This is a genomic window from Roseateles sp. YR242 (assembly GCF_900109745.1).
In the GTDB taxonomy this organism is placed as follows: domain Bacteria; phylum Pseudomonadota; class Gammaproteobacteria; order Burkholderiales; family Burkholderiaceae_C; genus Roseateles.
This window is the reverse complement of sequence record NZ_FOAV01000012.1, coordinates 55,907-113,577: the sequence shown is the minus strand read 5'-3', so window position 1 is coordinate 113,577 and position 57,671 is coordinate 55,907. Positions and strand designations below refer to the sequence as shown.

At 66.8% G+C, this 57,671-nt stretch carries 35 protein-coding genes (2 of these 35 running past the window's edge); 24 read left to right on the top strand and 11 right to left on the bottom strand.

Features of this window, described 5'->3' with window-relative positions:
- From infB to BMY53_RS19750, 5 genes are all read left to right on the top strand, one after another.
- On the top strand, positions 1-1,089 hold the end of the coding sequence (infB, locus tag BMY53_RS19770; RefSeq protein WP_092948211.1) for a translation initiation factor IF-2. The gene continues 1,899 nt to the left of window position 1, outside the view; the window shows 1,089 of its 2,988 coding nt (coding positions 1,900-2,988); its start codon lies beyond the left edge, outside the window; it ends in the stop codon at positions 1,087-1,089.
- Between the two features lie 240 nt (positions 1,090-1,329).
- Positions 1,330-1,710, top strand: coding sequence for a 30S ribosome-binding factor RbfA (gene rbfA / locus BMY53_RS19765; protein ID WP_092948210.1), 381 nt, complete (start codon positions 1,330-1,332; stop codon positions 1,708-1,710).
- Positions 1,711-1,782: 72 nt separating this feature from the next.
- On the top strand, positions 1,783-2,736 hold the full coding sequence (truB, locus tag BMY53_RS19760) for a tRNA pseudouridine(55) synthase TruB (RefSeq protein WP_092948209.1): 954 nt from the start codon (positions 1,783-1,785) through the stop codon (positions 2,734-2,736).
- 89 nt (positions 2,737-2,825) lie between these two features.
- The gene (gene typA / locus BMY53_RS19755) at positions 2,826-4,649 is read left to right on the top strand and encodes a translational GTPase TypA (protein ID WP_092948208.1); all 1,824 of its coding nucleotides are present in this window, start codon (positions 2,826-2,828) and stop codon (positions 4,647-4,649) included.
- 204 nt (positions 4,650-4,853) lie between these two features.
- Positions 4,854-5,960, top strand: a complete 1,107-nt coding sequence (locus BMY53_RS19750) for an enoyl-CoA hydratase/isomerase family protein (protein ID WP_404947894.1) — start codon at positions 4,854-4,856, stop codon at positions 5,958-5,960.
- 276 nt (positions 5,961-6,236) lie between these two features.
- Here the strand turns inward: BMY53_RS19750 and BMY53_RS19740 are convergent, their stop codons facing one another.
- From BMY53_RS19740 to BMY53_RS19725, 4 genes are all read right to left on the bottom strand, one after another.
- The gene (locus BMY53_RS19740) at positions 6,237-7,802 is read right to left on the bottom strand and encodes a methyl-accepting chemotaxis protein (RefSeq protein ID WP_143074160.1); all 1,566 of its coding nucleotides are present in this window, start codon (positions 7,800-7,802) and stop codon (positions 6,237-6,239) included.
- A gap of 200 nt (positions 7,803-8,002) precedes the next feature.
- Positions 8,003-8,335: a DUF3325 domain-containing protein gene (locus BMY53_RS19735; protein WP_092948204.1), complete on the bottom strand. Its 333-nt coding sequence runs from the start codon at positions 8,333-8,335 to the stop codon at positions 8,003-8,005.
- Complete coding sequence (locus BMY53_RS19730) at positions 8,328-10,016, bottom strand: PepSY-associated TM helix domain-containing protein (RefSeq protein ID WP_092948203.1); 1,689 nt, start codon at positions 10,014-10,016, stop codon at positions 8,328-8,330. Before BMY53_RS19730 ends, BMY53_RS19735 begins: the two co-directional genes overlap by 8 nt.
- A gap of 15 nt (positions 10,017-10,031) precedes the next feature.
- Complete coding sequence (locus tag BMY53_RS19725) at positions 10,032-10,343, bottom strand: iron uptake protein (RefSeq protein ID WP_092948202.1); 312 nt, start codon at positions 10,341-10,343, stop codon at positions 10,032-10,034.
- 196 nt (positions 10,344-10,539) lie between these two features.
- Here BMY53_RS19725 and BMY53_RS19720 point away from each other — a divergent pair, with 196 nt between their 5' ends.
- From BMY53_RS19720 to BMY53_RS26520, 10 genes are all read left to right on the top strand, one after another.
- Positions 10,540-11,085, top strand: a complete 546-nt coding sequence (locus BMY53_RS19720; protein WP_177200972.1) for a sigma-70 family RNA polymerase sigma factor — start codon at positions 10,540-10,542, stop codon at positions 11,083-11,085.
- A gap of 417 nt (positions 11,086-11,502) precedes the next feature.
- Entirely contained in the window at positions 11,503-11,778 is a 276-nt protein-coding gene (locus tag BMY53_RS19715) for a FecR/PupR family sigma factor regulator (protein WP_092948200.1), read from the top strand.
- Between the two features lie 150 nt (positions 11,779-11,928).
- Positions 11,929-12,228, top strand: coding sequence for an MbtH family protein (locus tag BMY53_RS19710; protein WP_092948199.1), 300 nt, complete (start codon positions 11,929-11,931; stop codon positions 12,226-12,228).
- Positions 12,225-12,977, top strand: a complete 753-nt coding sequence (locus BMY53_RS19705) for a thioesterase II family protein (protein ID WP_092948198.1) — start codon at positions 12,225-12,227, stop codon at positions 12,975-12,977. Before BMY53_RS19710 ends, BMY53_RS19705 begins: the two co-directional genes overlap by 4 nt.
- A gap of 22 nt (positions 12,978-12,999) precedes the next feature.
- On the top strand, positions 13,000-13,986 hold the full coding sequence (locus BMY53_RS19700; protein WP_092948197.1) for a TauD/TfdA family dioxygenase: 987 nt from the start codon (positions 13,000-13,002) through the stop codon (positions 13,984-13,986).
- 11 nt (positions 13,987-13,997) lie between these two features.
- Complete coding sequence (locus tag BMY53_RS19695; RefSeq protein ID WP_218151268.1) at positions 13,998-19,634, top strand: non-ribosomal peptide synthetase; 5,637 nt, start codon at positions 13,998-14,000, stop codon at positions 19,632-19,634.
- On the top strand, positions 19,634-24,385 hold the full coding sequence (locus tag BMY53_RS19690; protein ID WP_092948195.1) for a type I polyketide synthase: 4,752 nt from the start codon (positions 19,634-19,636) through the stop codon (positions 24,383-24,385). Before BMY53_RS19695 ends, BMY53_RS19690 begins: the two co-directional genes overlap by 1 nt.
- On the top strand, positions 24,382-27,804 hold the full coding sequence (locus BMY53_RS19685) for a non-ribosomal peptide synthetase (protein ID WP_092948194.1): 3,423 nt from the start codon (positions 24,382-24,384) through the stop codon (positions 27,802-27,804). Before BMY53_RS19690 ends, BMY53_RS19685 begins: the two co-directional genes overlap by 4 nt.
- The gene (locus BMY53_RS19680; RefSeq protein WP_092948193.1) at positions 27,804-35,750 is read left to right on the top strand and encodes a non-ribosomal peptide synthetase; all 7,947 of its coding nucleotides are present in this window, start codon (positions 27,804-27,806) and stop codon (positions 35,748-35,750) included. The genes BMY53_RS19685 and BMY53_RS19680 overlap by 1 nt, the downstream gene beginning before the upstream one ends.
- A gap of 2 nt (positions 35,751-35,752) precedes the next feature.
- A complete protein-coding gene (locus BMY53_RS26520) occupies positions 35,753-40,330 on the top strand; it encodes an AMP-binding protein (RefSeq protein ID WP_255370295.1) in 4,578 nt (1,525 codons plus the stop codon).
- 66 nt (positions 40,331-40,396) lie between these two features.
- Here BMY53_RS26520 and BMY53_RS19665 read toward each other — a convergent pair whose 3' ends face one another.
- From BMY53_RS19665 to BMY53_RS19655, 3 genes are all read right to left on the bottom strand, one after another.
- Positions 40,397-42,562 carry a TonB-dependent siderophore receptor gene (locus BMY53_RS19665; protein ID WP_177200971.1) on the bottom strand — a complete coding sequence of 722 codons (2,166 nt, stop codon included), beginning with the start codon at positions 42,560-42,562 and terminating at the stop codon, positions 40,397-40,399.
- 116 nt (positions 42,563-42,678) lie between these two features.
- Positions 42,679-43,965 (bottom strand): lysine N(6)-hydroxylase/L-ornithine N(5)-oxygenase family protein, encoded by a 1,287-nt coding sequence (locus BMY53_RS19660; RefSeq protein WP_092948269.1) that lies wholly within the window; start codon positions 43,963-43,965, stop codon positions 42,679-42,681.
- Between the two features lie 5 nt (positions 43,966-43,970).
- Positions 43,971-45,074, bottom strand: a complete 1,104-nt coding sequence (locus tag BMY53_RS19655) for a GNAT family N-acetyltransferase (RefSeq protein ID WP_092948191.1) — start codon at positions 45,072-45,074, stop codon at positions 43,971-43,973.
- 268 nt (positions 45,075-45,342) lie between these two features.
- Between BMY53_RS19655 and BMY53_RS19650 the strand changes: the two genes are divergently transcribed.
- Entirely contained in the window at positions 45,343-47,946 is a 2,604-nt protein-coding gene (locus BMY53_RS19650) for a penicillin acylase family protein (protein ID WP_255370294.1), read from the top strand.
- On the opposite strand, the gene fhuF is transcribed toward BMY53_RS19650, so the two are convergent.
- Positions 47,921-48,691: a siderophore-iron reductase FhuF gene (fhuF, locus tag BMY53_RS19645; RefSeq protein ID WP_092948190.1), complete on the bottom strand. Its 771-nt coding sequence runs from the start codon at positions 48,689-48,691 to the stop codon at positions 47,921-47,923. The two genes, BMY53_RS19650 and fhuF, sit on opposite strands and share 26 nt — an antisense overlap.
- A 240-nt stretch (positions 48,692-48,931) precedes the next feature.
- Here fhuF and BMY53_RS19640 point away from each other — a divergent pair, with 240 nt between their 5' ends.
- Both BMY53_RS19640 and BMY53_RS19635 read left to right on the top strand, forming a co-directional pair.
- Complete coding sequence (locus BMY53_RS19640) at positions 48,932-50,599, top strand: cyclic peptide export ABC transporter (RefSeq protein ID WP_092948267.1); 1,668 nt, start codon at positions 48,932-48,934, stop codon at positions 50,597-50,599.
- A gap of 151 nt (positions 50,600-50,750) precedes the next feature.
- A complete protein-coding gene (locus BMY53_RS19635) occupies positions 50,751-51,584 on the top strand; it encodes a glutaminyl-peptide cyclotransferase (protein WP_092948266.1) in 834 nt (277 codons plus the stop codon).
- A gap of 150 nt (positions 51,585-51,734) precedes the next feature.
- Here BMY53_RS19635 and BMY53_RS19630 read toward each other — a convergent pair whose 3' ends face one another.
- The gene (locus BMY53_RS19630) at positions 51,735-52,229 is read right to left on the bottom strand and encodes a hypothetical protein (RefSeq protein ID WP_092948189.1); all 495 of its coding nucleotides are present in this window, start codon (positions 52,227-52,229) and stop codon (positions 51,735-51,737) included.
- A 480-nt stretch (positions 52,230-52,709) separates the two neighbouring features.
- Positions 52,710-53,006 carry a hypothetical protein gene (locus BMY53_RS25545; RefSeq protein ID WP_143074158.1) on the bottom strand — a complete coding sequence of 99 codons (297 nt, stop codon included), beginning with the start codon at positions 53,004-53,006 and terminating at the stop codon, positions 52,710-52,712.
- A 16-nt stretch (positions 53,007-53,022) separates the two neighbouring features.
- Here BMY53_RS25545 and BMY53_RS19625 point away from each other — a divergent pair, with 16 nt between their 5' ends.
- The 3 genes from BMY53_RS19625 (at position 53,023) to BMY53_RS19615 (ending at position 55,278) form a co-directional block, all read left to right on the top strand.
- The gene (locus BMY53_RS19625) at positions 53,023-53,532 is read left to right on the top strand and encodes a helix-turn-helix domain-containing protein (protein ID WP_177200969.1); all 510 of its coding nucleotides are present in this window, start codon (positions 53,023-53,025) and stop codon (positions 53,530-53,532) included.
- Positions 53,529-53,915, top strand: coding sequence for a hypothetical protein (locus tag BMY53_RS19620; protein ID WP_092948187.1), 387 nt, complete (start codon positions 53,529-53,531; stop codon positions 53,913-53,915). The genes BMY53_RS19625 and BMY53_RS19620 overlap by 4 nt, the downstream gene beginning before the upstream one ends.
- A gap of 100 nt (positions 53,916-54,015) precedes the next feature.
- A complete protein-coding gene (locus BMY53_RS19615; protein WP_092948186.1) occupies positions 54,016-55,278 on the top strand; it encodes an MFS transporter in 1,263 nt (420 codons plus the stop codon).
- Positions 55,279-55,483: 205 nt separating this feature from the next.
- Here the strand turns inward: BMY53_RS19615 and BMY53_RS26015 are convergent, their stop codons facing one another.
- Complete coding sequence (locus tag BMY53_RS26015; RefSeq protein ID WP_177200968.1) at positions 55,484-55,627, bottom strand: hypothetical protein; 144 nt, start codon at positions 55,625-55,627, stop codon at positions 55,484-55,486.
- On the opposite strand from BMY53_RS26015, the gene BMY53_RS26515 reads away from it, so the two are divergent.
- The 3 genes from BMY53_RS26515 to BMY53_RS19600 form a co-directional block, all read left to right on the top strand.
- Positions 55,626-55,751: a hypothetical protein gene (locus BMY53_RS26515; protein WP_255370293.1), complete on the top strand. Its 126-nt coding sequence runs from the start codon at positions 55,626-55,628 to the stop codon at positions 55,749-55,751. The two genes, BMY53_RS26015 and BMY53_RS26515, sit on opposite strands and share 2 nt — an antisense overlap.
- A gap of 725 nt (positions 55,752-56,476) precedes the next feature.
- Positions 56,477-57,250 (top strand): YqcI/YcgG family protein, encoded by a 774-nt coding sequence (locus BMY53_RS19605; RefSeq protein WP_092948184.1) that lies wholly within the window; start codon positions 56,477-56,479, stop codon positions 57,248-57,250.
- 95 nt (positions 57,251-57,345) lie between these two features.
- Positions 57,346-57,671, top strand: the 5' portion of a protein-coding gene (locus BMY53_RS19600; protein ID WP_092948183.1) for an arginase family protein. The gene runs 490 nt beyond the window's last position; 326 of the gene's 816 nt are visible here — the first part of the coding sequence; its start codon is at positions 57,346-57,348; the stop codon falls past the right edge of the window.

The window sequence follows — 57,671 nt, the reverse complement described above, 5'->3', positions numbered from 1 at the left end:
TCCCCGTTCGTGGCCGTGTCGGCCAAGACCGGCCAGGGCATCGACGAGCTGCTGGAGCAGGTGCTGCTGCAGGCTGAAGTGCTGGAACTCAAGGCGGCGACGGATTCGCTGGCCAAGGGCCTGGTCATTGAAGCCAAGCTGGACAAGGGCCGCGGCCCGGTGGCCACGGTGCTGGTGCAGACCGGTACCCTCAAGCGCGGCGACGTGGTGCTGGCGGGTTCGACCTATGGCCGCGTTCGCGCCATGCTGGACGAAGACGGCAAGCCTGCCACGGAAGCGGGCCCGTCCATCCCGGTGGAGATCCAGGGTCTGACCGAAGTGCCGCAAGCCGGTGACGAATTCATGGTGCTGTCCGACGAACGTCGTGCCCGTGAAATCGCGACCTTCCGTGCTGGCAAGTACCGTGACGTCAAGCTGGCTCGCCAGCAGGCCGCCAAGCTGGAGAACATGTTCTCCGACATGACCGCTGGCGACGTGCAGACGCTGCCGCTGATCATCAAGGCCGACGTGCAGGGCTCGCAGGAAGCGCTGGCCGCCTCGCTGCTCAAGCTCTCGACCGACGAGGTCAAGGTGCAGATCGTTCACGCGGCAGTGGGTGGCATCAGCGAATCCGACGTCAACCTGGGCATTGCGTCCAAGGCGGTGGTCATCGGCTTCAACGTGCGTGCCGACGCTGGTGCGCGCAAGCTGGCCGAGCACAACGATGTGGACCTGCGCTACTACAACATCATCTACGACGCTGTGGATGACGTGAAGGCGGCGATGGCCGGCATGCTGGCACCGGAGCAGAAGGAAGAGATCATTGGTATGGCCGAAATCCGTACCGTGTTCGTGGCTTCGAAGATCGGTACGGTGGCTGGTTGCATGATCACCAGCGGCCACGTTACCCGCAGCTCGCGTTTCCGCCTGCTGCGCGAAAACGTGGTGGTCTACACCGGCGAGGTCGATTCGCTCAAGCGCCTGAAGGACGACGTCAAGGAAGTCCGCGAAGGTTTCGAGTGCGGTATCAAGCTCAAGAACTACAACGACATCTCCGAAGGCGACCAGCTCGAATTCTTCGAAATCAAGGAAGTCGCCCGGACTCTTTGAGCCCCCCAGTCGCTGCGCTCCTGCCCCCAAGGGGCGCAGCCCGCGGCTCGGGGCGGCCCTTCGCCGGGGCCGGCTTGAGGAAGGGCCTTCGCTGGCGCTCCTGCCCGTTTGGGCAGTGCACCGGGTGAAGCCCTTGAGCAGGTTTGTGGCCTGAGTGAGAAAAACCCCGCCTGCGCGTCAGGCGGGGTTTGTGTTTGATTGAAACCAGTTTTAGTGTTTTGGGATTATTGAGGTTTAGATATGCGACATAAGCGATCCATCCCCAACCGCGGCCTGCGTGTGGCGGACCAGATCCAGCGCGATCTGGCCGAGCTGATCCGTGAGCTGAAGGACCCCCGTATCGGGATGGTCACGGTGAGCGCCGTCGAGGTGACGCCGGACTATGCCCATGCCAAGGTCTATTTCTCGCTGCTGGTGGGCAGCCCTGACGACACGCAGGAAGCGCTGAATGAAGCTGCGGGCTTCCTGCGCAACGGCCTGTTCAAGCGGTTGCAGATCCATACGGTGCCCAGCCTGCATTTCCACTTTGATCGCACCACCGAACGTGCGGCCGAGATGGGTGCGCTGATCTCCAAGGCCAATGCCACCCGTGCATTGGACGAAGACACGCACGAAGACTGATCGTCCGCCACGCCAACCCGCCAGGATTTCCAGAATTGAAGCGCAGCCCGCAGGGGCTGCTTTGCAGTAGTCATGAACGCCGTCGTTCCCCGCCCCAAGATCGAAAAGCGCGCCGTGCACGGTGTGCTCATGCTGGACAAGCCGCTGGGCCTGTCCAGCAATGACGCCTTGCAGAAGGTCAAGCGCCTGATGCGAGCGGAAAAGGCCGGCCATACAGGCACGCTGGACCCGCTGGCCACCGGCCTGCTGCCGTTGACCTTCGGCGCAGCCACCAAGTTCAGCCAGGTCAGCCTGGAAGCCGACAAAGGCTATCGCGCCACGCTGCAACTGGGCATTACGACCACGACGGGCGATGGCGAAGGCGAGATACTTCAGCAACGTCCCGTGTCGGTCACGCCGGATCAGATCCAGGCGGCCTGCGAGGCCTTCAAGGGCCCGATCTCGCAGCTGCCCCCGATGTATTCGGCGCTCAAGCACCAGGGGCGTGCACTGTATGAGCTGGCGCGCGAGGGCATTACCGTCGAGCGGCAGCCCCGTTTGATCACGATTCACGCGCTCGACATCGTCCAGTGGCAGCCTGAGGCGTCGCTGCTGGTCATTGACGTGCGTTGCACCAAAGGCACCTACATCCGAACGCTGGCCGAGGACATCGGCGAGCGCCTGGGTTGTGGTGCTCACCTGGGGGCCCTGCGCCGTACCGGCAGTGGCCCGGTCAGCGTCGAGCGGGCGGTCACGCTGGAGCAGCTGGAGGCGATGGACGACACCACGCGCCTTTCGCAGCTCACGGCGCCTGACAGCCTGCTGGGTGAATGGCCCGAGGTGGAATTGAGCAATGAGGAGGCGGGCCGCTTCCTCTCCGGCATGCGTCGCCGTGTGGCGCTGGCCGATGCCCCGCAAGTGCGGGTCTACGGCCAGATGCCGCGTGCGTTCCTGGGCAGCGGGCACATCGCCGGCGGTGAGCTGATTGCCGACCGCCTGCTGAGCCCGACTGAAATCGCGTCCATGCTGTTGCAGGCCGCGAGCTGACCGCCCAGAGAACCAGCTACCCAGATCCTTCACCGATTCCCAAGAACTTCCGAGTCTCCGAAGAAAAGCCCGAAAGCGAAAGCCTCACCATGAGCAAGCAAATCCGCAACATCGCCATCATCGCCCACGTCGACCATGGCAAGACCACCATGGTGGACCAGCTCCTTCGCCAGAGCGGCACCTTCGCCGATCACGAGAAGATCGTCGACACCGTGATGGACAACAACGCCATCGAACGTGAGCGTGGCATCACCATCCTGGCCAAGAACTGTGCCGTGAGCTGGGAAGGCACCCACATCAACATCGTCGACACCCCGGGACACGCGGACTTCGGCGGCGAAGTGGAACGTGCCCTGTCCATGGTGGACGGTGTGGTGCTGCTGATCGACGCCCAGGAAGGCCCGATGCCGCAGACCCGTTTCGTCACCAAGAAGGCGCTGGCCCTGGGCCTCAAGCCGATCGTGGTGGTGAACAAGGTGGACAAGCCCGGTGCCAAGCCGGATGCCGTCGTCAACGCCGCGTTCGACCTGTTCGACAAGCTGGGCGCCACTGACGAGCAACTGGATTTCCCGGTGGTGTACGCCTCGGGCATCAACGGCTGGTCGTCGCTGGAAGAAGGCGCGCCTGGTGAGAAGTGGGGCGAGGACATGTCCGCCCTGTTCAACACCGTGCTCAAGCATGTGCCGCCGCAACAAGGCAACCCGGATGCGCCGCTGCAGCTGCAGATTTCCGCGCTGGACTTCTCCACCTTTGTGGGCCGCATCGGCGTGGGCCGCATCAGCCAGGGCACCATCAAGCCCGCCATGGACGTGGTGGTGATGGAAGGTCCGGACGGCAAGTCGGTCAAGGGCCGCATCAACCAGGTGCTGACCTTCCAGGGTCTGGACCGCGTGCAGGTCACGGAAGCCGGCCCTGGCGACATCGTGCTGATCAACGGTATCGAGGACATCGGTATCGGCGTGACGGTCACCAGCCCCGCCAACCCGGCTCCGCTGCCGATGCTGAAGGTGGACGAGCCGACGCTGACGATGAACTTCTGCGTCAACACCTCGCCGCTGGCCGGCCGTGAAGGCAAGTACGTCACCAGCCGCCAGATCTGGGACCGCCTGCAGAAGGAACTGCAGCACAACGTCGCGCTGCGCGTGAAGGAAACGGAAGAAGACGGCATCTTCGAGGTGTCCGGCCGTGGTGAATTGCACCTGACCATCCTGCTGGAAAACATGCGCCGTGAAGGCTATGAGCTGGCTGTGTCGAAGCCGCGCGTGGTGTTCCATGACGTCAACGGCGAAAAGCACGAGCCTATCGAGCTGGTCACCGCCGACGTGGAAGAAACCCACCAGGGCGGCGTGATGCAGGCCCTGGGCGAGCGCAAGGGCGAGCTGGTGAACATGGAGTCCGACGGCCGTGGCCGCGTGCGCCTGGAATACCGCATCCCGGCGCGTGGCCTGATCGGCTTCAGCAACGAATTCCTGAACCTGACGCGTGGTTCCGGTCTGATCTCCAACATCTTTGACGGCTACGAGGCGCACAAGGGTGAGATCGCCGGCCGCAAGAACGGTGTGCTGATCTCGATGGACGCTGGTGAAATCTTCACCTACGCCCTGGGCAAGCTGGACGATCGTGGCCGCATGTTCGTGAAGCCGAACGATCCGGTCTATGAAGGCATGATCGTGGGCATCCACAACCGCGACAACGATCTGATCGTGAACGCCACCCGCACCAAGCAGCTGACCAACTTCCGCGTCAGCGGCAAGGAAGACGCGATCAAGGTGACCCCGCCGATCGACCTGACGCTGGAATACGGCGTGGAGTTCATCGAGGACGACGAGCTGGTGGAAATCACCCCGAAGTCTGTGCGCCTGCGTAAGCGTTTCCTGTCCGAAAACGAGCGTAAACGCGCCCAACGCAGCTGACGCCTGCCTCTAGAAGTGGCCCGCAGCCCTGTGGGCTGCTCTCAATACAAGAGCGTCGCTTTGCGACGCTTTTTTCATTGGTGCGCATCGCTCGCGGGCATCGCTGCCTAGGGGAATGCGTCAAGCTGCTGGCGCCTGCGGGGCCCGCGCCGCAGTGTTATGGTGCTGACCGAACTGTTTAGTAAAGATTTGGAGATTTGCGCTGTGATTCCGTCGCTGCAATCCGAGGGATTGATCCGGGCCGAGGTCAATGGCTGCCTGGGCCTGATCACGTTGAACCGCCCGCAGGCGTTGAATGCGCTGTCCCTGCCGATGATCCGCGATCTGACCACGCTGCTGACGGCCTGGGCGGCGGAGCCCGGCATCCAGGCCGTGGCGCTCATGGGTGCAGGCCGTGATGGCAAGCCGGCCGCTTTCTGCGCCGGCGGCGATATCCGCTTCTTCCATCAGGCCGCACTGGCCGATGATGCGTCCCTGGGCGACTTCTTCACCGAGGAATACGCCCTCAACCACCTGATCCACCAGTTCCCCAAACCCTGCATCGCCCTGATGGACGGCGTGGTGATGGGCGGCGGCATGGGCATCAGCCAGGGCGCCAAGCTGCGCGTGGTGACCGAGCACTCCCGGCTGGCCATGCCGGAAACCAACATCGGGCTGTTCCCGGATGTGGGCGGCGGCTATTTCCTGTCGCGCTGCCCTGGGTACAGCGGCGAGTGGATGGCGCTGACAGGCCAGGCCATCGGCGCGGGTGACGCCATCGAGCTGGGCCTGGGCGACGTGTTCGTGAAGAGCAGCGAACTGCCCGCGATCATCGAGGCGTTCCGCAATGGTCATCAGGACAGCGCCGAGCATGTCGTCGCCACCGTGATGGAGCGGGCCGACCTGGCTCCGGTGGCCGAGCATTGGGAATCCCGCAACCAGATCAACCGCCACTTCAAGGCGGCGTCGCTGCCTGCGCTGATCGCGTCTCTGGCGGCCGATCCTGACCCCTGGGCGCAATCAACGCTGGCTGTGCTGAACAAGCGTTCTCCGCTGATGATGGCCGTGACGCTGGAGCAGATCCGGCGCGCGCGTTCAATGTCGCTGGCGGATGACCTGCGCATGGAGCGGGACATGGTGCATCACTGCTTCCATCTGCGCCCCGGTTTGGCCAGCGAGACGGTGGAGGGCATTCGCGCCCTGGCCGTGGACAAGGACCATACCCCGCGCTGGAATCCGGCCTCGGTGGCCGAGGTGGATGCACAAGACGTGTTGAAGTTCTTCCATAGCCCGTGGAGGGCTGATCAGCACCCTTTGAGGGGCCTGGCCTGACAACCTGATTCTTACATCGTCAAAAGCAACAGCAGTCCCGCAGACATTCGGACATAAATGTCCGATCATCCGCGAGATGACGGGTCACTAGTTCATCCAGCGGCTGAATGTGGACGAAAAAGAGGTGTGCCGCTTGCTCGATCCGCATCACGGCTCCAAGCTGCCCAGGATCGCCGAAGCGGTGCGCCTGCTCGGACAGCGGCTGGTGATCGGGCTCGAGGCTGCTTGACAGCACTGATCTGACTGCGAGGCCGGTGGCCTCGCGCCCATTTCAGCTCAAGCGCGCTGCTGCGCCACCCGGAAGAACGCGACCGCCTCGACCAACTGCGCCGCCTGCATCTTGAGGCTTTCCGCCGCTGCGGCGCTTTCTTCGACCAGCGCGGCATTCTGCTGCGTCACCCGGTCCATCTGGGTGATGGCTTCGCCGATCTGTGAGACACCGGTACTCTGTTCTCGGCTGGCGCTGCTGATCTCGCCGACGATGTCGGTCACGCGCTGGATGGACGACACCACTTCGTTCATGGTCTGGCCGGCCCGCTGAACCAGGGCAGAGCCTTGCTCCACCCGGCCCACGCTGGTGGCGATCAAGCCCTTGATCTCCTTGGCCGCTTCAGCGCTGCGCTGGGCCAGTGCCCGCACTTCACTGGCCACCACGGCAAAGCCTCGACCCTGCTCACCAGCACGGGCCGCTTCCACGGCCGCATTCAGCGCCAGGATATTGGTCTGGAAGGCGATGCTGTCGATCACCCCGATGATGTCGGAGATCCGGCTCGAGCTGTCGTGGATGCCCTGCATGGTGTCGATCACTTCGGCCACCACCTGGCCGCCTCGCGCTGCCACATCGGACGCGTTGATGGCCAACTGATTGGCCTGCTGCGCGTTGTCCGCCGTGTTGCGCACGGTCGAGCCCAGTTCGTCCATCGTGGCGGCGGTCTGCTGCAGCGCGCTGGCTTGCTGCTCGGTCCGTTGGGAGAGATCGGCGTTGCCCTGGGCGATCTCGGCGCTGGCCGTGGCCACGCTTTCGGCGTTGTCGCGCACCGTGGTCACGATGCCGATCAGAGCGTCCTGCGTGTGGCGCAGGGCGGCCATGGTGCTGCTGTCATCCCCTGGGGTTAGCGCCAGCTGGACGGTGAGGTTGCCCTGCGAGAACTCATGGGCCGAGGCGCTCAGTGTGGCGGGCTCCGCACCCAGTGCCTGCGTGAGGCTGCGGGCGATGCGCCAGGCCACCAGGGCACCCAGGGCCACCATGGCCAGCGCCAGGCCGAACATCAGCCAGGCGGTGTTGGTGGCGCCCTTGGCTCCTGCCTCGGACAGCGCCTTGGCGGAATCAAAGCGGTCCTGGATGGCCTCTTCAACGGCCTTGAAGAGCGACAGGCGGGTTTCACGGCCGCCAAAGAGATTCTTGTCGGCCCCGGCTGCATCGCCGGTCACGCCCACCGCAGCGGCTGCGGCCACCACCTTGTCATAGCTCTCGTTGAGGCTGCGGATGGTCTTGATCAGCTCCCGGCTCTTGTCGCTGTCCGCCGCACCGGCCATCTCGTCCAGCTGCTTCAGGTTGTCCTGCTGAATGCCTTCCAGCGTGGCCTTCCAGCGGTCCCGGCGCTCCTGGGACGGGTCGATCATGATGTTGCGGACATTCAGCGCGGCCGTGTTCAAGTTGTCCTTGAACCGAACAAACTGGCGCACCTGCACCATCTTTTCCTTGCTCATCACGTCGAGATCTGCCGCCAGGCCACGCATCTTGACGGTGGCCACCAGCGCGATGGCCGCGCCGATCAGGATGATCAGGCCGAAGCCCAATGCCAGGCGCTGGGCGACCGACAGGCCGGAAGTCTTGTTCATGTTTGCCTCGCAAATACCGGCGCCTGTGTTCGACGCCTGGGGACCAGGAGGAGGCATTGTGTACGCCGTGCACGCAGATCGCACGGCGGAAATGCACACACGAGCAAACATAAACCCGTGACGTGGAGGAGTCCACGGGGCCAATGGATACGGGGAAAACGGCGGGGAGGGCGCGATAACCCGCAGATATCACGGCGCCATCAAGCGGCGGTGGAACTCCCGCCCACCGGCCAGAACCACCGCAACCACTGCGGCCGCCACGACAGCGTCATCGCGATCGTCAGCACGGCCGCTGCCAGCAGCATGAACCACACCAGCACCGCCATCGACGGATGGTCGGCGTTCAGGCACAGCACCAGCGAACCCAACAGCGCCAGGCTTCCCAGCACACGCAAGGTCTTCGGCAGGCTGGCCGGCTGAGGCAGGGCGCCATGCGCCTGCTCCCAGTGTGTGTCCATCGCCAGTGCCAGCCAGCCGAAGCCGATCACAGCTGCCGCAGCCGCAGCCAATTGCAGCACCAGCGCATCAACCATGGCTCACCTCCGCAGCAGCGAGGTTGCCGGCAGGCGCCGCCGCCTTGGCCACTTCCTTGTCTTGCGCCCGTTGCGCCAGCTTGCGAGCCGCCAGCCAGGTCACCCCAGCCAGGGCCAGCAGGCTGAGGTCCACCCCCGCCACTGGCCAGTAGCCGGTAGAGATGGTGCGGACCAGGTGGTCGCCGGTACTCACCGCATTGGCCACCACAGCTGCCACCGCACCCGCAGACACCACAAAACACTGCTCCCGCCAGGCTGGGTTCATCCGTGCCTGGGCCACCGGCCCGCTGCGCAGGAAGGCATGCACCAGGGACAAGGCCCAGGCGCCCCAGAACACACGCTGCTCCCAATCACCCTTGCCAATCAGATCCTCCGGCAGCACACGATTCGCCACCAGCATCGCCACCGTGGCGATCAACATGCCGGTCATGGTGGTCACCGCCAGCGCATCAACGATGCGGCTGCCCTGGCCGCCGGCCTTGGCATGCTGCCCCTTGCGCTTCTCCACAAAGAAAATGAAGCCGGTGGCGATACACACGCAGCCCGCCAGGCCGCCCAGCACATACAGCCAGCGCAGCAGCCAATGCCGGAAGTGCTGCAGGTGCAAGCCCGTCAGGAATTCATTGACGTTGTCGACGGCGGTGCGTGGCGGGTCTTCCCGCAACACTTCACCCGTGCTGGCCTTGAAGTGAATGCCTTCGCCGGTCAGTGCCACCCGGTCCGTGCCCGCGCGGTAGACGCTGACATACGAGTTCGCATCACCCACATGCTGCACCCCCAGGTAGCCGACGTCCCCGGCCATGCCCTTGGCCTGCCAACGGCGCTGAGCCTCGGCCACCATGGCATCCACCGACGCCAAGGGCGCGGCCACGCCAGCGCGCTCATGCGGCAGTCCGGTCTCCGTGGCTTCGATCTTCTCGCTCAGCTCATGCAGGTCATGCAACTGGGTGTGGGCCACCGGGAAATAGATGCCCGCAAAGATCACCAGCCCGGTGAAGGCAAAGAAGAAGTGGAAGGGCAGGGCCACCACACCGGTCAGGTTGTGCAGGTCCAGCGTGTTGCGCTGTGTGCTCTTGTTGCGGCGGAAGGTGAAGAACTCCCGGAAGATCTTGCGGTGCATCACCACGCCGCTGACCAGCGCGGCCAGCATCATCAGCGCGGCAAAGCCCACCACCCACGTGCCCAGTTCCTTCCAGGTCACGTTGAGGCTGTAATGCATCGGGTAGAAGAACTGGCTGCCGATGGCGAGGTGGTTCTGCGAGAGCAGCTGGCCGTCCCGAGGGTCCATCGCATGCACGGCCCACACCGTTTCGTCCGGGTCCTTGGCGTTGGGCACTTCATAACCGGCAAACACCGTGGCCACCGGGTCGCGGTGGGTGGTGTAGGCGCCCCAGGTGCGCACCACATCAAAACGCTCGGGCAAGGGGCCGTTCACGCGGTCTTTCACCGCAGCCACAGCGAAAGGGGCCGGCTGCATCTTTTCAAATGCGGGCTTGAGCAGCTTGTCGAACGAGGGCATGGGCTGCGGCTCGAAGCGCGACTGCGGAATGGACCAGCGGTCGATCTCGCGGTCGAACACCGACAGCGAGCCGAAGAAGAACACCACCACCAGCACAAAACCCAGCACCAGGCCGAACCAGGTGTGCAGCCAGGCCATGGAGAGACGGAAACTCTGGAACATCGTCTTGCCCTCGTCTCAAAGCATGGCGCGCTGTACCAGCGCCGCCGCACCCGTCATCACACCAGCGCCCACCAGAAGCACTGCCCACACGCGCGCCAGTCGCTTGGCGGCAAAGGTCCAGCAGAACACCACCAGATAGAGCAGCACGCCCAACATGCCGGAGAAGTGCTCCGCGTCATGGAACGACATGCCACTGGCATAGAAGCCCGCAAGACCGAGCGCAACAAAGCCCCAGCAAAAGACATAGCCGCCACCGACGGCTGCGGTGATGCGCAGGATCAGCGGCAGTGCCAGTGAGGCACGGCTCAGCGTTGTGGATGTGTTCATGACGTGGATGGAAATGGCGGCGGCTCGAATACGACGTTGAACACCACCGGCCCGGGCCGAAGCGCCCGGCATGACCGTGGTGTGAAACCCTCTCAGTCGAAATGGAGAGTCTGCGAAACCAGGAGTGTGCTACATAATGAGAATGATTCCCATTAGGTTAGATAAAAAAGGGAATCGAAAAAAGGGGATTTCAGGGATGTCTTACCCAGATGACAAAGTGGTCGAGGATGCTGTAGAGACCAGCGACCTCACCGAGATTTTCGTGACGCACCGGCCGAGGTTGCGTCGGATTGCCCTGGCCATTGTCCAGAACGCGCAGGGCGCGGACGACGTGCTGCAGGACGCTTATCTGAAGCTGCTGGGTGCGCAGACGGCCCTGGTTGTCCATCAGCCGCTGGCCTATTGCTGCCAGATCGTGCGCAACATGGCGCGGGACCACCTGCGCCGTCAGACCTTCGAAGTTGGGCTGCTGGGTGAGGAAGAGGAGGGCCAGTACGCCCACGCCGCGTATGGCCAGCCCGAGCTGCAGGCCATGCGGCGGCAGAACCTGGTCATCCTCAACAACGCATTGGGCGCCGTGCCGGTGCGCACGCGCATCGCTTACGAGATGTATATCGTGCGGGGCATGACCCAGCGGGACATCAGCAAGGCCCTGGCCGTGTCGGTCGGCCTGGTCAATGCGCTCATCGCCGAAGCCGCAGACGTGCTGACCCGCCATCGGCACCTGATGGCGTGGGATTGAACACCGGGCCCGCTCGGGCGTCTGGTGATTGACACAACGCAGTAACTTTTCTGCAATCAACGCTGCGCGCGGGCGCCGAGCACGGATACACGTGCCGGCGGCTCAAGCCTGGGCGCGGTTCGGGAGCGGGTGTGCACCTTCCAGACTGGCTTCGGGCGCCGCTGGTGCACGTCCATGGCGATGAACAATAGGGCTCTGGGCAAGCGCGCGTGAAGTGCGCCCGATATGCGCACCAGGGACGAACACCAGGGAGTGGCGAGGCATGGCTGAAGTGCGGCTGGAGGTACCATCACGCGGTGGTCCTGTTTCCGGATGTTCTGGCTCCGTGAGTCCCCTTGTTTTCAATCTGCGAGACAACCCTGTTGACGGGTTCATGAACCTCTGCGCCGCACCTGCGGGCTGGCGGGAGGCGCAGCCATGACGAACGATCCCCTTTGGCGCGCCGCCTGGGAGTGGCGGCAGCGCGAGCAGGACGGGCCGCTCTCTGAAGCGGAGCAGGTCGAGTTCAAGGCCTGGCTGACAGCCAACCCTGTGCATCGCCAACGCTACGAAGAAGCCTGTCGCGTGTGGGCTGAAGCGAGCCTGGTGCCCACCCGTTTTGTGGACGCCGATCCGGACGCGCCGCTGGATCTCGAAGCCCTGCGCAAGGCCTTCCATGGTGGTGACGATCCCTCGTCATCATCCCAATCCTGAAGCCCCGCCTGTCCCACTGAACGCGCGCCAGCGCGTTCCTGCTGAACATCCACCGCCGCTCATTCGTCTGGTCGACAGAGCAGCACGCAGACACCGGATCCTGATCCGGCCCGTCACGCGCTTCCCAAGGTCAACCGGTCGGGGAGTCCCATGTCCAGCAGTTGTTTCGATCGCGAAGGCGAAGTCTTCATCGTCCTCATCAACCATGAGGAACAGTATTCGATCTGGCCCGCGTGGAAGGCCGTCCCCGGCGGGTGGACCGTGGTGGACGGTGTGAAGGGTGACAAGAAGACCGTCACCGACTTCATCGACCAGGCCTGGACCGACATGCGGCCGCTGTCGCTGCGCCAGTGGATGGCGGAGCAGGCCGCCAGCGCCAAGCACACATCGCCCACGACCGCGATGCCCACGACCGCCTCCACCGCCTCCACGGACGCCACTTCATCGTGAACGCGTCCGCAGTCCGGCCCACCGTGGACCTGCTGGTATTGCCGTGTGCCGGTGCCAGCGCCACGATGTACCTGCGGTGGCGGCGCTTCCTGTCGGCTTGGCTTCGGCTGGTGCCGTTGGAGTTGCCGGGCCGGGGCGAGCGGTATGGCGAGCCCTTGGTCGAGGACTTCCAGACGTTGGTGGCGCAGCTTGCCGAGCGGTACGCCGAGAGCCTGCGTGGGCAATACGTGCTGCTGGGCCACTCCATGGGCGCGCTGCTGGCCTACGGCCTGGCGCAGACCCAGCGGACCCTGCAGCGGCCATTGCCTAACGCCCTGTTTGTCTGCGGCAGTGCGGCACCCGCGCTGCGTGATGTCACACGTTTCAGCGGCAAGCTGGACGACGAGGTGCTGATCGCAGATCTGCGCCGCCAGGGCGGCACGCCGGAGGAGCTTTTCCAGAGCCCCGAGCTGCTGCGCATGACGCTGGACACCCTGGCCGCCGATTACCGCCTGTGCGCCAGCTATCGCCACCAACAGCGCGCGCCGCTTCCCCTGCCGATCCACGCCCTGGGCGGCCGCGCCGACGAGATCGCGCCGGCCAGCCTGACCGCCTGGGCCCACGAGACTGCCGCCAGCTTCTCCATGAACTGGTTCGAGGGCGGCCATTTCTTCATTCGCCAGCAGGAGCCTGAGGTGCTGACCGTGCTGGAGCGGGAGCTCCAGGCGCTGTTTTCACCGACGGACCATGCAAGCGCTGCCACTGCCTGAATGTCAGGAAGGACGTTGTTGCATGACTGCAGGAATTGGATTGCTTGAACGCCGGGCGCCCCTGGGCTCCGTGTTGCCCGCCCTCATCGAGCCGGAGTTCCCCGGCGAGCGGCTGACGGACGCGCTGGCCCGCCTGCGCCCGGAGATCGAGGCCCAGTTGCGCACCGTGGGCGGGGTGCTGATGCGGGGCTTCGAGGTGCCGGATGCTGCGGCCTTTCGCACCTGTGCCGCTGGCTTCGGTCATCCACTGCTGAGTTACGAATTCGGCTCCACACCGCGCTCGGAAGTGGGCAGCGGTGGCGCTGGTGTCTACACCTCCACCGAATACCCCGCTCATCAGTGGATCCCGCTGCACAACGAGCAGGCCTACACCCGCGAATGGCCGATGAAGATCTGGTTCCACTGCATGGTGGCCTCGCCCGAAGGTGGTGAAACGCCCATCGCGGACAGCCGCGCTGTCTACCGCCGCATGCCTGCGCACATCCGGGACCGTTTCGCGCCCGGCATCCTGTACGTGCGCAACTACGGCGATTTCGACGTCCCCTGGCAAAAGGTCTTCAACACCCATAGCCAGTCCGAGGTGGAGCGCTTCTGCCGTGAAGCCGACATCCGCTGGGAATGGAAGCGTGACGGCACCCTGCGCACCACCCAGCGCTGCCAGGCCATCGAAACCCATCCGGTCACCGGCGAGACCGTCTGGTTCAACCAGGCCCATCTCTTCCATTGCTCCAACCTCCAGCCGGAAGTGCGTGAATCGCTGGAGGAACTGCTGGGGGCGGAGAACCTTCCCCGCAATACTTTCTTCGCCGATGGGTCACCGATTCCGGACGCGATGTTCGACGAGGTGCGGGCCGTGCTGGAGGCCGAATCCGTCTTCTTCCGCTGGGAGGCTGGCGACGTGCTGATGCTGGACAACATGCTGGCCGCCCATGGCCGCGCACCGTTCCGCGGCCCTCGCAAGGTCATCGTGGCCATGGCGGAGCCGCACGGCAATCTCGGCCGCTTCTGAACGCGGCTTCCATGAGTGGATCGAAGATGAACATGGCCTATTCCGACGGGCGCGCAGCTGCTGCCGACCCCGCCCATCCGCCCCTCAACTTTGTCGAGCATCTGCAGGCCCTGGCGGCGTCACGGCCTTCCGACCTGGCGATGGTTGCCGTGGGCGATCAGGACGACGGTCAGGCGGATGTGCGCCTGACCTACGCCGCGCTGGACCAGCGTGTGCGCGCCCTGGCGGCCTCGCTGCAGCGGCAGTTCACGGCCGGTGAACGCGCGCTGATCCTGCTGGAGAACGGCGAGCACTATGTGGTGGCCTTCCTCGCCTGCCTGTACGCCGGCCTCATCGCTGTACCGGCGTTTCCACCCGAGACCACACGCCAGCAACACCTGGCCCGGCTGCGGGGCATGGTGGGTGACTCGCAGGCCTGCTGTGTCCTGACGACCCGCGCTGTGGCCGAGCAGTTCAGCGCCGCCTTGCAGGAGCTCTCCGGGGTCACCGTGCTGACGATGGAAGCGATCGACGAGCGTCAGGCGACGCAGTGGCGGACGCATCAACCGTCGGGCAGCGACATCGCTTTCCTCCAATACACCTCCGGCTCCACCTCCACCCCCAAGGGCGTGATGGTGAGCCACGACAGCCTGATGGCCAATGAGCGCGCCATTGAGGAGGGTCTCGGCGTGCGGAGGGACGATGTCTTCGTCACCTGGCTGCCGCTCTTTCATGACATGGGGCTCATCGGCGGCATGCTGCAGCCCTTGCACCGCGGCATCCCGCTGGTGCTGATGCCCACACGCCTGGTGCTGGAGCGGCCGGCACGCTGGCTGCAGGCCATCACGCGGTATCGCGGCACCATCAGTGGTGGCCCGGACTTTGCCTACCGCCTGTGTGTGGACCGCGTGCGTGACACGCAAGTCGAGAAACTGGACCTTTCCAGCTGGCGCGTGGCCTTCTCCGGCGCGGAGCCGGTGCGGCACGACACGCTCCAGGCCTTTGAGGAGCGCTTTGCGCCAGTGGGTTTTGACGCAAAGGCGTTGTACCCGTGTTATGGGCTGGCGGAGGCCACGCTGTTTGTCACCGGCGGTGTGCGCGGCACCGGCTTGGTCGCCCACCGTTTCGACACGCTTGAGCTGGCCCAGGGCCAGGCCCGGCCGAGTGCGCACGGCGCCATGCTGGTGGCCTGTGGCGGATCCCCCCGCCATCATGAAGTCCGTATCGTGGACCCGGCGACAGAACAGGCCCTTCCAGCCGGGCGCATTGGCGAGATCTGGGCCGGTGGCCCCAGCATCGCCTCCGGCTACTGGCAACGCCCTGATGCGAGCGACGAGACCTTCTTGATACGTGGCGGGCAACGCTGGCTGCGGACGGGCGACCTCGGCTTCGTGCATGAGGGCCAGCTCTACGTGGCGGGCCGGCTCAAGGACATGATCATCCTGCGCGGGCACAACGTTTATCCGCAGGACCTGGAGCGGGCCGTTGAATCCGGTGTGGAGGCCGTCCGCAAGGGCAGGGTGGCGGCGTTCTCCGTGATGGTGGACGGTGAGGAAGGCATCGGCCTCGCGGCGGAGGTCTCGCGGGGGCTGCAGAAGCTGGTGACGCCGCAGGCTTTGGCGGATCTCCTGAGCGAGGTGGTTGGCGAGCAGGCCGGCCAGGCGCCGATGGCCATTGCGCTGCTCAATCCCGGCGGCCTGCCCAAGACATCGAGCGGCAAGCTGCAGCGGGCCGCCTGCCGCAAGGCCTGGACGGAACGGTCGCTGGATGCCTATGCGCTGCTGGAGCGGGGGCGTTGGCTGATGCACCCGGATATCGACGCGAATGCGCCCAGCCTCACCGGTCAGTCCGTCGACCCGGCCTTCAATGGGCCTGTCGTCAACGTCCCATCCGATGCTCCAGATGGCCCATGGGATGAAAGGGCGGCACGCCGCGCCCCTTCCGGCATCCCGTCAGGTGCCCGCCCTCGCGCCCTGACCGAAACGGAACAGACCCTGGCCGCCCTCTGGCGCGAGGTGCTGGCGCTACCGGCTTCTCAAGCCCTGACGCCGGACGCGCACTTCTTCGCCTTGGGTGGCAACTCCCTGCTGGCGGTGCAACTGGCCGAGCGTCTCCGGTCGCAGTGGCGGGTGGCCTTCCCCACCAGCCGGTTATTTGAATACACGCGCCTGAAGGCCCAGGCGGAGGCGCTCCTCGCGGCTCACGCCGCTGTGGGCGAAGGTCAGGCGACCATTGCTGCATTGCCCACCACGCTGCGCCAGGGCCCGCTGCCGCTGACGGCCGCACAGCAACAGCAGTACTTCCTGTGGCGCATGGACCCCGGTAGCAGCGCGTACCACGTGCCGTGCATCCTGCGCATCGAGGGAGTGGTAGACGCTGAACGCCTGCAATCGGCCTTCGCGGCCTTGGTGGCCCGTCACGAGGCGCTGCGCACGGTGTTCCGGGTGGACGCCAATGCCCAGGTGATGCAGTGGGTGCAACCGGTGCAGGCGATGCCCTTCATGCCAGCAGCGGCCCAGGACCCCGGCACCGCGACACTCCAGGTCGTCAACCTCATGGGTGCTGTCGACGCCCCGGTGGCGGCGGCAGCGCGCTCCGAGAGCCAGACGGCGCCTGGCAGCGACCAGGATCCCGAGCGCATTGAACAGGCCGCGCTGTCGCTCGCTGGCAAGCTGATCGCCACGCCGTTTGATCTCGCCACTGGCCCGCTCATCCGGGCCACGCTCTTCCGGCTCGGCGAGCACCGACACCTCCTGGCGATGGTGGTTCACCACATCGTGGCCGACGGCACGTCGCTGCAGGGGATGATTGACGAGCTGGCCGCGCTCCATGGGGGTGAAGTGCTGCCGCCGGTCCCGCTGCAGTACGGTGACTACGCGGCCTGGCACCACGAACGTCAGGACCCCAACCGGGACAGCGCATCACTGGCGTACTGGCAGGATCGCCTGCGGGCGGGTGACGGGGGGAGTTCTCCACTGGTGCTGCCTGCGGACCGGCCGCGGGCGCCCGATCAGCAACATCGCACCGCCACCTTGACGGTGGACCTGCCCACCGACCTGATGGCCGCACTGCGTCTTCAGGCCGGGGCCCAGGACGGCACGCTTTTCATGGCCTTGCTGGCCAGCTTCAAGATCCTGCTGCATCGCTACACCGGCCAGCGGGACATCCGCGTGGGCGCGCCCTTCGCCAACCGGCCGACAACGCAGCTGCAGCCGGTCATCGGCTGCTTCGTCAACACGCTGCTGCTGCGCACGGCGGTGGAGCCGCAAATGGCGCTTGGAGCGGTGCTTGAGCAGGTCCGACAGACGGTGCTGGGCGCGCAGGCCCACCAGGACCTGCCGCTGGACCGCCTGATGCGCTCGCTGCCCGCGGACCGTGGGGCGGCACCGCAGACGCCGTTCCAGATCGTCTTCAACCACCTGAACGTCAATCACGACGCTGCCCGACGCCTGACCGGATGGGCCCTGGAGGACCTGTCCGTTCCTCCGGGCCACGCGCAGTTCGAACTGGCGCTGGAGACCCGTGAAAACGCGTCCGGCGCGATCACCGCCACCCTGATCTGGGCCGACGGCCTCTTTGAGCGCGACACCATGGCGCGTCTGGCGGGCCACTTCCAGCAGGTTCTTCAGGTCATGGCGGCGTCACCGGACACGGCCGTTCGCGATCTTGCACTGCTGGACGACGGCGAAACCCGGCGCCTGCGCCACTGGGGTGGCCCGGACCCTGGAACCGCCACGCCATTCGCGCCTGTCCATCGGCTGTTCGAGCGCCACGCCCAGGCGCACCCTGAGGCGCCAGCGCTCCTGGCCGGTGATGTGACGCTGAGCTACGAGGATCTGGACCGCCAGGCCAACCAGCTGGCGCATCGCCTGATCGCCCAGGGCGTGGGTCCGGAAGTCCGCGTCGGTGTGGCGCTGGACCGCTCGCCCGCCCTCATCGTGAGCCTGCTGGCCGTGCTCAAGGCAGGCGGCGCCTACGTGCCGCTGGACCCTGCGCTGCCCGCTGACCGCCTGCGCACGATGATCCAAGACAGCGGCATGCGCCTGTTGCTGACGCGAGCGAACGAGGCTCGCCGCCTGCCTCAGGTGCCCTCGGTTCCGATGTTGGACCTGGACCTGGATGATCTCGCCCGCCATCAGGCGCCAGTCACCGCTCCGGATGTCTCCACCCATCCGGACAGCCTCGCCTACATCATCTACACCTCCGGCTCCACGGGTACGCCCAAGGGCGTGGCCGTGGCCCATGGCCCCTTTGCCATGCACTGTGTGGTGACGGCCGTGCTCTATGAGATGGATGCACGCTCGCGCGAACTGCACTTCCTCTCCTTTTCCTTCGACGGTGCCCACGAACGCCTGTTCACTGCCCTGTGCTGCGGCGCCTCGCTGGTCCTGCGCGACGCGGGTTTGTGGTCCCCGGGCGAGACCCTTGCCGCCATCGCCCAGCAGGGCGTGACCAACGCCGGCTTCCCTGCCGTCTACCTGCACGAAATGGCCCACGCCGCCGCCGCCCAACGCGCAGCACCGCCGGTCCATCTCTACTCTTTTGGCGGCGAGGCCATGCCCCGCGAAGGCCTGGTGATGGCGCAGGCGCATCTGGCCGCGCAGGTGCTGATCAACGGCTATGGCCCGACGGAGGCGGTGGTCACGCCCACCTTGTGGAAGGCCAGGACCTCGACACCGCTGCCCGACGCTCCCTATGCACCGATCGGGCGCCCCGTGGGCGACCGCAAGGCCCTGGTGCTGGACGCCTCGCTGAACCTGCTCCCGCAAGGGCAGGTGGGTGAGCTCTACCTGGGCGGCAGTGGCCTGGCGCGCGGCTACCTGCAGCGGCCGGGGCTCACCGCCGAGCGTTTCATTCCCGACCCCTTTGATGCCAGCGGCGGCCGCCTCTACCGAACCGGAGACCTCGTGCGCTGGAACCGCGAGGGCCAACTGGAATATCTGGGCCGGGCAGATCAACAGATCAAGATCCGGGGTTTCCGTATTGAACCGGGCGAGATCGAAGCGGCGTTGCTGGCGCAGCCACATGTGCGCCAGGCGGCGGTGCTGGCTCGGGCCGGTGCGGCGGGTCTTCGGCTGGTCGGTTATGTGGCGCCGCAAGCAGGGCAGACACTCGACGCGGCGTTGCTGCGCGACCAACTGGCGCAGCGCCTGCCGGACTACATGGTGCCGGCCACCATCGTGGTGCTCGATGCCTTGCCGGTCACGGTCAACGGCAAGGTGGACCGTGCTGCCTTGCCGGAGCCGACCGTTGCAGCCGGTGCGGCAGGCCGGGATGCCTCCTCGCCCATGGCACAGCCGCTGGGCGATCTGGAACAACGCGTGGCCGTCATCCTCGCCGAGGTACTGGGTGTGCCCGAAGTAGGCCTGACGGACAACTTCTTCGACCTTGGGGGCCATTCCCTGCTGCTCATCCGCTTGCACCGCCTGCTGGAGGACCGCCTGCAGGCCCGCCTGCGCATGGTGGACCTCTTCAAGCACCCCAACGTGGAAGCCCTGGCTCGCCACCTGCGGCTGGCGCAGCGTCCGCTCGCGGGTGGTGATGGCCACGGGCACGGGGCAGGGGACGTTGCGACGGATACCCACCCCATCCATGGCGCCAGCGATGCCGCCCCGAGCCGCCGAGACGCCCTGTTGCGCCGCAAGCGCTCCGCCGAAAGGACTTCCTGATGCCTTCCTCTCAAGACCCGCAGGACCTGTCCGGCGACGCTGGCCTGGACATCGCCATCATCGGCATGTCGGGGCGCTTCCCGGACGCCCCCGATGTCGAGACCTTCTGGCGCAACATCCGCGACGGCGTTGAATCCGTGCGCCGGTATTCCGACGAGGAACTTCGCCAACGGGGTGTCCCGGACGAGGTGCTGGCCGACCCGCACTACGTTAAGGCGGGCGTGCCGTTCGACGGCGTGGACCTCTTTGACGCCGAATTTTTCTCCTACACCCCGCGTGACGCGCAGACCCTGGACCCGCAACACCGCATCTTCCTGGAATGCGCGTGGGCTGCCCTGGAACACGCGGGCTACGACCCGCAGCGCTACCCGGGCAGCATCGGCGTTTATGCAGGCACGGGCGCCAGCGTCTATCTGATGCGCCACCTGCTGGGGCGTGAGCAATTGGCTCAGGGCGGCCAGATTGCCGACCTGCTGGGGCTGCTCAGCGGCAACATCGCCGATGCGCTTTGCACCCGTGTGGCCTACAAGCTGGATCTCCGGGGACCGGCCGTCACGGTGCAGACGGCGTGCTCCACCTCGCTGACAGCCGTGCACAGTGCCGTGCAGTCCCTGCTGGGGCACGAGTGCGACATGGCGCTGGCCGGTGGTGTGTCGCTCAATCTTTTGCAGACGGCCGGTTATCACTACCAGCCAGGCGCCATCTTCTCGCCAGACGGCCACTGCCGGGCCTTTGATGCCAGGGCCGGTGGCACCGTGCTGGGCAGCGGGGCAGGGGTGGTGGTCCTCAAACGCCTTGAAGACGCCCTGCGAGACGGCGACACAGTGCACGCCGTGATCAAGGGCAGTGCGGCCAACAACGATGGCGCTGACAAGGTGGCCTTCACCGCGCCCAGTGTCAGCGGGCAGGCGGGGGCCATCCGTGCTGCACAGGCCGTGGCGGGTGTGTCGCCGCGCAGCATCGCTTATGTGGAGGCCCATGGAACCGGCACCACGCTGGGCGACCCGATCGAGGTCGAGGCGCTCAACATGGCCTTCAGGGACGGAGATGGCCCTGACGCCAGCGCGCCGGCCGAGCCGTGGTGCGCGCTGGGTTCGGTCAAGACCAATATCGGCCACCTGGATGCGGCGGCCGGCGTCACCGGACTAATCAAGACCGCCCTGGCGCTGCAGCACCAGACCCTGCCGCCCAGCCTGAACTTCCAGCAGCCCAACCCCGGCATCGATTTTGCGGGCAGCCCATTCCGCGTGAATGTGGAGGCCCGCCCCTGGCTGCGTGGCGAGGAACCTCGCCGCGCCGGCGTGAGCGCCTTTGGCATCGGCGGCACCAACGTGCATGTGGTGCTGGAGGAGGCGCCGGCCCCCCGTGTGGTGGCCCCAGCCGCCGACGCCTGGCAGGTACTGCCACTCTCGGCCCGTCACGACGCCGCCCTGTCTCAGCAGAAACAACGGCTGGCCAGCCATCTGCAAGCTCATCCGGCACTGCCCCTGTCTGACGTCGCGTTCACCCTGCAGCAGGGCCGCCAGGCGTTTGCCTGGCGTTCAGCCGTGGTGGCGGACCGGTCGGCACTGGCCGCCGACATGCTCGCAGCACCGACCGTGAGCGCCCAGGTGCGCCGTGCGCCGGAGGTCGTGTTCCTGTTCCCCGGGGGTGGCACCCAACACGCCGGCATGGGCACGGCGCTGTATCGCCACAGTGCCTTCTTTCGTCAGCAGTTGGACCACTGCCTCGCGCTGCTCCAGCGCAACGAAGGGTTGGACCTGCGAGAGGTTCTGTTCGCTCCACCGGAGCGTGAGGCACAGGCCAACGCGACGCTCTCGCAGATGTCGATGGCCCAGCCCGCACTGTTTGCGGTCGAGTACGCATTGGCCCAATGGTGGCTGCATCTGGGTGTGAAGCCGGCGCTGATGCTGGGCCACAGCCTGGGCGAATATGTCGCGGCCTGTGTGGCCGGGGTGTTCACGCTGGAGGACGCCTTGCGGGTGGTGGCTGAGCGGGGCCGGTTGATGCAGACCGTCGAGGGTGGGGCGATGACGGCCGTCCCGCTGGACGAGCAGGCGCTGCAACCCTTCCTGGCGGACGGCTGCGATCTGGCCGCCGTGAACGGAGAAGGCTTGTGTGTGCTGGCGGGGCCGGTGGAGGCCATCGCGCGCGCCGAGGCGGCGTTGTCCGTGCACTGCCTGCCGCGCCGGCTGCATGTGGCCATGGCCTCGCATTCCTCGCTGGTCGATCCCATCGTGGCGGCGCTGGAGCGGACCATTGCATCGGTGCCCCGGCAGGCACCACGACTGCCGTTCATCTCCAACGTCACCGGCCGCCCGATCTCGGCGGAGCAAGCCTGCAGCCCCGCCTATTGGGGCCGTCACCTGCGGGGCACCGTGCGCTTTGCCGACGGGTTGGCCCAGGCGTTGGCCCCCGAGGGGCGGGTGCTGCTGGAAGTCGGGCCGGGCGAAACCCTGGCCGGCCTGGCCCGCCAGCACGGGCAGCGTGCGCGCGCGGTCGGCATCTGGTCCAGCCAGGCCCATCCGCAGCAGCATGAGCGCAATGCGCGTCAACTGGCTGGAACCGTCGCAGCGCTCTGGACGGTGGGTGTGGAGATCGATTGGAAGGCCTGGCAGGACGGTCAGCCCGCGCGTCGTGTGCCGCTGCCCACCTATCCGTTCCAGCGGCGGCGGTATTGGGTAGAGGCGCAGGCAACGGCGCCCTCCAAAGGAGACGTGCAGATCCCGTCCAGCGGGCAGGGCCCCACGGGTGGGGCGGACGCGGCGGACGGTGCGGTGACCGCAGCCGATTCGCTCTATCACGCCCGATGGGAGCGCCAGCCTCTGGACGTCGCCACCCCCGGCGCCAGCCCGGCATCCGGCGTGGCCTTGTTGCTGGGCGATGCCTCGACGGGCCTGCTCCAGGCCCTGGCAGCGGACCTTCGCCAGCGCGGCCTGCGTGTGATGCATGGGATGGCGGGGAAGGACTTCAAGCATCCCGACCCCGATGTCTTCCAGCTCCGTCCGGATCAGTCGGACGACCACGTGGCGCTGCTTCATGCGGTGCGAGCGGAAGCCCCGGTCCGCCAGGTCTTCCATCTGTGGGGCGCTGGGGCACAGTCGGGCCCCGGCACGGGCGGCGATGCGTACTTCAGCCTGCTGGCCCTGATCCAGGCCTTGGACCGTTGCGGCCTGGCGGGCGCAGACGCTCCCTCGCTCACGGTGGTGGCGGATGGCATCGAGGATGTGGCCGGCGTGGAGCCGCTGGCGCCGGAGAAGGCCACACTCCTGGGCCTGGCCAAGGTGGCCGGCCAGGAGTACCCGCAGGTGAAGGTTCGGGTGATCGATGTCATGCAGCCCTCCGGTCACCACCTGGCGGAGCAGCGGTTAGCCGCGGCCATTGCGGAGGAAGCGGCGCTGGGCGACGAATGGATTGTGGCGTTGCGGGGGCCTCATCGCTGGGTCCGGCGCTTCGAGCCACTGCCGGCCACCGCGTTTACCCGCCGGGCTATCGCTACGTCGGACTCGGACGCCTCTCACACCGCTGACTCCGGCAAGACATCCGAATCGCTGGCCTTGGCTCCGCTTTCGGCCTCGGCCTCGTCCTCGGCGCCGGCTTCAATCCGCCTTCGTCAAAACGGCGTCTACCTGATCACCGGGGGCATGGGTGGCGTGGGCCTGGCGCTGAGTCGATATCTGGCGCGCCACTGGGGCGCGCGGCTGGCCCTGCTGGCTCGTACCCCGTTGCCGCCCCGGGGCCGCTGGGAGGCACTGGCCGCCGCACAGGACCAGCCCATGGCCTTGCGCCGCCAGCTGCGGCAGTTGATCGAGCTCGAGGCCCTGGGCGCCTCGGTGCTGACGCTGGAAGCGGACGTGACGCAGCCGCAGCAACTGCATGCGGCACTCGAGCAGATCCATGCCCACCATGGCCCGGTGCATGGCGTGATCCATGCGGTTGTACATCCGGGGCGGGGCCTCATCAGCCAGCGCAGCCGCGCGGACATCGAGGCCGCTTTTGCGCCCAAACGTGAAGGAAGCCAGCACCTGTTGCGCGCCGTGGCGGGCGAGCCGTTGGACTTCGTCCTGCTCTGTTCCTCCGTCGCCAGCCTGATCGGTGGCCTCAACCGCAGCGACTACGCCGCCGCCAATGCCTACATGGACGCGCTGGCCGTTGCCTGTCGGCGGGACACCCGGCTGCCGGTCATCTCGGTGAACTGGGATGCGTGGCGCGATGTGGGCATTGCGGTGGACATGGACATTCCCGACGGCGTCGGCCTGGACGAGGCCAGCGGCGTGAAGGCGTTCGAGCGCATCCTCGCACGCGAGGGCCTGGCGCAGGTGGTGGTGTCGACCACGGCGTTTGCGCCCCGCCTGGCACCGCTGGACCAGGGCGCGCTGGCCGCGCTGGAGTCCCAGGTGCCCGCCGCACCGGTGGTGTCGGGCCAGCCCCGGCCGGTCCTGCCCACGGCCTATGTGGCCGCCGATGGGCTGCTTCAGGAAGGCCTCGCCGCCATCTGGAGCGACATGACCGGCATCAGCCCCATCGGCGCTCACGACAGTCTGTTCGATCTCGGTGGGGATTCCCTGCTGGCCATCCGCCTGCTCTCCCGCGTGCGCAAGACCTACGGCGTGGAGTTGCATCCGGCCGACTTCTTCCGCGCGCCCACCATTGCCCAGCAGGCTGATGAGATCGAGCGCCGCCTGCTGGACGAGATCGAGCAGGACGGTGCCGCCGAGGCCCCCCACGACAGCATGAGCCTTGCACCATGAGCAGTTCCCAAGACCTGACCGACCGCCGCTCCCGGCTTTCCGCCGACCAGTTGCAGCGCCTTCGCGAACGGATGGCGGGTGCCGGCGGCACCGCGGGTCGCCCGGCCGCTGCGGCCGCCAGCCGTATTCCACGTGGCACATCGGACGCCGCACCCGCCACGGCCGCGCAACGCGGCCAATGGTTCCTCTGGCGGATGGACCCGGCCAACACGGCCTATCACGTCGGGGGTGGGTTGGGGTTCAACGGCGCGCTGGACGTCCAGGCCTTGCGCTCGGCCTTTGCGCAGGTCGTTGGTCGGCACGACGCACTGCGGACTGTCCTGCGTGCCGATGCCAACGAGCAGTTGCACCAGCACCTGCAGCCGGCTATGGCGTCCACCTCCGGGCTGCCCTGCATCGACCTGGTTGCGGTGCCTCAGGCTGAGCGTGACGCCGCGCACCAGCAGGCGGTCCATCAGGTCTGCACCGCAGCGTTCGATCTGGCTCAAGGCCCCTTGTTGCGCGCCGCGCTGCTGCGCCTCCAGCCCCAGACCCATCACCTCCTGCTGTGCCTGCACCACGCGATTTCGGACGCCTGGTCGGTGGAGCTGTTCCTCAGCGAACTGGCCACTGCCTATGCGGCCGCCGTTCGAGGCCAGGTACCGCAGTGGAAGGATCCGGAGATCCGCTTCCTGGACTTTGCCCGTTGGCAGCACCAGTGGCAGGACGGGGCGGAGGGGCAGGGCCAGCTGCGTTATTGGCGCGAACATCTCGGTGAGGACCACACGCCCTTGCAACTGCCGACGGACCCTGTGCGGGACCTCTCGCCCGATGGCGCGCCTGCCGCCTTGGTTGTTGACCTGCCCGAGCCACTGATCAGCGGTCTGCGTGAGCAGGCCCGACAGCACCAGGCCACCCTGTTCATGTGTCTGGCCACCGCCTTGCATGCGCTGCTCTTTCGCCATACAGGCCAGTCGCGCATTCGCACCGGCCTGCCGGTGGCCAACCGCCAGCGCAGCGAGACGGCCGGTGTGGTCGGGTTCCTGATCAACACCGTGGTGCTGCAGAGTGACGTGCATGCGCGCATGCCGCTGCGTGCACTGCTGCAGCAGGTGCAAGGCGCCGCATTGGGGGCGTTGGCGAACCAGGAGCTTCCCTTCGAGCGGGTGGTGGAGGCCCTGAAACCGCCTCGGCAGGGCGGTGCCACGCCGCTGTTCCAGGTGCTGTTCAACCATCTTCGCGTGGACCCGCAGGCCCAGACCGAATGGCCGGGCCTGACGGTGGACCGCATCGATTTTGGCGAACGGCAGGCGCCCTATGTGTTGACTTTGGAGACCGTGGAGGGCGCGGACGGCCGGGTGCAGGCCCGCTTCCGTTACGCCAGCCATCGGTTTGAAGCCGCCACCATCGCGCGCCTGGCGGGCCATTACCAGGCGCTCCTGACGGCCTTGGTGGAGACGCCGGCGGTGGCGGTGGGTGACGTGGTGCTGCTGAGCGCCAGTGAAACGGCTCAACTGGATGCGTGGGCCCGGCGAGGCACCTGTCCTTCCGAGGTTGCGCTCCACCACCGCTTTGAGGCGCATGCCCGTCACCAGCCAGAGGCAACGGCCCTGGTGCTGGGTGAGGAGCGGTTGAGCTACGGGCAACTGAACCGGGCCGCCAATCGGCTGGCGCATCGGCTCATCCGCCAGGGCGTCGGCCCTGAGTCTCGCGTCGGTCTCGCTGTGCAGCGTTCGTTCGAGATGGTGGTGGGCATGCTCGCCATCCTGAAGGCCGGTGCGGCCTATGTGCCGCTCGATCCCGCCTATCCAGCCGATCGGTTGGCGTACATGGTGCAGGACAGCGGCATGGCGCTGGTGCTGACGGATGGGGACGTTGATGTCATGACGGCCGTGTGGGCTGGCCCGACTGCCAGCGGCGACCTGCCGCTGCGTCCGGGCAGCGTGCAGCAGGTATCCGTCCGGGATCTGACCCTGGCCGATGAGCTGGACACGGACCCGGCGCTGCCGGCGTCTGCGGATCAACTCGCCTACGTGATCTACACCTCGGGTTCCACCGGCCGCCCCAAGGGCGCGCAGCTGACTCACCGGAATGTGGTGCGGCTGCTGGATGCCAGTGCGCAGCGCTTCGACTTCGGCCCGAAGGATGTCTGGACGCTGTTCCATTCCTACGCATTCGACTTCTCGGTGTGGGAACTGTTTGGCGCCTTGTGCTGGGGTGGCCGTGTGGTCATCGTGCCGCATCTGGTCAGCCGCTCGCCGCGCGACTTCCTGGCCTTGCTCAAGGCCCAGCGGGTGACGGTGCTCAACCAGACGCCCTCCGCCTTCAAGCAGCTGATGCACGTGGCGGTGCAGGAAGGCAGCGGGGTGGCACCGGAGGACCTGGCCTTGCGTCATGTGATCTTTGGCGGCGAGGCGCTGGAGCCGCGCAGCCTGCAGCCCTGGGTGCAGCGTTTCGGGCTGGCACGTCCGGCCCTGATCAACATGTATGGCATCACCGAAACCACGGTGCATGTAACGTGGCGGCGCCTTGAGGCGGCCGATCTGGAAGATGGTGGCAGCCCGATCGGCCAGGCGTTGCCGGATCTGGGTCTTCGCATCCTGGACAGTGAACTCCAGCCCGTGCCTATCGGCGTTCCCGGTGAGCTGCACGTGACTGGAGCGGGGCTCGCGCGCGGTTATCTGCGCCGTCCGGCATTGACGGCGGCACGCTTTGTGGCCGATCCGGACGATGCCGGCGGCGGACGGATGTACCGCACGGGTGACCTGGCACGCTGGCGCGCCGATGGCGAGATCGAATATCTGGGCCGTATCGACGAGCAGGTCAAGATCCGTGGCTTTCGCATCGAGCTGGGCGAGATTGAAGCCCAGTTGCTGGCGCAGTCCGGTGTTCGAGAAGCCGCCGTCCTGGTGGACCAGGCGCCCGCCGGGGCTCGGCTGGTGGCCTTTGTGGTGCCGCAGTCCGGCCAGGCCGTCAGCGTGGACGCTTTGCGTCACGGGCTGGCTGGGGTGCTGCCGGAGCACATGGTGCCGGCGGCCCTGCAGGTGCTGGAGCGCCTGCCGCTGAATGCCAACGGCAAGCTGGACCGTCGGGCCCTGCCCATGCCGCAGGCCGGTGTTGCGCCCGGCGGCGAGCCGCCGCAAGGGCCGGTGGAAACCGCGCTGGCGGGCATTTGGGCCGAGGTGCTGGGGATCGTCCCGCCGGGTCTGGTGAGCCGGGAGGCCGATTTCTTTGAGCTGGGCGGCCACTCGCTCGCCGTTGTACAGGTGCAGGCGAGGGCAGAGGCGCACCTGGGTGTCCGCCTGGCGCTGCGCCGCTTCTTTGAATTGAGAACCGTGGCCGCGCAAGCTACTGCGCTGGCGGCGCTGCAGCCGGCGGCGGCCGGTGAGCTGGACGAGATGGATCGCCTGATGGCGTCCCTGGAAATGCTGGAGTCCTGATGGAACAGAAGAAGCGCGACATCGCCGAGCGTTTTTCGCGGTTGCCCGCCGACCGGCAGGCGGCCTTCATCCAGGCGATGGAGGCCCAAGGGCTGAACTTTGCGAGCCTGCCCATCGTGCCGATGCCGGCGGGTCAGCCCGCGCCGCTCTCACACGCGCAGCAGCGCCAGTGGTTCCTGTGGCGCATGGATCCCGGCAGCAGTGCGTACCACGTGGCGGGTGCGGTTCGGCTGCAGGGCCCGGTGGATGTCGAGGCCATACGGTCCAGCTTCACGGCGCTCACTGCGCGTCATGAGGCGCTGCGAACCGTCTTTCAACCCGATGGGGACGGCCTGGCGCAGCCGGTGGTGTTGCCGCCGGGTCAGGTGGACCTGACCTGCATCGATCTCGGCGAGACCCCTGGCATGGACGCCTCCGCGGCCATTCAGCAACTGTCTGCGACACCGTTTGACCTGACCCAGGGGCCGTTGCTGCGCATCGGTCTGATCCGCTTGGCGCAGGACGAGCATGTGCTGGTGGTGGTGATGCACCACATCGTCTCCGATGGCTGGTCGGTCCAGCTGATCGTGAACGAGTTCGCTCAAGCGTACCGTGAGCGGGTGCTGAAGGAGGCGGGCGCAAATGAATGGACGCCCGCGCTGCGTTATGCCGATTACGCGGCCTGGCAACGCGCCTGGCTGGCAGCCGGTGGCAAGGCGCGCCAACTGGACTATTGGCTCTCGCACCTGGGCCACGCTGGCCAGCCTGGGCAGGTGCAGCCCGTGCTGCAACTGCCGACGGACAGCCCACGCCGGGCGGATGCCCGCTATCAGTCCGCCTCGCTGACCCTGCCGCTCCCGCGCCCGCTGCTGGACGGGCTGCGCAGCCGCGCGCGGGCTTCCGAGGCCACGCTCTTCATGGCCTTGCTGGCGGGCTACCAGGCGCTGCTGCATCGCTACACCGGGCAGCCGGACATCCGCGTGGGCGTCCCCATCGCCAATCGCCACCGCGCCGAGACCGCCGGTGTGGTGGGACTGTTTGTGAATACCCAGGTGCTGCGCAACCGCCTGACAGCGCAGGCGCGGCTGGGCGATGTGTTGCACGCCACCCGCGAAGCAGTGCTGGGCGCCCAGACGCATCAGGACCTGCCGTTTGAGCATCTGGTGGAAGCGCTGCAGCCGGAACGCAGCCTCACCACGGCCCCGCTCTTCCAGGTGATGTTCAACCACCAGCACCGCAACATGGCCGCGCTGCAGACGCTGCCCGGTCTGACGCTCACCGACTACCCCATCCCGGCGCAGGCCGCGCAGTTCGAGCTGGTGCTGGACATCGTGGAGACGGCCGATGGCGAGGCCAGCGCCACCTTCTCCTATGCTGCGGAACTCTTCAGGCCGGCGAGCATCGAGCGGCTGGCAGGGCATTACCTGCAGCTTCTGCAGGCGCTGGCGACGTCGCCCGAAATGCCGCTCTGCGACGTGATGCTGCCCGGTGAAACCGAGCAACGGTTGTTGCGTGACTGGGGCGTGGGGCCGGCCTGGCAGGCGACGACCACCGCCGTGCACCGGCTGTTCGAGGCGCACGTTCTTCGCGCGCCCGACGCCGACGCGCTCATTGTGGGCGACACCCGTCTCACCTACGACGCCTTGAACCGCCGGGCCAACCAGCTCGCCCACCATCTGCGTACGCTGGGCGTGGGTCCCGAGACCCGTGTGGGTGTGTTGCTGGACCGCTCGGCCAGTCTGGTGACCGCCTTGCTTGCCGTGGTGAAGGCGGGTGGGGCCTATGTCCCCATGGATCCGGCCTATCCGCCTCAGCGGTTGGCCTTGATGGTGGAGGACAGTGGCATCGAGTGGCTGCTGACGGCGTCCGGGCTCGGCGATTGGCTGGAGGCGGGGGAAGCGCTCCAGCGAAACGGGCAAAGCGGCGAGAAGCGCGGCCCCATCCGCCGAATTCTGCTGGACGAGCTGGATCTCACCCAGGCGCCGGACACCAACCCGACCGAAGCGGTCCATGGCGACCAACTGGCCTATGTCATCTACACCTCCGGCTCCACCGGCCGCCCCAAGGGGGTGGCTGTGGCCCATGCGCCGTTCAGCATGCACTGCCAGGAGACGGCCACGCTCTACGACATGGACGCGCACTCCCGCGAGCTGCACTTCCTGTCCTTCTCCTTCGACGGTGCGCAGGAGCGCCTGTTCACGGTGCTCACCTGCGGTGCCAGTGTCGTGCTGCGGGACGCCGCGCTCTGGACGCCGGACCAGACGCTGGCCGCATTGCGCGAGCACCGCGTCACCAATGCGGGGTTTCCGCCGGCCTATCTGCAGGCCCTGGCCACCGAGGCCACGCCAGGCGCGGTGCCGGCGCTCCAGCTGCTGTCCTTTGGCGGCGAGGCCATGCCGCGTGCCGGCCTGACGCTGGTCAGCGACCGCCTCGCCCCACGTACGCTGATCAACGGCTACGGCCCTACCGAAGCGGTGGTCACGCCGGTGCTGTGGAAGGTGCCGGGCGGCACCGAGGTGGACTGTGCCTACGCCCCGATCGGTCGCCCCGTGGGTGACCGCAAGGCGCTGGTGCTGGACGCCGACCTCTGCCTGCTCCCACCCGGCCTGCCGGGTGAGCTGTACCTGGGCGGCATGGGCCTGGCGCGTGCATACCTGGGGCGGCCCGGCTTGAGCGCAGAGCGCTTTGTGGCGGACCCCTTCGACGGCGCGGGCGGCCGACTCTATCGCACCGGCGACCTGGTGCGCTGGCGTGAGGATGGTCAGTTGGAATACCTGGGCCGCATCGATCAGCAGCTGAAGATCCTGGGCTTTCGCATCGAGCCCGGAGAAATCGAGGCGGTGCTGCGGCGCCAGCCTGAAGTCGCCGATGCGGCAGTGGTGGCCGGGCAGGGTGCTTCCGGCGCCCGGCTGCTGGCCTACGTCTCCTTGAATCCGGACCGGCCGGTGACGCCGGAGGCGCTGCGCGCCCGGCTGGCCGGTGAGCTGCCCGAGCACATGGTGCCTGCCGCGATGGTGCTGCTGGCGGTGCTGCCGCGCACCGTCAACGGCAAGCTGGACCGGGACGCCTTGCCGGCGCCCACGCTCTCCAGCAGCCGCACCCATGCCGAGCCGGAAGGCGAGGTGGAGCGGGCATTGGCAGCCGTGTGGGCCGAACTCCTGAACGTGCCGCACCTGAGCCGGCACGACAACTTCTTCGAGCTGGGCGGTGATTCCATCCTGAGCCTGCAGGCGGTCGCCCGGATCCGCCGCGCAGGTTGGCGGCTCACGCCCCGGCAGCTGTTTGAGCACCAGACCATCGCCAGCCTCGCACTGGTGGCCAGGCCCGTGGCGGCCGATGGTGAGGCCGGCCAGGCCGCGCTGCAGGCGGTGCCCGCTACCGGCGCGGTGCCGCTGCTGCCCATTCAGGCGGACTTCTTCGCCACGGTGGCGGAAGGCCGCCATCACTGGAACCAGGCCGTGCTGCTGCACAGCGCGGAGCCACTGGTGCGAGGGGCCCTGCAAGAAGCGCTGGAAGCGGTGCACGACCACCATGACGGCCTTCGCCTGCGATATCGGGAAGGCACCTGGGCCCAGTACTACGCCGATGTGCCCGCGGCCGAACGCCGTGAATGGCTCTGGTGGCGCCGGGCGCTCGATGCCGCGACGCTCACCGCCTTGTGCGACGAGGTGCAGCGCAGCCTGGACCTGAACCACGGCCCGTTGATGCGCGCGCTGGGGGTGGAGATGGCGGACGGGACCTGGCGCCTCCTGCTGGTGGTGCACCACCTCGTGGTGGACGGCGTGTCCTGGCGAGTGCTGCTGGAAGACCTGCAGGTGGCCTACCACCAGCGCCTGAAGGGGCAGCCGGTGGTGCTGCCGCCCAAGACGGCCTCTTTCAAGGCCTGGGCCGAAGCGCTGCAACGTCACACGGCGGCGCTGGACGGCGAAGTCGCCTATTGGCAGCAAGCCCACCGGGACGTGCCCACCGCGCTGCCCTGCGATCAGGCCGACGGTGATCGCACCCTGGCCAGCCTGGACAGCATCGAACTGCGGCTGGACGCGGCCACCACCGAACAGTTGCTCAAGCGCGCCCCTGCGGCCTACCGCACCCAGGTGAACGACCTGCTGCTGACCGCCCTGGGCCGAGCCCTGTGTGCCTGGACAGGCCAGCCGCGGCTGCTGGTGGACCTTGAGGGGCACGGCCGAGAAGATGGCGTCGCTGATCTCGACGTCTCCCGCACGGTGGGCTGGTTCACCAGCGTCTTCCCGCTGGGGCTGGACCCGCTCGGCGAGCCAGGGGCCGCCGTGAAGCGGGTCAAGGAGGCGCTTCGCCAGGTGCCGCAACGCGGTCTCGGCCATGGGCTGCTGCGCTGGATGGGCAACGAAACCCAGCAGCGTGAGATGGCGGCGCTGCCGCGAGCCCAGGTCGTCTTCAACTACCTGGGCCAGGTGGACAGCGGTTTCGGCCACAGCGCCTGGCGCATGGCCACCGAGAGCGCCGGCACGCCCTTGCATGAAGCGGCTGGTCAGGCCCACGAGTTCGCGATCAACGGCCAGGTGCTGGCGGGCGAACTCGCCTTGCGCATCAGTTACAGCCGCCACCGCTACGAGGCGGCGACCGTCCAGCAGTGGGTGGACCGCTTCAAGTCCGAACTGCAGACACTGGTGACGCATTGCTGTTCCGGCGTGGCGGGGCTCACGCCGTCGGACGTGCCACTGGCCGGTGTCACCCAGGCGCAACTGGACGCCTTGCCGGTCCCTGTGGCCCAACTGGAGGACCTGTATCCCTTGTCCCCGATGCAGTCCGGCATGCTGTTCCATGTGCTGGCCGACCCGCAGGCCGGGCAGTACATGACCCAGATGCGGGTGGACGTGGACGGGCTGGACCCGGCCCGCTTCCGCCAGGCCTGGCAGGCTGTGATCGATGCGCACGAGGTCCTTCGGACCGGTTTTGTGGCCGATGGCGACCAGCTTCTGCAATGGGTGGCGCGCACCGCGGAGGTGCCACTGGCGTTGCTGGACTGGCGCGGCCAGCCGGACTTGCCGGCAGCGCTGGATGCCCGCGCCCGCGAGGCCCTGGCCACCGGCCTGGACCTTCGCCACCCGCCGCTGTTGCGCTTGCTGCTGGTGCGTACCGGTGAGCGGAGGCATCACCTGATCTGGACCAGCCACCATCTGCTGCTGGACGGCTGGAGCGCATCCAGCCTGATGGGCGAGGTGCTGCGGCGTTATGACGGCCAGCCGGTGCAGGCACCCGCCAGCCGATACCGTGATCACATTCGCCGTTTGCAGACACGCGATGCCCAGGCCGACGAGACCTTCTGGCGCGCCCAACTGGCCCGCCTGACGGGCCCCTGTCTGCTGGGGCAGGCACTGCCCAAGCCGGTGAACGGCGCCGCCGGCATCGTCCACCATCGTCATCAGCTGGACCCGGAGGCCACCCGTCAACTCGGCGCGGCCGCGCGGGCGCAGCGCGTGACCGTCAACACCCTGGTGCAAGGTGCCTGGGCCCTGCTGCTGGCCCGTTGCACGGGGCAGCCGGTGGCGGTCTTTGGCACCACGGTCTCAGGGCGGCCTCCCGAGCTTCCTGGCGCCGAGCAGATCCTGGGCCTGTTCATCAACACACTGGCCCAGGTGGTGCCTCTGCCATCGGAGCAACTGGTGGGCGACTGGCTGCGCGGAATCCAGGCGGACAGCGCGGCGGCCCGCGAGCACGAGCAGACACCGCTGTATGAAGTTCAACGCTGGGCCGGCAACGGGGGCCAGCCACTGTTCGACAGCCTGGTGGTGTTCGAGAACTATCCGATCGACGCCGCACTGCGCCAGGCGGCACCCGGCGGGCTTCAGTTCAGCCAACTGCGCAATCAGGATGACGCGAACTATCCCATGACCTTGTCGGTCTATCTGGACCAGTCCCTGTCCCTGGACTTCGGCTATGAACACGCGCTGTTCGACGCCGCTGGCGTGGCGGCGCTGGTGCGCTGTTTTGTCCAGGTGCTGCAGGCCCTGGCTGCGCAGCCCGCCAAGCCACTGGGGTGCGTGGCGGTGGCCAGCGCGGAGGACGTCACGCAGCTGGCATCGCTGTCGCAGGGCGCCGCAGTGCCGGTGGGGCCGGATGCCTGGGTTCACCATGCCCTGAGCCGTCATGCCCGTCAGCGGCCGGAGGCGCCAGCCCTGATCGTCGAGCAGCAGACCTTGAGCTACGCGGCCTTGAGCGAGCGTGTGAACCAACTGGCCCATCATCTGGTGAGCCAGGGTCTGTCGCGTGGCGGGCGGGTCGGCATTGCCGTGGAGCGGTCCGCGGACATGATCGTGGCCGTGCTGGCGACGCTGACCGCCGGTGGCACCTATGTGCCGCTGGACCCGGACTACCCGGCGGCACGGCTGGCCGACATGATGGAGGACAGCGCGCTGGGCCTGCTGCTGAGCCAGCGGGCGGTGTCCAACCGCCTCGCCATCCCTGCCGGGGTGCGCACCATCCTGCTGGATGAGGCGGACCTGCGCATGCTGCCCGTGACGCCGCCGGCGATCGCCATCCATGGCGAACAATTGGCCTACCTGATCTACACCTCGGGCTCCACCGGCCGGCCCAAAGGCGTTGGCATCCCGCATCGGGTGCTGGCGCATCAGGCGCGCGTGGCCGAGGCATTTTTCGGCCTGCATGAAAACGACCGTGTGCTGCAGTTCGCCACGCTGAACTTCGATGCCTTTGTGGAGCAGTTGTTCGCGCCGCTGGTGGCTGGCGCGGCCATCGTGCTGCGTGGACCCGTGCTGTGGGACAGCCAGACCTTCCACCAGCGCCTGCATCAGCATGGCATTACCGTGGCAGACCTGAGCACGGCCTACTGGCTGTTGCTGCTGCAGGATTTCGCACGCCTGGGCCTGCGGGATTACGGCGCACTGCGCCAGGTGCATGTGGGTGGAGAGGCCATGCCGCCGGAAGGCCTGCGGGCCTGGTCCGCGGCAGGGCTTCGGGGTGTGGCGCTCGTCAATGGCTACGGGCCGACAGAGGCTGCGGTGACGGCCACCATGCTGGATTGCACGGCCACGGATCCGGACGCACAGGGTTTTCCTTCTCAGGTCCCCATTGGTCGGCCGTTGCCCGGTCGTGACCTGTGTGTGGTGGACCCCGACCTCAACCGTCAACCGGTAGGCGCGGTGGGCGAGCTGTGCATTGGTGGCGACTTGCTGGCCCAGGGGTATTGGCGGCGTCCAGGCCTGAGCGCCGAACGTTTTGTCGCTGACCCCTTCAGCAGCACGGGGGGGCGCCTGTACCGCACTGGCGACCTGGTGCGCTGGAATCGCGACGGACAGCTGGAATACCTGGGTCGCGTGGACCACCAGGTGAAGATCCGTGGCTTCCGGATCGAGCTGGGCGAGATCGAGGCCCAATTGCTGGCACAACCGGAGGCCCAGGCGGCGGTGGTGGTGGCCGACCGCACGGGCAGCGAGGCCCGGCTGCTGGCCTATGTGTCCCTACGGCCCGGCGCGGTGCTGGACGGGGCGGCCCTGCGCGCCCGGTTGGCGCAGCTGCTCCCCGACTACATGCTGCCGGCCGCCGTGATCGTGCTGCCGGCCTTGCCCCTGAATGCCAACGGAAAGATCGACCGCAAGGCCTTGCCGGCCCCGGATCAATGGCACAGGCCGGCGGGCGAGCCGCCACAGGGACCGCTGGAAACCGCTCTGGCCACCCTGTGGTGCGAGGTGCTGGGGCTGCCACTGGTCACACGCCAGGACCACTTCTTTGAACTCGGCGGCCACTCGCTGCTGGCGGTGCGCCTGGTCACCCGGCTGCGCCAGCAGCTGGCGATGGAGGTGGCGCTGCGGGTGGTGTTCGATCACCCCCGGCTGGCGCAGCTGGCCGCCTGGCTGGCGGCGAATGGCGCTGACTCGGCGGGCGGCGAGGGCAGTGAACGTGCGGCCGCAGCCAGTGCCAGCGCGGGGCGTCTGGCGGCGCTGATGGACGACTTGGAAACACAGGACTGATCATGAATGCGGAGTTTGCTTCCCTGGCCCAACGCTTCGCGCGTCTGAGCGCCCCCAAGCGAAAGATCTTCCTGGAGCGTCTGCAGGGCGAAGGGCTGGACTTTGCCGCGCTGCCCATCGTTGCGCGTGACCCGGCGCAGGACGCGCCGCTGGCGCGCGCGCAGCGTGGCCTGTGGCTGGCCTGGCAGGTGGCGCCGCAGTCGCCGGCCTACAACCTCGCCGGCCGCCTCACGCTGCGCGGCTTGCCCGCTGGGGCAGCATTCGAAACGGCCGGGGGGACGCCAGCCGAGACGCCAGCCGAGACGCCAAACGGAACGCCAATCGCAACGCCCATCGCAACGCCGGTGGGTCCGCAACCTGGCGCGCACTCCGCCGCGCCAGCCGGGGGCATCACGCCGGCCCAGGTGGAGGCGGGCGTGCGCCGGCTGGTGGAGCGACATCCGGCGCTGCGCACCGCCTTTGGGCTGGATGCCGACGGGCAACCGGTGCAACGCGTCCGCCCGGACGCCACGCTGGACTGGCGCCGCGTGGATTGGGCGACCCCGCACCAGGAACAGGACGAGGTTCTATCCCAACGCGAGCAAGCCTTTGCCCGCCAGCCGTTCGACCTGGAGCAGGGCGTGGTGTTCCGCGCCGAGCTGCACACCTTCATCGATGGCGTGCTGGCGCTGTTGCTGGGCGTCCATCACATCGCCGCCGACGGCAGTTCGGTGGACCTGCTGATGGCCGAGCTGGTGGCCGACCTGCAGGTGCCCGGCGCCCTGGGCGCGCGGCCGGCGCTGCCGATCGACTATGCGGACTATGCCGCCTGGCAGCATCACTGGCTGGAAGCCGGTGAACAGGCGCGTCAGTTGGCCTGGTGGCAAGGCCAGCTCGCGGGCCTTCCCCTCGCGACGGAACTCCCACTGGATCGTCCACGGGGTCGGCATGTGGGCGCGCAAGGGGCACTCCAGTCCTTCAGGCTGGAGGCGGCCACCAGTGCTGCTCTGCTGGCCCTGGCCCGCCAGCATGCTGCCTCGCCCTACATGGTCACGGTGGCGCTGCTGAACCTGTGGGTGGCGGCCTTCTGCGGCGAGCGGGACATCTGCATCGGCCTGCCCACGGTGAACCGGGGGCGGGAGGAACTGGACGGTGTGGTGGGGCATTTCACCAACGTGCTGCCATTGCGCGTGCGGGTGGACCCGCGGGCCGGTTTCCTGCCGCTGCTGCTGCAGGTGCGCGACGGTCTGCTGGACGCCAAGCGGCATGCAGACCTCCCGCTGGACCTTCTGGTGGAGCACCTCGCCGTGGCGCGGCAGCCGGGGCTGCATCCCTTCTTCCAGATCAAGTGTGCGCAGCAGTCCGCCAGCACATTCATGGGCGCTGGACCGGCCCTGCAGGTGGAGGCGCGCGGCATCCTGGTCGACGAGGTGCATTTCGACCTGAGCCTGGATGTGGTGGTGGATGGCGAGGGGCTGGCGTTTGACCTGGCTTATGCCACCGCGCTGTTTGATGCGCAGACGATCGCCCGCATGGTGGCGGGCTTCCAGGCCTTGGCGGTGCAGGCTGCTGCGGCTCCTCAGCGGCCGATTGATCTTCTGACGCTGCCCGGTGAGGGCTCTGTCCTTGAGCCAGAGACCCGTCTCTGGCCGGCCACCAGCGTGTTGTCGCTGTTCAAGGCATCTGCCACTCAACGCCCCGATGCGGTTGCCCTGACACAAGGTGACGAGCGCTACAGCTATGCCGAACTGGAGGAGGCGGCGCAACGCTGGGCGCAGGCGCTGCGGTCGTTGGGCATCGGTCCGGACGAGCGTGTGGCCATCTGCATGGAGCGTTCCCCTGCCTTTGTGTTGGCCATGCTGGCCACGCTCAAGGCCGGTGCGGCCTTTGTGCCGCTGGACCCCAGCGCGCCACCGACGCGGCTGGCGCAACTGCTGAATGAATCCCAAGCCTGCGCGCTGCTTGTGGCCCCCGGGGCGGCACAGGAGCGCGCCAGCGATGACCGCGCCACTCACGCCACGCGCCTGGCACGCGCTGCACCCATGGCGCACAGCCCCGAGAGCCCCGAGAGCGCTGAAAGCACTGCTGGCGGCAACAGGCCCGATTGGGCCGGCGCGCTGCCGGTGCTGGCGCTGTCGTTCGCGCCTGATGCGATTAATGCGAATAATGCGACTAATGCGACTAATGCGGCCGACCCGTCGAGCCCACACGCCGTGCGCAGAGTGCCGCAGACCGAGGGTGGGGTCCATCCGGACCAGGCGGCCTACGTCATCTTCACCTCCGGCTCCACGGGTCGCCCGAAGGGTGTGGTGGTGAGCCACGGCGCCCTGGCCAACTATGTGCAGGGCTTGTTCACACGGCTGGCACTGCCGGCCGGTGCCAGCTTCGCCATGGTGTCCACGGTGGCTGCCGATCTCGGCCACACTTCGCTGTTCGGTGCGCTGTGCAACGGTGGGGCCCTGCACCTCATGGACCACAGCGAGGCCTTTGATCCCGATGCCTTTGCCCGGCGCATGCGCCACAGCCAGGCGGACGCGCTCAAGATCGTTCCCAGCCATCTGCGCGGTCTGCTGAATGCGGGCCAGGCCGCGGATGTTCTGCCGGCTCGCCTCCTGATCGTCGGCGGGGAGTCTGCCGATGAGGTGTTGCTGAACCAGATTCGCCAGTTGCGGCCGGACCTGCGCATCCTCAACCACTACGGCCCGACCGAGACCACGGTGGGTGTGCTGACCCAGGACCTCCCGGCCGCGTCGCCCATTCCCGCCGGCCTTGCGCTGGGCCGGCCGCTGCCGAACATGCAGGCGTATGTGTTGGACGCCGACCTGCAAGTAGTCCAGCCGGGCATGACGGGGGAACTCTATATGGGCGGTCCCGGCGTGGCGCGCGGTTATGGCGGGCAGCCCGGCCAGACGGCCGGCCGCTTCATCGCCTCGCCGTTCCAACACGGCGAGCGGCTGTACCGAACGGGAGACAAGGTCCGCCTCGACAACGACGGTGCACTGCGCTTCCTGGGCCGCCAGGACGACCAGGTGAAGATTCGCGGCTACCGCGTCGAGCCCGGTGAAGTGCAGGCCCTGCTGCGTGAATCACCGCAGGTGGCCGATGCATATGTGCTGGCCGGACGCCATGAGCAGGGGGCGGCCGAACTGTGGGCCTATGTGGTTCCGGCTCAGGGCCAGCCGTTGGATGTCCCGGCCTTGCGGGCGCATTGGCAGCAGACGCTGCCTGCCCACCTGGTTCCCGCAGTCATCGTGCCGCTGGCTGCGCTCCCGCTGAATGCCAACGGCAAGGTGGACCGTCATTCGCTGCCGCGTCCGGACAGGCGCTCGGATGTGCATATGCGTGCAGACTTGCGAGCGGACATGTGCGCTGGCGAAGCCACTCCGGCTAGCTTTGGGAAGGCTGGTGACGCAGGGAACGACTCGAACGGCCTGCACGACGCGCACGAACATGGCGGCGGCGGCGTCGGCCTCGGTGGTGGCAGTGGCGGCGGCGATGGTGACTGCGGCACCGGTCGTACAGCGCCGCGTGACCCCGCCGAGCAGGCGATCGCTGCGCTCTGGGCCGACCTGCTCGGAATCGATGCCCGCAGCATCAACCGCAGTGACAGTTTCTTCGGCCTGGGCGGCGACTCCATCCTCAGCCTCAAGTTGATGACCCGCCTGCGGCGCACGGTGCACGGTGGGGATCGTCTGTCGCTGCCCACGGTGATGCAGGCGGTCAATCTTGGCGCGCTGGCGGATGCGTTGCGGCAGGGTCTTGAAACAAGCCACGATGCGGTGCGTCTCAGCCGGTCCGGGGCCGGGCAGGCGTTCACCGAAGGGAAGGGCGCTCCGCTCTATTGCGTGCCCGGCATGATTGTCAACACTCGCGAGTTCGAGCCCCTGGCGCAAGCGCTGGGCCCGGACCGCCCGGTGCATGCCTTTGTCAGCCATGTCTACACCGCGCAGCGGTGGCGCGGGTTCGCCATCCCGGCATTGGCGGGCGAGTACGCGGACTACATCGCCGCCACGGCTGCGGGCGGCCGCTGCGCACTGCTCGGCTGGTCCTCCGGTGGAGACCTCGCCCACGAACTGGTTCAGCGCCTGAAGGGCAGGGTGCAGGTGGACTTCGTGGGCCTGGTGGATGTTTTCGAAACGGAGCCTCTGCGGGCTCGCCGCGCCCTGACCGACGGGGAGCGAACTGGGGCGCGGGAACGGATCGAGGCGTGGCTCAGCCGCTCGACCATGGCCGACACCTGGCGCGCGCTGATCGACCGCATGGACCCGCAGGAGCTCGACTGCATCGCCGAGAACGCGCTGATCGATGAGCAGCCGCTGCCGCTGGATGGTTCCGATGAGGACGCGGCGGAATACCTGCTCTGGACCACGCTGGACAAGCGCGTGCAGGCCACCCGTTATGCCTATCCGCCCAGTGATGTGCCGGTGCATGTCTACCTGGCCGAGGAGTCCCTGCAGTCCGACGGTCGACTGAGGGACTGGTCGGCCCATGCGCCCGTGGCCCATACCCGCGACGTCGCGGGCAGCACCCACCTCAGCATCATTCGCCACGAAGCCCTGCTGGCCGATCTGGCCCAGCGCCTGGCGGCGATCGACGCGTAAAAGAAAGAAGGGCCGCCGGGCGCATCACGCGCCGGGCGGCCCCGCGGTCTCAGCGAGCCTGGGCGATCAGAAGTGGTACTTCGCGCTCAACAACACCGCGCGGTCCTCACCCCGGAAGTAGCTGCCGTAGGCCACGGCGGAGTAGTAGTGCTTGTTGAACAGGTTGCTCACGCTCAACGAGAAGCGCCACGGGCCGGTGGTGTAGCGCACCGACGCATCTGCCAGCGTGTAGGCGGGCTGGGACGAGGTGTTGGTTTCGTTGTTCCAGCGCTTGCCCACATACCGCACGCCGCCGCTCACCCCCAGACCTGTGGCCGCGCCATCAAAGCTGTAGTCCAGCCACAGGTTGCCGGTCTGCTCCGGCACCAGGATGGGCGTGTGGCCCACTTCGTCCGGGTTGGCGCTGGAGAGCACCTTGAGGTCGAAGCTGGTGTAGGCGGCCGTGAGGCGCCACTGGCGGGTCAGCTCCGCCTTGGCCGAGAGTTCCAGGCCACGCGAGCGCACGTTGCCGATCTGGTGGGCGTCAAAGGAGACCGGGTCGTAACTCACCACGTTGGTCTTCTTCAGGTTGAAGAAGGCGGCGGTGAAGGAGAACGGCTTGTCCTGCGGAATGTACTTGACGCCCACTTCCACCTGGCGGCCGTCGCTGGGCACAAAGGTCGCGCCCGTGAAGTCCACCCCGATGTTGGGCACGAAGGATTCGGCGTAGCTGACGTAGGGAGACCAGCCGTTGCCCACCAGGTAGTTCAGGCCGACACGGCCGGTGGTGGCGCTGTCCTTCTGCGAGGCCTGTGCCTCATACAGGCGGTCGTCGCTGTCGGTCTTGACGCGGTCATGGCGCAGGCCCACGGTCACGCGCCAGTGGTCGTCCCACTTCAACTGGTCCTGCGCGTAGAAGCCCAGCTGTGTGGTGGTGACCAGGGTGTCGGCCGCCGGCGTGGTCGGGTTCGCGATGGTCACGCCGTAGACCGGATCATTCATGTCCAGCGGCGTGGTCATGTCCGCCCAACGCTGCCACTTGGCGCGGCTGCGGTCCCAGTCCACACCGAAGAGCAGGCCATGGGTCAGCGGGCCGGTGGTGGCGGAGCCCTGCACCGAGGTGTCCACCGTGGTTTCCTTCACCGACTCCACGTCGTGCCGGGCCTGGCGCTCCAGCGTCGTGCCGTCATCGTCCAGGAAGGACAGGATGTGGTGCTTGTCCATGGTGCGGCGGGCATAACGCAGTTTGTGGCTGAGACGCCAGTCCCCGTCGAAGTGGTGCTCGAACTGGTAGCCCCCGGCATCGGAGCCGGTCTTGATGCGGCTGTAGCTCGGGTCACCCTCCTTGACGGAGGTGGGATTGCCGTCTGCGCCGGTCACGTATTGCACGTCATCGGAAGCATCGTCCTGCAGGTGTTCGTATTGCAGGATCAGCGAGCTTTGCGGCGTGAGGTCCCAGCGCAGCGAGGGGGCGAGGTAGTCACGCTCGCGCTTCATGCGCTCGCCATCCGGATATTTCTCCTGCGTGCCGGTGTCCAGCTTCAGGCCTACCAGACGCCAGCGCAGTCGGCCGTCTTCCGTGAGCGCGCCGCCCACGTCGGCAGCCACCTGCTTGCGGTCGTAGCTGCCCACCTGCACCTCGACCTCCGACACCATGCCGGCGTCGGGGACCTTGCTGACGCGGTTCACCACGCCGCCCACATCGCCCTTGCCGAACAGCACGGACGAGGGGCCCAGCAGGATCTCCAGTCGCTCCAGGCCATACAGCTCGGTCTGCACACCCAGGAAGGTGAGCCCCACGGTCTGGATGAGGCCGTCGCGGTAGCTGCTGGTGTACCAGCCGTCAAAACCCCGCAGGATCACCCAGTCCGGTGCGCGGGAGTCCGAGCCATAGGGGTTGACCGTCACGCCCGGGGTCTGGCGCACCGCCTCGGTCAGCGTGGTGATGCCCATGTCCTCGATTTCCTTGGCCGTGATCACGTGCAGGGACTGCGGCACCTCGATCAAGGCCGTGTCCGTCTTGGTGCCAGCCGAGCTGCGCTTCACCACGATGCTCTTGTCCCGATTGCCCTGCACCCGCACCGTGGGCAGCGTGGGCTTGGCCTCGTCGGCCGGCACGGCAGCCTCGGCAGGTTGCGTCTGGGCCCAGGCACCCTGGGCCAGCAGCAGGCCGGCGGCGCCCGCCAGGGCTGCGCGAAGCGCCAGATTGAGCGGCGTGAGACGGAAGTCGGTATCCCGATGAGAGGCGGTCATGGTTGAGCTCATGGTTGTTTTTGATGGAGCTGTGGTGGTTGAAAAAAAGCGAGGCAGCCGCCCGGGGGAGATCCCTCGGGGCGGCTGGCATTGACGTTGTCGGCCCGTAGCCGCCCTCAGTAGGCGGGGGCTGCGGCCTGTGGCCAGGGTTTGCGTTGGGCCTCCATGAGTGCGTCGCAGATCTCACCAGTGCGTACGGCGGTGACCGACAGCAGCGTGTCGCTCAGGCCATGGGTGTTCTCGCAAGCACCTTGCAGGAAAATGGCGGGACGGAAATTGGCCGGGCTGCGCACCTGGTAGTTGCGGTCCACGCTGCAGTCGCCCAGCCAGGGCGCCAGCGGGGCCAGCAACTGGCGGTGCAGCGCACGTTCATAACCGGTGGCCAGCACCACGGCGTCATAACGCTCGGCCGTGGCTTGCTCGTTGTGCAGGTCGGTCAACCGCAGGTGAATGCCATCGTGATCGGCGGTCACGCCCCGCACCTCGTGGCGGCGTTTCATCCGCAGCCGCGTGCCACCGCTGACCTTCTGCTCATACAGCACCTTGAAGATCTGCTGGATCAGCTCCAGGTCCGGGCAGGCGTAGTTGGTGTGCCAGAACTCGCGCAGCATGCTGCTGCGTTCGGCCTCGCTGGCGCCGTAGACATCGTTGATGAACTCGGCGTTGAAGATCTCGTTGACAAACGGGCTGTCGTCCGAGGGCTTGATGGCGCGGGCCCGCATGATCAGGTCCACCTGCATGTCCGGCGTGCGGCCCTGCAGGTCCAGGAAGATTTCGGCGGCGCTCTGGCCGGCCCCCAGCACGGCGATGCGTCGTGCCCGGGGTACACGGTCGATGGCGTCGCGATAGCGGCTGGAGTGAAAGACGCGCGGGTCTGCATGCAGCGGCTTGAACACCTCGGGGATGTTGGCGCTGCCGCCAGGGCTCACCACCAGGTGGCGGGCCAGGCGGTCGCGCACATGGCCGTTGGCGTCGCGAGAGCGGATGCGCAGCGCGCTGACCGTTTCGCCGCTGTACTCGGGCAGCACCTCGAAGACGTCCTCGCCGTAGGCGCAGTAGTCATCGAACTGGGCGGCTGCCCAGGCGAGGTAGTCATTGAATTCGTGGCGGCTGGGGTAGAAGGTCTTCAGGTTGATGAAGTCGGCCAGGCGCTGCTTCTCATGCAGGTAGTTGAGGAAGCTGAAGCGGCTGGTGGGGTTGCGCAGCGTGGCCAGGTCCTTGATGAAGGAGATCTGCATGTGCGTCTGGTCCAGCAGCATGCCGGGGTGCCAGGCGAAGGTGTTCTGGCGTTCGATGAACAAGGCGTCCAGGTGGCGGCCGGGTTGGCGTTGTTCGTCCAGGGCAATGGCCAGCGCGATGTTGGACGGGCCGAAGCCGATACCCACAAGGTCATGGATCTGCATGCTCATCACTCCAGTGGAGCCGGTGTGGCTGCGGTGAGGGGGGCGCTGGGGCTGGCGGGGGCGTCCACGCGCGGCCACCACAGGGCGTCGGTGAAATAACGTTCGCGCAGCAGCGAGACCAGCATGGCGCGCTTGTGTGGGAAGTCGAACTCCTTCACCTTGGCGTAGCCGGAGCGGTCCAGGTTGCGGATCTGCTGCACATGGTCCGCTCGGGGTTCGCCGATGGCGCGCTGCGTGCGTGGATCGTCCAGGAAGAGGTAGTGTGAGATGGCGGTGAGCCAGGCCGTGGCATAGGCCTTGCCCCGGAAGGCCGGCTCACCGATGAGCACATGCCAGCCGCGGTCGTAGTCGTCCACGTCATAGAACGGGGCGACGCGGTTTTCCTTGGCCCAGTAGACCTCGAAGTAACCGAAGGGCTCGCCGTCCAGGCTGGCGATCATGGAATGGATGTGGGGGTCCGCGGCCAGTTCGGCGAGGTAGCGGCGGTGCTTGTCCAGGTCGCCGTCCTCTTGCCAGACCTGGGCCACGGCGGGTTCATTCATCCAGCGGTGGATGCGCGCCAGGTCCACGGCCGGATCCACGGCGCGGAAGCTGAAGGTCTTGCCCAGCCAGGGCATGTAGCGCTGGTAGATCAGCCCTTGCGGCTTGGGTGCGCGCAGCGGGTGGCGGCGGCCCTGGGTGCTGAGGGCATATTGCAGCGGGATGGCGCCGGAGGCGCCGGGGCACCACAACGCCGGCAGTTGCCACAACATCTCGCGGCTGGCGCGTGTGCCGCGCTCATCGCGACGCAGGGCGCCCAGGCGGAAGAGGGCCTCGGGCCAGGGCGTGGCGCCAGCAAGCGTGCATTCGCGCAAGAACGGATGGAAGGTGAAGGTGGCCTCCAGGGCCGCCAGCACGTCCTTGACCGTCGGGGTGTCCGCGCCACGCCAAGTCAATTCCAGCCCCTGGGGGCCGGTGTTGAACTGCCAGCGTTGACGCGCGGTGGTGGCGGCGGCGCCCACCAGCAGCGTGTGGCCGTCGCGGAGCGCTTCATAGGCTTCGCCCTCAGGGTAACTGCGGACGGTAGAGGCCAGGCTCCAGTCCAGATCGGAAACCGCCGGGATAGACATAACAACTCCTTGTCGGAAAGAGCGTCGGGATGCTCATCCAGTGCCTGACGATCCAGATCGGTCCTTGTTCAATGCTGAACATCGCGCCGCCTGAATCGTCTGACCAGGGCGGGCCAGTGCGTCTCCACGGGCGGAGCGCCGTCCGCAGTGGTTGGTGGGGCCGGTCGCGGCCCATGCCCCAGCCCGGTGCGTTGTGGAGCCAAGGATCGGTATGACGATAAAAAGCGGCGGATGGGTCGGTAAACAGCCGGCCGGGCGATGGGGTGGGATGCTTCGGATTGCCATGGTGGCGACCGGGCTGGCGGGTGGCCTGGCCATTCAGATGCCGGCGCAGGCACGTGGACAGGAGGAGCAGGGCCAGGCCGCCGGCCAGGAACGTGCGCTGAAGGCCGCCCCTGGTGCGCAGAAGCTCAGGTCAGGCCCGCCGCTGCACGGGGTCGAGATTCGCCGCACCACGGATGGCATTCCTCATCTGCGTGCCCGCGGCTGGCGCGAACTGGGCGCCGGCATTGGCTACGTGCAGGCCGAGGACGCGCTGTGCACCCTGGCCGAAGCCTATGTGACCTATGAGGGGCGACGTTCCTGGTTCTTTGGTGCCGACGAGCGTCCCGCCCGGGAGTCCACCTTCGGCCGTGCCCGCAACCTGGACATGGACTTCTTCTTCCGTGGCTTCGCGGATGCGTCCGTCACCAGCCGTTACCGCGCCGAGCAACCCGCCGAACTCAATGCACTGGTGGCAGGTTTTGCTGCCGGCTACAACCGCTATCTGGCGGCTTTCCGCAAGGACAAATCGGCCCAGGCCCACCGCGCCTGCGCCAACGCCGAATGGGTGCGGGACATCACCCCGGACGATGTCTATCGCCGCATGTATGCCTCCCAGGTGGCGGCAGGCCTCACGCGCTTCATCAAGGAGATCGTGAACGCCAAGCCGGCGGGTGGGGTGGCGAAGCCGCAGGCGTCGATCGAAGGCCTGACACAGACGCTGGCACTGGCGCCGGCACAGAACCTTGCACAGACTGAAGCGAGCTTGCAGGCCCACCTGTCCCATCCCATTGGCGACGAGGCGGCCCTGGGCAGCAACATGCTGGCCTTCGGCCGCGAGGCGACCGGCGAAAACCAGGGTGTGTTGATCGGCAATCCCCACTGGTTCTGGGGCGGGCCCGACCGCTTCTACCAGATGCACCTCACCATTCCCGGCAAGCTCAATGTGGCGGGGGTGTCCTTTGTGGGCGTGCCGCTGGTCATGATCGGCTTCAATGACCAGGTGGCCTGGAGCCACACCGTCTCGGCAGCGCGGCGCTTCGGGTTGTTCCAGCTGGCGCTGGACCCGGCCGACCCCACCCGGGTGATGGTGGATGGAAAGCCCGAACCGCTGCAGGCCCGTGAAGTGACGGTGGAGGTGCGCGAAGGCGGTGAGACCCGACACTTCACGCGCACGCTCTATCGCAGCCGCTTCGGGCCGCTGGTGGACCTGGGCGGCTACAACCCCGCCTTTGGCTGGACCTCCACCACGGCGCTGGCCATCCGCGATGCCAATGAAGAGAACTTCCGGGCCTTCCGCAACTTCTTCTACTGGAATCAGGCGAAGTCGCTGGACGATTTCATGGCCATCCAGAAGCGTGAAGCGGCCTTGCCCTGGGTCACCACGGCGGCCATCGGCCGCGGGGATGGGCGGGTCTGGTTTGCCGACATCGGTGCCGTGCCCAATGTGGCAGATGATCTGCGCACCGCTTGCGCCACGCCGCTGGGCGCCGGCTTCGCCCGCATGGATGCCACCACCCCCTTCCTGGATGGCAGCCGCTCGGTCTGCGACTGGCGCCGTTCTCCGGATGCGGCCCAGGCCGGCCTGATGCCGGCGGCAGCCATGCCGGCCTTGCTGCGGCAGGACTATGTGGCCAACATGAATGACAGCTACTGGCTGACCAATGCGGCGGCGCCGCTGGAGGGCTACCCGACCGTGCTCGGCGGGGAACGCCAGGCGCTGTCGCTGCGGGGGCGTCTGGGGCACCAGATGGCGGCGGAATTGCTGAAGGCCCAGGCGGGTTCGGCAGCGGCGCTGAGCCGTGAACTGCGGCGCGCCGCGCTGACGCCGCGAGCCTATTCCGCCGAGCTGTTCAAGACGGAACTGCTGGACCAGGCTTGCGTGAAGCCGGTGGTGGAATGGCGCGTGCCGACGGCGCCGTCCGCGCCGGGCGCCAGCCAGACGGCGGGTCCATCGGTGAGTGAATCGGCGAGCGCACCGGCAGCCGAACCCGAGCAGCATCGCGTGGATGTGAGGGCCGCCTGTGACGTGTTGCGCCACTGGAACGGCCGGGCCGATGTGCAGGACCGTGGCGCGCTGCTGTGGGATGCCTTCTGGGACCGCCTGGATGCCGTGCCCGCCGCCGGGCTCTACCGCGTGCCGTTTTCCAGCGAGGCGCCGCTGCGCACGCCGGCCGCACCTGGGGGCGATGCGCCGGCGCGTGTGGCCCAGGCTCTGGCCGAGGCGGTGCAGGCGCTGGCCAGGCGCGGGCAGGCACTGGATGCGCCGCTGGGCAACTTCCGTGAGGTGGCCAGCGGAGGGCAGCGGCTGCCGATCTACGGCGGCTGCCATGCTGCTGGCTATTTCGTCGTGGCCTGCAACAGCGACGGCAGCGACCGCATGGGTCTCAACAGCTCCGGCAACAGCTACATGCAGGTGGTGACTTTCGGCGCCTCCGGTGTGCAGGCCTGGACCCTGCTGGCCATGGGCCAGGACGAATCGGCGCTGGTGGATGGCGCAGGCCTGGCGCCGGTGCAGCGTTATTCGCGCAAGGACTGGTTGCCGTTTCCCTTCCTGGAAAAGGACATTGCCCGGGACCCGGGTCTCAAGCGCTCGGCACTGTCGTTCTGAGTGTGGCGCGGTGTTGGGGCGCCAACGGGCAGGCGCCGCAATACGGCTGTTCCGGCAGCAGGTAGTAGAGACAGCAGTGGCTGTGCAGCGGCATCTCCCGTCCGTGGCCCCCCTGGGCGGTACGGCGGGGCAGGGCCTGCATGGGGTTGCACTGCGTCAGCGGCCATCCGCCACGTTCCAGCAGGTGTTCACGGTCCTGCTGGAGCAGGGGGGGCGGGCCGGGCAGATGTTCCTCCGCTTCTTCCAGGATGTCTCCCAGATAACGCGCGGCGTTGCTCCACAAGATCTTCTCCGCCACGCGGGTGTGATGGTGCAGGGCGCTGAACAGCGGTTGCAGATGCCCATGGAGAAGGGCGTGATAACGCTCAGCGGTGCTGCTGCCGGGCAGGGTGGCGCCCTCGGCCGTGATGTGGAAGCTCAGGGGCTTGCCCTGGTCGTCCAGCAGCAGGGCGATGTCGGACGCTGCCGTGGGGAAACGGTGCTGCAGCACCGTGGCTGCGGCCACCACTGGCGGCAGCAGGGTCCAGAGATAGTCCAGCGTCCAGGCGGAGGCGACGGCGCGCGGGTCTCGCTGGCCGGCGCCCCAGCGCCGCGCGTAACGGGTCAGCGTGTCCGCCATCGCCTCTGGCGAGCGCAGCCAGTCCGCCAGCCGCAAGGCCGACGCCGGCCATTGGGGTGCGCACTGCAAGGTCTCCCCATACGGCGCCCACTCGCCCTGGAAGATCGGTTCAAGCATCGGAATCATCAGCGGATCGGTAAACCTGGTGACGGTTGTGCTGCTGAGACGATGCGCAGGGGGCGTTTGTTCAGTCGCGTCGGCCCTTGCGCACCTCGGGCGCCCGTTGGCCCGGGGGCGTTGAACAAATCCTGGTGCTGGCTCGTCTGGCTGGGGTAGGGGCGCCGCAGGCGCAGCCCCCGGCAACGGACGAAGCTCCGGCGGCAAGCGCCCTGAGCGGGCGTCTGCATTTTGAGGATGGGTGGACCCGTGCTGGCTTATCTGATTCAACAGTCCCGTTACCTGCTCTGGGCCGCTGGCCTGGCCAGCGTGGTGGCCGGTGTCTGCAGCGTGCTGCTGGTGGCGCAGATCAACATGGCCCTGACCCATGACGGCGCCACCGCGCTGGCCGTGCTGGCCTGGCGTTTTGCAGCCGTGGCCCTGGGCGCCATGCTCAGCCAGATGCTGGCCTCCGTGCTGTTCGAGCGGCTGAGTCAGCGAGCGCATGCCGAATTGCGCCAGTTCATCTCGGCCCGTGCTTTGGCGGCGGATTTCCGCAAGATGGAGGAGTTGGGCGGGCCCCGCGTGTTATCCGCACTTTCCGAACACAGCGCGCGGGTGGCGGAGTTCTTTGTCAGCTTCCCCACCATCCTGGTGAACGCCATCATCGTGCTGGGCTGCATGGTCTACATGGCCTGGCTGTCCTGGACCGTCTTTGCCGCCGCCGTGGTGGTGATCGGGCTGGGGTCGGTGGGTTACCACCTGGCCCACCTGAAGGCCATCCGCCACCTGGATGTCGCTGCCAAGGAGCAGGACCGGCTGTTTGATCACTTCCGCTCCCTGGTGGAGGGGGCGAAGGAATTGCGCCTCAACGCGGCCAAGCGCGGTCGTTTTGCCGACCTGGTGCTGGGCCGTTCCATCGAGACCGTGCGGCGGGAGCGCGCCTTCGGCATGTCGGTGTTTGTGCTGTCAGCCTCCTGGGGCAACTTCCTGGTCTACGGCTTCATCGGCCTGGTGCTGTTCCTGCTCGTGGGGGACGTACCGGACCGCACCCGCGTCATGACCGGTTTTGCGCTCGTGTTCGTGTTCATGGTGGCGCCCCTGGAGACGCTGCTGATGTGCCTGCCCAAGGCCAATCTGGCGCGTGTTTCCGGCGCGCGCATCGACGAGATCACCCAGCAGCTCGAGCGCATCGAGTCCGAATCGCCGGTGGCGCCGGTCCATCGTTTTGACCGCGTCGAACTCTCCGGGGTGGGCCACCGATATTTCCACGAAGGCGCCAACGAGATGTTTGCCCTGGGTCCGGTCCATCTGGAATTCGTGCCCGGACAGATCACCTTCCTGGTGGGCGGAAACGGCAGCGGCAAGACCACGCTGGCCAAGCTGCTGGTGGGTTTGTACCGGCCTGATGGCGGCACCGTGCTGCTGGACGGCGAGGTGGTGAACGACACCAACCGCGATGCCTACCGCCAGTGCTTCAGCGCCATCTTCTCCGACTTCCATCTCTTCGAGCAGTTGCTGGACGGCGGCGCTTCCGACCTGGACGAACGCGGCAACCGCCTGCTGGAAAAACTGTTGCTGGACAGCAAGGTGCAGGTGAAGGACGGTGCCTTCACCACCCGTCAGCTTTCGCAGGGCCAGCGCAAGCGGCTGGCGCTGGTGGTGACCTATCTGGAGGACCGGCCCTTCCTGGTCTTTGATGAATGGGCGGCCGACCAGGATCCGGTGTTCAAGGAGGTCTTCTATCGTGAGCTGCTGCCCGAACTGCGGGCCCGTGGCAAATGCGTGTTGGTGATCTCCCACGACGACCGTTACTTCCCGCTGGCCGATCGCATCGTGCGCATGGAGGATGGGCAGGTGGTGGCGGTGGAACGGCCGGAGCCGATCACACAGGGCAGCGCGCCGGCCTTCAGGGCCGCACAGTCATTGCCGGTGTGAACGGGCGCGCACCAGCCCTGTGATCAGGCGCAGGCGCGGCCGCTTCTCGACCAGAGCCAGGCCTGGAATCGTGTAGATTCCGGGCCTGTGTTCATTGGAGCGGTGCATGGCGTTGCCGCCCCTGGCCAGGCGCCACCTTCCGGAATCTTTCATGCGCACATCTTCTGCCCTCGTGGCTCGCCGCCCCTTCGTGTCCTGGACGGGCAAGTGCTTGCTGGCGCTCTCTGCGCTGTCGCTGCACCTGCAGGCGCCGGCGGCTGATGCCGGCATTCCCGTCTACACCGTGAAGGTGGTGAAGGCCTATCCGCATGACCGGGGCGCCTTCACGGAGGGGCTGTTCTTCAAGGATGGGTTCCTCTTTGAAAGCACCGGGCTGAAGGGGCACTCCACCGTCCGCAAGGTGAATCTGGAGACCGGTGAGGTGGTGCTGGACACCAGCTTGCCGTCCGAGATCTTTGGTGAAGGTATCACCCACTGGGGCGACCGCATCATCGGCTTGACCTGGACCGATGGCATTGGGTATGTGCTGGACGGCGGCACCTTCAAGATGTGGCGCAAGTTCAGCTACAGCGGCGAGGGCTGGGGCATCACGCAGAATGGCCGCGAGCTCATCATGAGCGACGGCACGCCGGAGCTGCGCTTCATCGACCCGGTGTCCTTCAAGGAAACCCGCCGCGTGCGCGTGACGGCTGGTGGCAAGCCGGTGGAGAAGCTCAACGAACTGGAATGGGTGGACGGCGAGGTGCTGGCCAACATCTGGCAGACCGACCGCATTGCCCGCATCGACCCGGCCAGCGGCAAGGTCACCGGCTGGATCGACCTGACCGGGCTGATGCCGGAGCGTAACCCGCAGGCGCAAGGGGAAGACGTGCCCAACGGCATCGCCTATGACGCCAAGACCAAGCGCCTGTTCGTGACAGGCAAGCTGTGGCCCAAGCTGTTTGAAGTGCAGCTGGTGAAGGGCGGGCTGGGCCCGCGCCGATAAGTGCGCGAGAAACCCGCCTTGCAGGAGCGCCCTGGGAAACAGTGCCCTGAAACAGCGCCCTGAACAGGCGTCTAGGGCGTGTTGGAAGGGCGTGTTGGAAGGGCGCCTTGGAAGGGCGTCCCGGGCCTGCGCCCGGGAGACGGGTTAGCGTCAGTCCATTTGCTGGCGCAGCACCTGCGCCTTGTCGCGGTAGAACTTGGCCGAGGCCTTGTTGCCTTCCGCATCAAAACGGTCTGCCGCTTCGTTGGCGGCCTTGGCGGCTTCCTCGAAGGCGCTGATGGCGGGCCAACGCTCTTCCGTGGGGAGCAGCTTGCCCTTCTGAAAGTGGCCAGCGATGTAGCCCTGGTCGGGGGTGTCCACCACGCCCAGCAGCAGTTCCCCACCGGAGGCCCGGCCGAGGAACGTGCGCTTGACTGTCGTGCCCTGCAGTTCCTTCAGCAGGCCCAGGCCGTCGGCCTGGTCACCCACGCACGCGCCTTCCCAGCGCGTGGCATCTGCTATCCAACCTTCGGGCAAGGTCTGGACGCGGCAGGCGGCGAACGAGGTCTGGCTGGCGGCGGCCAGCAGCAGGGTACCCAGGGCGGCACGGATGGGGAAAGCGGCGCGAGCAGGCATGTGCTTCATGACGAAGGAGTTGGACTTCATGACCCCAGGATAGCCGTATGCGTACGTCAAAAAAGCCTCGCATGGTCTCCAACTGCAACTTGGTCTGCCCCGTACAACACCGTGGCGAGGCGCCCCCCGCATCGATGGGGCTGCTGTGCAGAAGTTGGCGGAAACAGCCGCTGCAACGATGTGGATGGATGGCGTTCCGGGTCGGCATGAGGCAGGCATGAGGTTGACATCTGGCGGGCATGAGGCGGACATGAGGCGAACACCCGCGCTCCGGCCCGACGGTGCCGGCCGCATTGTTCGTCGTAACTCCGCGGCCAAACGACCGAGCCATTCTTTGATCTGACGCCTGACTGCCTGCTGCCAGTCTGTCGAAAATGAGCGCCCCAGGAGCGCGCATGGCCTGCACTTGGTACGTCCAGGCTGAACCGCGGCCTGGCGTCATGTGAAACGAGGAAGCGTCCGATGGTCTCAAGGAAACTGACACCCAGACCCCCGTCTGTCGAAGCTCCCTCAGTCGATCCAACGCGGCATGTCCGATGGAACTATCACGAGCGAAATGACGAGCAGCGTGGGGTCATATCGGACTGGCGGAGTTCGGTCCAGGTGAGGGTTCGGGCCAAGATGGATCGCGCACTGGATCAACTGAGGCAGATGCCCAAGATGCACTGGCATAAGCCCGCGCCAGCGAGTCATATTGGAAATCACACATATGTGATACGCTTCACCGACCAGACCGGCATGCAGCTCCGGCTCTTCGGGCACTTTCACGATGCGCACGCTGCCTTCGTCATGACCTTCGTCGGTCACGAAAAAGATGACAAATATGTCCCTCCCAACTATCAAGAGTTGGCGCAAAGTTACCGAGCCCTCTGCTCGAACGACTTTCAGAACCGAACGCGGCCATACGGCAATCGCTGTGAAATTTGCGCGTATGCACCCGCTGGAGTCAGCCAGCACTGAAGAAGCCGCAGCTTCTTGCGCGCTCGTTGGGCGCCCGGAATGGAGAGAAAAGGATTACCGCGATGCGTACATGGAAGCCGCGGTTGATCAGGGGATCGCCTGGCAGATCAAAATCAATCGAGAGCGCCGTGGCTTATCTCAAAAGCAGCTCGCGTCAAAGCTCGGTACGCAGCAGTCGGCGATCTCTCGGCTTGAGGATCCCGACTACGGCTCGCACAGTCTCGAGAGCTTGAAGCAGGTAGCGAGTGCATTTGACTGCGCTTTGTTACTCAAGCTCGTTCCATTTTCTGTGCTTGCTGCAGAGAGCGAGAAGCTGTCCCCGGACGATCTGTTCGCGGCCCCGTTCGATCAAGAAGTACTGGAGTGCCCATGACCACGAAGCGAGAGCCTCCGCCTCCTGTGCTCTATGCGGACCAACCAGCCGAACTTGCGCTGGGTCCATTTGTCTCCCGCCTCACTTTGGGCGTTATCGAAAGCGACGCAGAATTTCCCGTCCCGGTTGTCTCGGTGGCCATGCCCACCTTGGCACTGCTGCAGATGGCCCAGGATATCGTGCGTCAGATCGAGAGCTCCTCTTTCACGAAGCGTACGGCCCGCATCCTGGCAGAGGCCGCCCAACGATTTGGCGAAAGTGACCTTCAGCGGAGCGGAATTCCTGCTGCGCAGGAAGTCAAAGCTCGGACAAGGACGGCGGCAGAAAAGCCGGCTGCGGCGCGACCACCGGTGGCGCGCAAGCGCGTGAAGGTGGCCGACTGACGCCACCCGCACCCTAGCGCGGCGTTGTTATCGCGCTCGCGCGAATGCGGGAGAATCCGCCACTTCCGACCGCTGGCGGTCCTTCCCGATTGAACCCCGAATGAACGACAAGCTTCCGAGCCGCACGACGGCGTGGTTGATCTGCGGCCTGGTGGCCGTTGCGCTATACGGCAACTACTACGTCTATGACTCGATCGGCCCGGTGGCCGATGCGCTGCAAAGCCAGCGCGGCTTCAGTGACACGCAGGTGGGCCTGCTCAACGCGATCTACAACCTGCCCAACGTGGTGCTGATCCTGCTCGGTGGTGTGCTGGTGGACCGCTGGGGCGCGGCGCGTGTGACCCTGGGCACAGCCGCCATCTGTCTGGCCGGCGCGGTGTTGACGGCGCTGAGCCCCAGCTTCGAAGGCATGGCCGCCGGGCGGCTGCTCTTTGGTATTGGCGCCGAGACCTTCAGCATCGCCACACTGGCGGTGCTGGCGCAATATTTCGCGGGTGGCCATGTGGCCTTCACCATGGGCCTGGCCCTGTCGCTCGGCCGTTTGGGCTCGTATTCCACCGACATGTCGCCCACCTGGTTCGCCCACGCCTATGCGCAGGGCTGGCAACCACCGCTGCTGATTGCGGCGGCCATGGCGGCGGTCTCCTTCGGCGCCTCCGTGCTGTACTGGTGGCTGGACCGCCGCACGGCTGCGTCCGTCAAGCATGCCGTGACGCCGCAGGCCCAACCCTTTGTGCTGCGAGACATGCTTCACTTCGGCAAGGCCTACTGGTACCTGCTTATCCTGTGTGTGCTTTGGTACTCGGTGATCCTGGCCTTCCGCAGCACCTTCTCGATCAAGTACTTCCAGCATGTGCATGGGCTGGGCCTGGCATCTGCCGGCGAGATGAACAGCTATGTGTTCCTCGCGGCGGTGTTTGCCACGCCGGCCTTCGGCTGGCTGTGTGACCGTGTGGGCCGTTATGCCCCGTTCCTCGCCTTCGGTGCGGTGCTGCTGCCGATTTCGCTGGCCGTGATGGCGCTGACCACCTCCAGCCTGTGGGTCTCCACGGCGCTGATCGGCGTCAGCTTCTCGCTCGTGCCGGCGGTGATGTGGCCGCTGGCCAGCAAGGTGGTCTCTCCGGCACGCTTCGGTAGCGCCATCGGCCTGATGTGGGTGGTGCAAAACGCCGGCATTGGCGGCGCCAACCTCGTGGCAGGCTGGCTGAATGACCGCGCCGGTGCCGGCGCCCAGAACCCGGGCGGCTACGACGCGATGATGTGGTTCTTCGGCATCTCCAGTGTGGTGGGCGCCGTGTTCTCGCTGGTGCTGTGGGCCACGGCAGGCCGCAAGGACCAGGAACGCGCCACGCATCAACGCTAGGGAACCTCTGCCTGACTCCCGCGAGCCGAGGAGGCCCTGATGCGGGAAGGGGCGCAAGGCGCAAACCTCAGCCATAGCGGCGCTATGGCGAGGATTTGCAACGCCGCGGACCGCCCGAAGCGGGGTCACCTCGGCCGCGAGGAGTGAAGCAGAGGCACCCTGGATGCAAATGGGGCCTGGCGGGGCAGTGTCTTTCGCGCCCCGGTCACACCCCGGCGCTGCCGCCGGCCATCACTCGCCACAGCGCCGAAGAGGCGGACAAGGAGCTGCGGCCATAGCCGCTGCGCAAGGCGGGACCGACGTTCCGCAGAGCTGCACACAGGCGTGAGAACAAGGACAGGGCGATCATGAACTTCTCCTTGAGTCGCCTCGGCGGCGTGATTGCCGCGTTGGCATGGTTCATAGCCTGCGCCGGTGATGGTCACGTTGCTTTGCCATCGATCAATGACGTCAGGGTTTACCCACGTTTCTGATCCTCAGGCTGCGATTCGTCAACGCCTAACTTGATGAGACGCCACCGCCCGGTGGTAGTCGCGCAACTTCCAATTCACTGATCCAGACTTGCGCCAGCCTTCCAGGCCGCGCCGGTCTGGCGTCGCTCATCTCCGGTCTTCGCCTTGCCGCGCGCCTTGCGCCACGCACGCGTTGCCGGATGCGCAGTGGCCGATCGGCGTGCGCAAGCCCACACCTACGCCCACGCTCACGCTCACGCTCACCTCGGAGGCGCCCCCTTGCCGCGCATGGCTGAGCCCCCCGCAAGCCTCGAGATCAACGTTCCCTTGCCTGCTCCACCTGCCGATCAGCGCTCCGACGGCTGCGCTTTGCCACGCCCCCATGGCGGTCCCTCGAATATGTATTTGTCAGCCTTATTTATTTCAGCTGAATGCACGGTTTTAAATGTCGGGGGCTTTTTGAATATCGATAGAACTGTTTCTGCAAAGAGTGGGAACGGAGGGGATTAATTCGTCTCAACTGTACCTTCTGTAGTTATCTCGGGCTGGTTATCCTGCAGTCATTGCAATGTCGGATTGCGATGCGGAACGAGTTCGTGAAACCAGAACATATTGGTGCCTGAATTCAGGGGTATGGCTTTCCGCTCACGGGCCCCGACTTTTGCATCTTCCTTCGCATTCCCGTCCTCCGGCCCCGCTGGTGCCGGGTGTGGCCACGCCGTGGCCGTCTTCTGGAAATGGCACAGATGTACAGGTTTTCTTCAGCGCTCGTGGCGCAAGGTGAAATATGCGGTGAAGCCCCGCAATGGTGCTTTCATATATTGCGGGATCTGGAATCCAGGCTGGCGGGGGACTCAGTATTTCCGTGCGTCTTCTCGAAGAATGCCTTCAAGAAGAAGTTGCTTCGATTTGTTTTCGTTGAAACCTTTGATCCACAGGGTATTCACCACCTGGCGGACGGGCTGAAGCAATATGTCGAGTTGTCTCGTCAATGGGATGGAACCCTGGACACGGCATATCCGCTGGTGGTGGCCTTTTCCCAATCTGTCATTCGGGCCGATTCCGTTGCGGCGTATCACGCCTTTGGCTGGCAAGTGCTGCAGACCCTGCACGACATCGATCCGGCGCCGTGGCCAGACGACGTGGGCCAAGACCCCGACGCGGCCGACTGGTCCATGTGCTTCAACGGTATGCCCCTGTTCTGCAACATGAGCAACCCGGCCCACCAGGGGCGCAGAAGCAGGAACCTGGGCGATCACTTCATCCTGGTCATCAACCCACGTGAGCGCTTTGACGCCTTTGCGGGTGACACGCCGAGCGGGCGCAAGGTGCGCGCGCAAATCCGGCAACGCGTCGAGCGCTATGACGGCCAAGCGCATGCGCCGCAGCTCGGGTTCTTCGGCACCGGCGGCAGCGAGTGGTGGCAATACGGCCTGCTCGACGACAACCGTGAGCGCTTCGACCAATGCCCCTTCCTTGTTCGCATGGCACGAGCCGCTTCCACCACCAGTGATGGATGACGCGCTGGCGCCGCCAACCGGCTGCCGTTGTGGCCTCGGATGGCCATGGCCACCGAAGTCTTCTCTCATCGCCCTTTCACCAGGACCTTCCACTCATGATTGAACTCATCGTTTCCCAGGGCCGCGTGGCCGACCGTGCACCGCGAATGATCGAGGGTGCTGCGCGCACGGCGCAGGCCCTGAGCCAACGTTACGGCGTGAACACCCGCACGGTGGGCACGCCGTCACCCCATGCGCATGACGACTGGCGGGTGAGCCTGCCGCAAGCCAAGCCCACGCTGGACGCACTGCGTGGCGCCATCGAGCACAGCCTCCATCTCGGGCCCCTGACCGTGCTGCTGTCCAACACCTGCTCTGCGAGCCTGGCGAGCCTGCCGGTGGTGGCGCGTGAACATCCGGACGCCGTGGTGCTGTGGATCGA

Excerpts from the sequence above, each read along its gene's own strand:
- rbfA (WP_092948210.1), top strand. The coding sequence starts at position 1,330 with ATGCGACATAAGCGATCCATCCCCAACCGCGGCCTGCGTGTGGCGGAC.
- truB (WP_092948209.1), top strand. The coding sequence starts at position 1,783 with ATGAACGCCGTCGTTCCCCGCCCCAAGATCGAAAAGCGCGCCGTGCAC.
- typA (WP_092948208.1), top strand. The coding sequence starts at position 2,826 with ATGAGCAAGCAAATCCGCAACATCGCCATCATCGCCCACGTCGACCAT.
- BMY53_RS19740 (WP_143074160.1), bottom strand. The coding sequence starts at position 7,802 with ATGAACAAGACTTCCGGCCTGTCGGTCGCCCAGCGCCTGGCATTGGGC.
- BMY53_RS19735 (WP_092948204.1), bottom strand. The coding sequence starts at position 8,335 with ATGGTTGATGCGCTGGTGCTGCAATTGGCTGCGGCTGCGGCAGCTGTG.
- BMY53_RS19730 (WP_092948203.1), bottom strand. The coding sequence starts at position 10,016 with ATGTTCCAGAGTTTCCGTCTCTCCATGGCCTGGCTGCACACCTGGTTC.
- BMY53_RS19725 (WP_092948202.1), bottom strand. The coding sequence starts at position 10,343 with ATGAACACATCCACAACGCTGAGCCGTGCCTCACTGGCACTGCCGCTG.
- BMY53_RS19720 (WP_177200972.1), top strand. The coding sequence starts at position 10,540 with ATGTCTTACCCAGATGACAAAGTGGTCGAGGATGCTGTAGAGACCAGC.
- BMY53_RS19715 (WP_092948200.1), top strand. The coding sequence starts at position 11,503 with ATGACGAACGATCCCCTTTGGCGCGCCGCCTGGGAGTGGCGGCAGCGC.
- BMY53_RS19710 (WP_092948199.1), top strand. The coding sequence starts at position 11,929 with ATGTCCAGCAGTTGTTTCGATCGCGAAGGCGAAGTCTTCATCGTCCTC.
- BMY53_RS19700 (WP_092948197.1), top strand. The coding sequence starts at position 13,000 with ATGACTGCAGGAATTGGATTGCTTGAACGCCGGGCGCCCCTGGGCTCC.
- BMY53_RS19695 (WP_218151268.1), top strand. The coding sequence starts at position 13,998 with ATGAGTGGATCGAAGATGAACATGGCCTATTCCGACGGGCGCGCAGCT.
- BMY53_RS19690 (WP_092948195.1), top strand. The coding sequence starts at position 19,634 with ATGCCTTCCTCTCAAGACCCGCAGGACCTGTCCGGCGACGCTGGCCTG.
- BMY53_RS19685 (WP_092948194.1), top strand. The coding sequence starts at position 24,382 with ATGAGCAGTTCCCAAGACCTGACCGACCGCCGCTCCCGGCTTTCCGCC.
- BMY53_RS19680 (WP_092948193.1), top strand. The coding sequence starts at position 27,804 with ATGGAACAGAAGAAGCGCGACATCGCCGAGCGTTTTTCGCGGTTGCCC.
- BMY53_RS26520 (WP_255370295.1), top strand. The coding sequence starts at position 35,753 with ATGAATGCGGAGTTTGCTTCCCTGGCCCAACGCTTCGCGCGTCTGAGC.
- BMY53_RS19665 (WP_177200971.1), bottom strand. The coding sequence starts at position 42,562 with ATGACCGCCTCTCATCGGGATACCGACTTCCGTCTCACGCCGCTCAAT.
- BMY53_RS19660 (WP_092948269.1), bottom strand. The coding sequence starts at position 43,965 with ATGCAGATCCATGACCTTGTGGGTATCGGCTTCGGCCCGTCCAACATC.
- BMY53_RS19655 (WP_092948191.1), bottom strand. The coding sequence starts at position 45,074 with ATGTCTATCCCGGCGGTTTCCGATCTGGACTGGAGCCTGGCCTCTACC.
- BMY53_RS19650 (WP_255370294.1), top strand. The coding sequence starts at position 45,343 with ATGCTTCGGATTGCCATGGTGGCGACCGGGCTGGCGGGTGGCCTGGCC.
- fhuF (WP_092948190.1), bottom strand. The coding sequence starts at position 48,691 with ATGATTCCGATGCTTGAACCGATCTTCCAGGGCGAGTGGGCGCCGTAT.
- BMY53_RS19635 (WP_092948266.1), top strand. The coding sequence starts at position 50,751 with ATGCGCACATCTTCTGCCCTCGTGGCTCGCCGCCCCTTCGTGTCCTGG.
- BMY53_RS19630 (WP_092948189.1), bottom strand. The coding sequence starts at position 52,229 with ATGAAGTCCAACTCCTTCGTCATGAAGCACATGCCTGCTCGCGCCGCT.
- BMY53_RS19625 (WP_177200969.1), top strand. The coding sequence starts at position 53,023 with ATGTCCCTCCCAACTATCAAGAGTTGGCGCAAAGTTACCGAGCCCTCT.
- BMY53_RS19620 (WP_092948187.1), top strand. The coding sequence starts at position 53,529 with ATGACCACGAAGCGAGAGCCTCCGCCTCCTGTGCTCTATGCGGACCAA.
- BMY53_RS19615 (WP_092948186.1), top strand. The coding sequence starts at position 54,016 with ATGAACGACAAGCTTCCGAGCCGCACGACGGCGTGGTTGATCTGCGGC.
- BMY53_RS26515 (WP_255370293.1), top strand. The coding sequence starts at position 55,626 with ATGAACTTCTCCTTGAGTCGCCTCGGCGGCGTGATTGCCGCGTTGGCA.
- BMY53_RS26015 (WP_177200968.1), bottom strand. The coding sequence starts at position 55,627 with ATGATCGCCCTGTCCTTGTTCTCACGCCTGTGTGCAGCTCTGCGGAAC.
- BMY53_RS19605 (WP_092948184.1), top strand. The coding sequence starts at position 56,477 with ATGTACAGGTTTTCTTCAGCGCTCGTGGCGCAAGGTGAAATATGCGGT.